The organism is uncultured Paraglaciecola sp. (genome assembly GCF_913058035.1).
GTDB lineage: Bacteria > Pseudomonadota > Gammaproteobacteria > Enterobacterales > Alteromonadaceae > Paraglaciecola.
In genome coordinates this window covers 1-57,671 of record NZ_CAJXPA010000003.1, presented here as the reverse complement: position 1 = coordinate 57,671, position 57,671 = coordinate 1, and the positions used below count along the sequence as shown (strand labels likewise).

The 57,671-nt window shown below is 38.7% G+C and carries 48 protein-coding genes and 1 pseudogene; 25 read left to right on the top strand and 24 right to left on the bottom strand.

Annotation, left to right across the window (positions count from 1 at the left end):
- Positions 1–308: 308 nt before the first annotated feature.
- The 4 genes from QZ562_RS01005 to recQ (QZ562_RS00990) all read right to left on the bottom strand — a co-directional run bounded on the left by QZ562_RS01005 (position 309) and on the right by recQ (QZ562_RS00990) (position 4,306).
- Positions 309–461, bottom strand: a complete 153-nt coding sequence (locus tag QZ562_RS01005; protein ID WP_293755690.1) for a hypothetical protein — start codon at positions 459–461, stop codon at positions 309–311.
- Between the two features lie 10 nt (positions 462–471).
- The gene (locus QZ562_RS01000) at positions 472–753 is read right to left on the bottom strand and encodes a hypothetical protein (RefSeq protein ID WP_293755687.1); all 282 of its coding nucleotides are present in this window, start codon (positions 751–753) and stop codon (positions 472–474) included.
- A gap of 217 nt (positions 754–970) precedes the next feature.
- The gene (gene dusA / locus QZ562_RS00995; protein WP_293755685.1) at positions 971–1,996 is read right to left on the bottom strand and encodes a tRNA dihydrouridine(20/20a) synthase DusA; all 1,026 of its coding nucleotides are present in this window, start codon (positions 1,994–1,996) and stop codon (positions 971–973) included.
- A 90-nt stretch (positions 1,997–2,086) separates the two neighbouring features.
- Positions 2,087–4,306, bottom strand: coding sequence for a DNA helicase RecQ (recQ, locus tag QZ562_RS00990; RefSeq protein WP_293755682.1), 2,220 nt, complete (start codon positions 4,304–4,306; stop codon positions 2,087–2,089).
- A 170-nt stretch (positions 4,307–4,476) separates the two neighbouring features.
- Between recQ (QZ562_RS00990) and QZ562_RS00985 the strand changes: the two genes are divergently transcribed.
- The 3 genes from QZ562_RS00985 to QZ562_RS00975 are packed head-to-tail and all read left to right on the top strand — an operon-like array spanning position 4,477 to position 7,525.
- Positions 4,477–5,394 (top strand): acyltransferase, encoded by a 918-nt coding sequence (locus QZ562_RS00985; RefSeq protein WP_293755679.1) that lies wholly within the window; start codon positions 4,477–4,479, stop codon positions 5,392–5,394.
- Positions 5,387–6,283, top strand: coding sequence for an acyltransferase (locus QZ562_RS00980; protein ID WP_293755676.1), 897 nt, complete (start codon positions 5,387–5,389; stop codon positions 6,281–6,283). Before QZ562_RS00985 ends, QZ562_RS00980 begins: the two co-directional genes overlap by 8 nt.
- Positions 6,284–7,525 (top strand): mechanosensitive ion channel family protein, encoded by a 1,242-nt coding sequence (locus QZ562_RS00975; RefSeq protein ID WP_293755673.1) that lies wholly within the window; start codon positions 6,284–6,286, stop codon positions 7,523–7,525. It abuts the gene before it with no gap.
- Positions 7,526–7,565: 40 nt separating this feature from the next.
- Here QZ562_RS00975 and QZ562_RS00970 read toward each other — a convergent pair whose 3' ends face one another.
- Complete coding sequence (locus QZ562_RS00970) at positions 7,566–7,763, bottom strand: hypothetical protein (protein ID WP_293755671.1); 198 nt, start codon at positions 7,761–7,763, stop codon at positions 7,566–7,568.
- Positions 7,764–8,054: 291 nt separating this feature from the next.
- Between QZ562_RS00970 and QZ562_RS00965 the strand changes: the two genes are divergently transcribed.
- Both QZ562_RS00965 and QZ562_RS00960 read left to right on the top strand, forming a co-directional pair.
- Positions 8,055–8,846: a YggN family protein gene (locus QZ562_RS00965; RefSeq protein WP_293755669.1), complete on the top strand. Its 792-nt coding sequence runs from the start codon at positions 8,055–8,057 to the stop codon at positions 8,844–8,846.
- Between the two features lie 35 nt (positions 8,847–8,881).
- Entirely contained in the window at positions 8,882–9,700 is an 819-nt protein-coding gene (locus QZ562_RS00960; RefSeq protein ID WP_293755666.1) for an NAD-dependent epimerase/dehydratase family protein, read from the top strand.
- 49 nt (positions 9,701–9,749) lie between these two features.
- Here QZ562_RS00960 and QZ562_RS00955 read toward each other — a convergent pair whose 3' ends face one another.
- The 4 genes from QZ562_RS00955 to QZ562_RS00940 form a co-directional block, all read right to left on the bottom strand.
- Complete coding sequence (locus tag QZ562_RS00955) at positions 9,750–11,177, bottom strand: sodium-dependent transporter (RefSeq protein WP_293755663.1); 1,428 nt, start codon at positions 11,175–11,177, stop codon at positions 9,750–9,752.
- 114 nt (positions 11,178–11,291) lie between these two features.
- Positions 11,292–12,032 carry an SDR family NAD(P)-dependent oxidoreductase gene (locus QZ562_RS00950; protein ID WP_293755660.1) on the bottom strand — a complete coding sequence of 247 codons (741 nt, stop codon included), beginning with the start codon at positions 12,030–12,032 and terminating at the stop codon, positions 11,292–11,294.
- Entirely contained in the window at positions 12,025–12,435 is a 411-nt protein-coding gene (locus QZ562_RS00945) for a DUF393 domain-containing protein (RefSeq protein ID WP_293755658.1), read from the bottom strand. The genes QZ562_RS00950 and QZ562_RS00945 overlap by 8 nt, the downstream gene beginning before the upstream one ends.
- Positions 12,436–12,638: 203 nt before the next feature.
- A complete protein-coding gene (locus QZ562_RS00940) occupies positions 12,639–13,760 on the bottom strand; it encodes a hypothetical protein (RefSeq protein WP_293755655.1) in 1,122 nt (373 codons plus the stop codon).
- A gap of 195 nt (positions 13,761–13,955) precedes the next feature.
- On the opposite strand from QZ562_RS00940, the gene fldB reads away from it, so the two are divergent.
- The 3 genes from fldB (at position 13,956) to QZ562_RS00925 (ending at position 16,490) form a co-directional block, all read left to right on the top strand.
- Complete coding sequence (gene fldB / locus QZ562_RS00935) at positions 13,956–14,498, top strand: flavodoxin FldB (RefSeq protein ID WP_293755653.1); 543 nt, start codon at positions 13,956–13,958, stop codon at positions 14,496–14,498.
- An 8-nt stretch (positions 14,499–14,506) separates the two neighbouring features.
- Positions 14,507–15,295: a CLCA_X family protein gene (locus QZ562_RS00930; RefSeq protein ID WP_293755650.1), complete on the top strand. Its 789-nt coding sequence runs from the start codon at positions 14,507–14,509 to the stop codon at positions 15,293–15,295.
- A gap of 787 nt (positions 15,296–16,082) precedes the next feature.
- Entirely contained in the window at positions 16,083–16,490 is a 408-nt protein-coding gene (locus QZ562_RS00925; protein WP_293755647.1) for a biopolymer transporter ExbD, read from the top strand.
- 82 nt (positions 16,491–16,572) lie between these two features.
- Here QZ562_RS00925 and rraA read toward each other — a convergent pair whose 3' ends face one another.
- Complete coding sequence (gene rraA, locus QZ562_RS00920) at positions 16,573–17,058, bottom strand: ribonuclease E activity regulator RraA (RefSeq protein ID WP_293755644.1); 486 nt, start codon at positions 17,056–17,058, stop codon at positions 16,573–16,575.
- A gap of 1,278 nt (positions 17,059–18,336) precedes the next feature.
- Here rraA and QZ562_RS00915 point away from each other — a divergent pair.
- The 6 genes from QZ562_RS00915 (at position 18,337) to QZ562_RS00890 (ending at position 23,092) form a co-directional block, all read left to right on the top strand.
- Positions 18,337–18,507 (top strand): lipoprotein, encoded by a 171-nt coding sequence (locus QZ562_RS00915; protein WP_293755641.1) that lies wholly within the window; start codon positions 18,337–18,339, stop codon positions 18,505–18,507.
- Between the two features lies 1 nt (position 18,508).
- Positions 18,509–19,759, top strand: a complete 1,251-nt coding sequence (gene lysA / locus QZ562_RS00910) for a diaminopimelate decarboxylase (RefSeq protein WP_293755639.1) — start codon at positions 18,509–18,511, stop codon at positions 19,757–19,759.
- A 165-nt stretch (positions 19,760–19,924) separates the two neighbouring features.
- Positions 19,925–20,755, top strand: a complete 831-nt coding sequence (dapF, locus tag QZ562_RS00905) for a diaminopimelate epimerase (protein ID WP_293755637.1) — start codon at positions 19,925–19,927, stop codon at positions 20,753–20,755.
- Between the two features lie 20 nt (positions 20,756–20,775).
- The gene (locus QZ562_RS00900; protein ID WP_293755783.1) at positions 20,776–21,441 is read left to right on the top strand and encodes a DUF484 family protein; all 666 of its coding nucleotides are present in this window, start codon (positions 20,776–20,778) and stop codon (positions 21,439–21,441) included.
- Positions 21,442–21,449: 8 nt separating this feature from the next.
- Positions 21,450–22,349, top strand: a complete 900-nt coding sequence (locus tag QZ562_RS00895; protein ID WP_293755634.1) for a tyrosine recombinase XerC — start codon at positions 21,450–21,452, stop codon at positions 22,347–22,349.
- 26 nt (positions 22,350–22,375) lie between these two features.
- On the top strand, positions 22,376–23,092 hold the full coding sequence (locus tag QZ562_RS00890; protein ID WP_293755631.1) for an HAD-IA family hydrolase: 717 nt from the start codon (positions 22,376–22,378) through the stop codon (positions 23,090–23,092).
- Between the two features lie 33 nt (positions 23,093–23,125).
- On the opposite strand, the gene cysE is transcribed toward QZ562_RS00890, so the two are convergent.
- A complete protein-coding gene (cysE, locus tag QZ562_RS00885; protein ID WP_293755628.1) occupies positions 23,126–23,905 on the bottom strand; it encodes a serine O-acetyltransferase in 780 nt (259 codons plus the stop codon).
- A 123-nt stretch (positions 23,906–24,028) separates the two neighbouring features.
- Here cysE and uvrD point away from each other — a divergent pair, with 123 nt between their 5' ends.
- Complete coding sequence (gene uvrD / locus QZ562_RS00880) at positions 24,029–26,197, top strand: DNA helicase II (protein WP_293755626.1); 2,169 nt, start codon at positions 24,029–24,031, stop codon at positions 26,195–26,197.
- Between the two features lie 774 nt (positions 26,198–26,971).
- Here the strand turns inward: uvrD and rarD are convergent.
- Positions 26,972–27,865: an EamA family transporter RarD gene (gene rarD / locus QZ562_RS00875; protein ID WP_293755623.1), complete on the bottom strand. Its 894-nt coding sequence runs from the start codon at positions 27,863–27,865 to the stop codon at positions 26,972–26,974.
- 98 nt (positions 27,866–27,963) lie between these two features.
- Between rarD and chrA the strand changes: the two genes are divergently transcribed.
- Complete coding sequence (gene chrA / locus QZ562_RS00870; protein WP_293755621.1) at positions 27,964–29,112, top strand: chromate efflux transporter; 1,149 nt, start codon at positions 27,964–27,966, stop codon at positions 29,110–29,112.
- Positions 29,113–29,121: 9 nt separating this feature from the next.
- Here the strand turns inward: chrA and QZ562_RS00865 are convergent, their stop codons facing one another.
- A complete protein-coding gene (locus tag QZ562_RS00865; protein WP_293755618.1) occupies positions 29,122–30,057 on the bottom strand; it encodes a diguanylate cyclase in 936 nt (311 codons plus the stop codon).
- 709 nt (positions 30,058–30,766) lie between these two features.
- Here QZ562_RS00865 and recQ (QZ562_RS00860) point away from each other — a divergent pair.
- Together recQ (QZ562_RS00860) and dnaB are read left to right on the top strand one after the other, a co-directional pair.
- Positions 30,767–32,584 (top strand): DNA helicase RecQ, encoded by a 1,818-nt coding sequence (gene recQ / locus QZ562_RS00860; protein ID WP_293755615.1) that lies wholly within the window; start codon positions 30,767–30,769, stop codon positions 32,582–32,584.
- A gap of 86 nt (positions 32,585–32,670) precedes the next feature.
- A complete protein-coding gene (gene dnaB, locus QZ562_RS00855; protein WP_293755613.1) occupies positions 32,671–34,068 on the top strand; it encodes a replicative DNA helicase in 1,398 nt (465 codons plus the stop codon).
- Between the two features lie 65 nt (positions 34,069–34,133).
- On the opposite strand, the gene QZ562_RS00850 is transcribed toward dnaB, so the two are convergent.
- From QZ562_RS00850 to QZ562_RS00840, 3 genes are all read right to left on the bottom strand, one after another.
- Entirely contained in the window at positions 34,134–35,255 is a 1,122-nt protein-coding gene (locus QZ562_RS00850; RefSeq protein WP_293755610.1) for an OmpA family protein, read from the bottom strand.
- A gap of 685 nt (positions 35,256–35,940) precedes the next feature.
- Complete coding sequence (locus QZ562_RS00845) at positions 35,941–36,405, bottom strand: chemotaxis protein CheX (protein ID WP_293755608.1); 465 nt, start codon at positions 36,403–36,405, stop codon at positions 35,941–35,943.
- A 30-nt stretch (positions 36,406–36,435) separates the two neighbouring features.
- On the bottom strand, positions 36,436–36,885 hold the full coding sequence (locus QZ562_RS00840) for a transcriptional repressor (protein WP_293755606.1): 450 nt from the start codon (positions 36,883–36,885) through the stop codon (positions 36,436–36,438).
- A gap of 202 nt (positions 36,886–37,087) precedes the next feature.
- On the opposite strand from QZ562_RS00840, the gene nudC reads away from it, so the two are divergent.
- On the top strand, positions 37,088–37,930 hold the full coding sequence (gene nudC, locus QZ562_RS00835; protein ID WP_293755604.1) for an NAD(+) diphosphatase: 843 nt from the start codon (positions 37,088–37,090) through the stop codon (positions 37,928–37,930).
- A 250-nt stretch (positions 37,931–38,180) separates the two neighbouring features.
- The gene (gene hemE / locus QZ562_RS00830; protein ID WP_293755602.1) at positions 38,181–39,245 is read left to right on the top strand and encodes a uroporphyrinogen decarboxylase; all 1,065 of its coding nucleotides are present in this window, start codon (positions 38,181–38,183) and stop codon (positions 39,243–39,245) included.
- Between the two features lie 14 nt (positions 39,246–39,259).
- Here hemE and QZ562_RS00825 read toward each other — a convergent pair whose 3' ends face one another.
- The 3 genes from QZ562_RS00825 to mpl form a co-directional block, all read right to left on the bottom strand.
- Positions 39,260–41,167: an alkaline phosphatase family protein gene (locus QZ562_RS00825; RefSeq protein WP_293755599.1), complete on the bottom strand. Its 1,908-nt coding sequence runs from the start codon at positions 41,165–41,167 to the stop codon at positions 39,260–39,262.
- Between the two features lie 17 nt (positions 41,168–41,184).
- A complete protein-coding gene (locus tag QZ562_RS00820) occupies positions 41,185–41,961 on the bottom strand; it encodes a S1/P1 nuclease (protein ID WP_293755597.1) in 777 nt (258 codons plus the stop codon).
- A gap of 65 nt (positions 41,962–42,026) precedes the next feature.
- The gene (mpl, locus tag QZ562_RS00815; protein WP_293755595.1) at positions 42,027–43,379 is read right to left on the bottom strand and encodes a UDP-N-acetylmuramate:L-alanyl-gamma-D-glutamyl-meso-diaminopimelate ligase; all 1,353 of its coding nucleotides are present in this window, start codon (positions 43,377–43,379) and stop codon (positions 42,027–42,029) included.
- A gap of 242 nt (positions 43,380–43,621) precedes the next feature.
- Between mpl and QZ562_RS00810 the strand changes: the two genes are divergently transcribed.
- Entirely contained in the window at positions 43,622–44,590 is a 969-nt protein-coding gene (locus tag QZ562_RS00810; RefSeq protein WP_293755592.1) for a class 1 fructose-bisphosphatase, read from the top strand.
- A gap of 186 nt (positions 44,591–44,776) precedes the next feature.
- Here the strand turns inward: QZ562_RS00810 and QZ562_RS00805 are convergent.
- Positions 44,777–45,150 (bottom strand): annotated as a pseudogene (locus QZ562_RS00805) (DUF885 family protein).
- Positions 45,151–45,855: 705 nt separating this feature from the next.
- Positions 45,856–47,850, bottom strand: a complete 1,995-nt coding sequence (locus tag QZ562_RS00800; protein ID WP_293755590.1) for a sodium-translocating pyrophosphatase — start codon at positions 47,848–47,850, stop codon at positions 45,856–45,858.
- A 392-nt stretch (positions 47,851–48,242) separates the two neighbouring features.
- Here QZ562_RS00800 and ppa point away from each other — a divergent pair, with 392 nt between their 5' ends.
- Both ppa and QZ562_RS00790 read left to right on the top strand, forming a co-directional pair.
- The gene (gene ppa, locus QZ562_RS00795) at positions 48,243–48,791 is read left to right on the top strand and encodes an inorganic diphosphatase (RefSeq protein WP_293755588.1); all 549 of its coding nucleotides are present in this window, start codon (positions 48,243–48,245) and stop codon (positions 48,789–48,791) included.
- 413 nt (positions 48,792–49,204) lie between these two features.
- Positions 49,205–49,678 (top strand): DUF3299 domain-containing protein, encoded by a 474-nt coding sequence (locus QZ562_RS00790; RefSeq protein ID WP_293755587.1) that lies wholly within the window; start codon positions 49,205–49,207, stop codon positions 49,676–49,678.
- 143 nt (positions 49,679–49,821) lie between these two features.
- Here the strand turns inward: QZ562_RS00790 and QZ562_RS00785 are convergent, their stop codons facing one another.
- Both QZ562_RS00785 and uvrA read right to left on the bottom strand, forming a co-directional pair.
- A complete protein-coding gene (locus tag QZ562_RS00785) occupies positions 49,822–50,217 on the bottom strand; it encodes a thioesterase family protein (protein ID WP_293755586.1) in 396 nt (131 codons plus the stop codon).
- A 12-nt stretch (positions 50,218–50,229) separates the two neighbouring features.
- The gene (gene uvrA, locus QZ562_RS00780; RefSeq protein ID WP_293755584.1) at positions 50,230–53,058 is read right to left on the bottom strand and encodes an excinuclease ABC subunit UvrA; all 2,829 of its coding nucleotides are present in this window, start codon (positions 53,056–53,058) and stop codon (positions 50,230–50,232) included.
- A gap of 499 nt (positions 53,059–53,557) precedes the next feature.
- Between uvrA and QZ562_RS00775 the strand changes: the two genes are divergently transcribed.
- Together QZ562_RS00775 and ssb are read left to right on the top strand one after the other, a co-directional pair.
- Positions 53,558–54,895: an MFS transporter gene (locus tag QZ562_RS00775; RefSeq protein ID WP_293755581.1), complete on the top strand. Its 1,338-nt coding sequence runs from the start codon at positions 53,558–53,560 to the stop codon at positions 54,893–54,895.
- A gap of 12 nt (positions 54,896–54,907) precedes the next feature.
- On the top strand, positions 54,908–55,480 hold the full coding sequence (ssb, locus tag QZ562_RS00770; protein ID WP_293755578.1) for a single-stranded DNA-binding protein: 573 nt from the start codon (positions 54,908–54,910) through the stop codon (positions 55,478–55,480).
- 453 nt (positions 55,481–55,933) lie between these two features.
- On the opposite strand, the gene QZ562_RS00765 is transcribed toward ssb, so the two are convergent.
- Positions 55,934–56,704: an AraC family transcriptional regulator gene (locus QZ562_RS00765; protein ID WP_293755575.1), complete on the bottom strand. Its 771-nt coding sequence runs from the start codon at positions 56,702–56,704 to the stop codon at positions 55,934–55,936.
- Positions 56,705–57,671 lie beyond the last annotated feature (967 nt).

The following is a 57,671-nucleotide window of genomic DNA, read 5'->3' as shown; positions in this document are numbered from 1 at the left end:
AAAAGCCAAACTCTTAGAGGTTGTTTCACATGTTGCAGAAAGTACGGGTATAGCAAGATAACAAGCATTATTTGTGAATAGATGCAGATGATTCCGTTCCACTTGCGTCAGAAACAACGGTTATCACTTTGACAAAATCAATGCCGAGAAAGTAGGGCAATAATATTTGTTAGTGATGCAAATCTATTCTGCAGTGGCAACTTTGATCACATCACCGTTATTAGGTAGCTAATAACGCTTGAGAAAGAATAAGTCCTATTAGCGAAAAAAAGTAGACTAGGTAATGAAAAAAACAGCCAATACTTCAATTAGAGGCCGTTTCGATTAATGGTGATGTTGTCGCGTTCGGTTAATATTGAATCGTTTCTCAAACACTCAAGAAAGCTAAATATTATCGCCCCTACTACATAGGCAAACACCGGCGTCAACAACATGATAAATAAAGATATTTGATTAAACATCAACAATTCCTTATTCAGCTTGTATTTTTGTCGCCCCTTCACTTTTTAATTCAAAATCGGTAATAGAAACTTTAGCCGTATAATTTTTTTCTTCATTAAAACTGACATTGTTGGCAACTGTCAATACAGCCGAGCGCAGGTTATTTTGAATTTCTTGTTGTGCAACTTCCATCGCTTGATTAACCATAATGCTTACATATTTTTCTAATGAAACGTCTTCGGCATGTGCCGTAGAAGCAAAAATTAAAGTAGAAGCCAGTGCAACAGCAGCAATTTTAGATTTAGTAAACATGATATTTTCCTTTGGTGTTGTAAGTGATAACCGTTTATTAAGTGGTGTAACAATTATTGTTTAAGTCGCAGTATCCTTTGCGATAGTTGTGCCAATCATGGAATTAATTTTATCTATATGATTTGTATATATTTTTATTTTTACTTGGGCGTTACACGTGTGAACAAGTATTGTTCGCCCTTAAAATTTGGTTAAATTTACCACTATTTTAGTAAATTTAACCAATCATCTCAGATTGAAATTGTTTAGCTTTTGATTGTGCTTCAAGTAACACATCTAAAGCATCTGTTAACAGTTCGACACCTGCATCGGCTTTTGTACCGTTCTGACTCAAATATCTACGCCAAATGCGTCCACCTGGCTGGCCTTGAAACAAACCCAGCATATGCCTAGCGATGCTCCACGGTCTGACGCCACGAGCAATCTGCTGTTCGACATAAGGTAACATTGCCATCACCACTTCAGCACGAGTCATACTGACAGAGTTATCTTGATAAAAGCGTTTGTCGACTTCAGCTAAAATGTAAGGGTTACTATAGACTTCACGGCCTATCATTACGCCATCCAAGTGATTAAGGTGAAGTTGCACATCATCTAGGTTTTTCACACCACCATTTAAGCTGATATGTAAATCTGAAAACTGCTGTTTTAATTGATAGACGCGATTATACATTAATGGTGGTACGTCACGATTTTGTTTTGGACTCAACCCTTTTAACCAAGCTTTACGCGCGTGCACAATGAAGGTGTCACATCCAGACGCAGCCACTACATCAATAAAACGTGTTAAATCTTCATATTCATCCATATCGTCAATACCAATTCGCGACTTTACTGTGACGGGAATATCGACTTCTGCCCGCATACTCTTAATACATGCAGCTACAGTTTCAGGCTCAGCCATTAAACACGCACCAAACCTGCCATTTTGTACACGGTCAGAAGGACAACCTACATTGATGTTCACTTCATCATAACCGAGTTTTTGCGCCTCGCTAGCACAGTGCGCCATATCAGAAGGGTTAGAACCACCCAGTTGCAATGCGACTGGGTGTTCTTCTTGGTTAAACCCAAGATAATCGCCTTTACCAAAAATAATCGCTCCAGTGGTAACCATTTCGGTATACAAAAGTGAATGTTGTGAAATTTTTCGGAGAAAGTACCGACAGTGTTTATCGGTCCAATCCAGCATTGGCGCAACAGATATGGTTCGAGAAATACTGCGATTGATAGGTCCACTCATATATTGACTCGCCAATGTGAAATTTAGGGCGCGCATTCTAGCTGATTTCGTACCCTAGCACTAGTAGCTCTTACATAACTCGAAGTCAGATTATTCAGTCAACTGACTGACAAAATAAATTCTAAGTAGGTGTAACTGGTCGTAACTTACTTGCTCACTCAGACTGTCATAAACAGGTTTTAAACGTTCATAAGAATGCTCTGCAAATGCAGCTAAAGCTGAATCGATATGGGCTTGACTAAGACCCGATTGTTCGAGTAACTGTGAAGGCTGGGCAAACTTATGCCCATCTTGGGCATAGCGGTATAAGTGATTAATGATCGTGCCATTTTTCACCTTAAATTGTTCAGCCATAGAACTCACTGATTGCCCCGTTTCATAAGCACTAATAATTTCAACACTGCGGCTATTGGAGTTAATACTACTGTTATTGCTTTTACTTGTTGTCGCTTTACTGGTAGCCGACTGAGCATTAGATACTTCTTGAATATCATTTTTCTGGCAAAAGTCATTAATAAGGGCTAAGTAATGCTCTCCATACTTTTCTAGTTTGGCTTGTCCAACACCATGAATACGTAACAGGTTATCTTGAGAATGTGGAAAATAATAAGCCATCTCATTGAGTGTACGATCAGAGAAAATAGCATAAGGAGGTAGGTTTGCTTCATCTGCTAAACGTTTTCGGTCTGCTTTTAATATAGCAACTAACTGCTGGTCACCCGGTTTAGTCATGGCTTTAGATGTATGACTACTGGTAACCACAGGTTGCTGCAACAAGGCAAAAAATGGTACTTTTCCTTTCAACACGTCACCGGCTTTTTGTGTGAGTTTTAAGCTGCCAAATTGTTCATCTTGGTTGAGTAAACCCTTCTGTATCAGTTGACGCGCCAGTGTCATCCACTGCTTTTTACTGTACTCATTACCAATGTTGTATGTGGACAGTAAATTATGCTGGTTTTGTAATACTTTTTCGGCACTTGAACCACGCAACACATCGATAATATGGCTAGCGCCGAATCGCTGTTCAGTTCGATGCACACAAGATAAAAACTTCTGGGCGGGCACAGTTAAATCCGACTTTTCTTTGCTTTCACCGGTGCAGTTATCGCAGTTATTGCAATTTTCTTTTAATGACTGCTCTCCAAAATATTCTAACAATGGAGTTCGCCTGCAATCTTCAGCCTCTGCTAGGGCCAACATTTGGTTGAGGTGCATATTAGCCAAACGTTTTTCTTGTTCGTTACTCATTTGATCAATGAAAAAGCGAATTTTACCAGTATCACCGTAACCAAATAAAAGTAAACAATCTGCGTCTAAACCATCACGGCCAGCACGCCCAATTTGCTGGTAATACCCTTCAATATTTTTTGGTAAGTCATAATGCAATACATAACGAACATCAGGTTTATTGATCCCCATGCCAAATGCGATAGTCGCCACAATAATATGTACGTCATCACGAATAAAACGTTCTTGGTAATCACTACGTTTAATACTACTTAACCCTGCGTGATAAGGCAGCGCTGATAACCCATCTTGTTGCAGCTTGGTTGTGAGTTCATCTACGCCTTTGCGTGATTGGCAATAAATGATGCCTGACTGTTTTGGATATTGTTCAACAAACTTTTTACACTGTTGATAGGGGTTATCTTTAGGAATAACGCCAATAAACAAATTAGGCCGATCGAAACTTGAGATGTACTCGCTGGTGTCGGTTATATTAAGTTGGCGTTTAATGTCCTCTCGCACTCTCGGAGTTGCGGTAGCTGTTAAAGCGATACATACGGCGTTGGGGAAACATTCAATAAGTCGATTGAGCTGACGATACTCAGGTCGAAAATCATGCCCCCACTCAGAAATACAATGCGCTTCGTCGATGGCAATACAAGCCACATCACAATTTGTTAATAAATCTAAAATGTTACTTTGTAAGGCTGTTTCTGGTGCCAAAAACAACAATTTAATCTGTTGTTGTTTGATGCCGTCTAAGTTAGCTTGGTAATCGGTGTCTGATAGTGAGCTATTCAGTACACAGGCTGGGATGGCGAGTTCATTAAGTTGCCTAACTTGGTCTTGCATCAGTGATATAAGTGGCGAGATAACAATCGTTAAACCATCAAAAACCACTCCCGGAATTTGATAACATAGGGACTTACCACCACCGGTAGGCATAATAGCCAGAGTATTCTGGCGCTCTAAAATATTATTTATGATGGCTTGTTGAGACTCTCGAAACTCGTCAAAACCAAATACATTTTTGAGTATGTTTTTTGCTTGGTTGAGCACTTTTTCACGTCCTTGGTTACACATTAATTACTATCAATATGTTTGTTATTATAACCTTCTGGCGCTTCGGGATGTACTTTCCTTTTAAAATTCTTGTGCGACCATAAAATAGCAAAGAAGAACTTATACATATCAAACCTGTTTTTAGTTTAGACTTGCATATGTTTTTTATAGTGTTAATGGTTTTTTACTGCATGTTTTCGACGATTTTTTTACCATTGCTCGGTGCTATATCCTCATTAGGTTATTTTATTAATACCTTATTTTGGTTGGTGCCCATTTTAATTTGTTCATTTCTCAAATTAATACCTATTAAAATATGGCAAACATTTATGTCTTATTTACTTGATGGTTGTGCCACATTTTGGATATCAGTCAACAGCGCCAATCAAAATATATTTAGTCGCACAAAGTTTAATGTAGATGGGTTGGAAGGATTGAGCCACAAAGATTGGTATTTGGTGATATCAAACCATCAGTCTTGGGTCGATATCTTGGTGCTACAGCGTATTTTTAATCATAAGATCCCTTTTTTAAAGTTTTTCCTCAAAAAAGAACTAATTTGGGTACCTTTCATCGGTTTAGCTTGGTGGGCCTTAGATTTTCCATTTATGCATAGATACAGCAAGGCTTTATTAGCTAAAAACCCTCACTTAAAAGGTAAAGACTTAGAAAACACCCGAAAAGCATGCAAGAAATTTACAGTCAAACCTGTAAGCATCATGAATTTTGTCGAGGGAACACGACTAACTGAGCAAAAACGGGCACGCCAAGGGTCAAAGTTTCAACACTTACTTAAACCTAAAGCTGGCGGTATGGCTTTTGTTCTAGGTGCCATGGGTGAACAGCTACATAAATTACTTGATGTCACAATACACTACCCAGAAGGCACTCCTACCTATTGGGAGTTTGTCTGCGGAAAAGTTAAAAGAGTACAAGTTCAGATTAAAGTATTATCAATTCAAGAATTGCTAAGTAGTGATATTTACGGGGACGACTACTTTGACGACCATACTCAAAGAGTCAAATTTCAACGCTGGCTAACAGATTTATGGGAACAAAAAGACCAAGATTTACAGATGCTTTTGTCGAAGAAATCACAAGATGTTTAGTATATTCTCAGGTCTTATTGTTTTTCCTATACACTTGACGTTACAAATGATGAGCTTGGCCTTTTGGGCTCTATGTATCACTTCACTTGGTTTAATAAAGCTTGTACTGCCTTTTTCTTTTGTCACTAAACCACTTAACGTTATACTAAATTCGATGATGTGTGCATTTGGGTTTTGTAGTGTGACATTAATCAAGTGTATGAACAAAGTGGAACTAGACTATGTAATTGAAGGTGAGCTGAGTAAGAAAGAATGGTATTTGATTGTAGCTAATCACCTAAGTTGGTTAGATATTATTTTGTTAACCGATTTTTCTGTCGGTAAGATCCCTGCGCCAAAGTTTTTTCTTAAGAAGGAATTAATATGGTTGCCCTTTGTAGGACTTGGCGCATGGGCACTAGATATGCCATTTATGCAACGGTATAACAAAGCATTTTTATTGAAAAATCCACACCTAGAAGGTAAAGACATAGAGACCACTAAAAAGTCTTGTGAAAAATTTCGCCAGTTGCCCACCACAGTCATCAATTTTGTCGAAGGCAATCGCTTCACTCCAGAAAAACAAAAACTGAGACAAAGCCCATTTGAAAACCTCTTACCTCCAAAAGCAGGTGGTATTGCGTTTACTCTCGCTACTATGGGTGAATTATTCACGAGTGTCTTAGATATCACGATAATGTATCCTGATACCCAAGGCAGCCCTATGATCTCAATGTTAAGTGGTCGTCTCAATAAAGTTGTTATGCGGATTAATGTGCACCCGGTTACCGATGAAATTGTTGGTGATTATTTTAACGATGACGAGTTTAAACAAGGTTTTCAGAGTTGGTTAAACTCAGTTTGGCAAAACAAAGATAAACTCATCACCCATTTAAAAGAGACAGGCTAAATGCAACAAGGACTTAACCTTACGGATCATATTTTATCACTATTAGAGCATCTAGGTATTCAGGCCACCCCAACAGGTTGGATATTTCAAGTGGTTGCCTTGCTCGGTATTTTACTATTCGCTTGGCTGACTAATTGGATAACAAAAAGCATCCTCAACAGTCGCATTCGAAAACTAGTCAGCAAGAGCAAAAATAAGTTTGACGACGAATTACATCAACACGGTTTTTTCAAACGTATCGGGCATATTGCTCCAGCTGTTGTTATCTATTCACTCAGCCAAGTACTCATTGAAAATTCTGCGCTTTTAGCGTTCTTACAGAAATCTGCGGTTATTTATGTGCTTATTTCTGCGGTAATGGCATTGAGTGCCTTGCTGAATACCGTAGAAGACACATACAACGCGTCAAATTTAGCTAAAAAAGCGCCGATTACTGGCTTCATTCAAGTGGCTAAATTGTTTGTGGTAATTATCGCGGGTTTGTTGATCATTTCTAATTTAATGGACAAATCGCCATTATTATTACTTTCAGGTTTAGGCGCAGTCACTGCAATACTTTTGTTATTATTCCGAGATACCATTTTAGGTTTTGTTGCCGGTATCCAAATCGCAGCAAATCGTATGGTTAATACCGGTGACTGGATTGAAATGCCTAAATATGACGCAGATGGCGACGTATTACAGGTAGGTTTAACAACAGTTAAAGTACAAAATTGGGATAAGACAATTTCTACAATCCCCACTTATGCTCTTATCTCGGAGCCTGTCAAGAATTGGCGTGGGATGACTGAAAGTGGTGGACGTCGTATTAAGCGTTCACTGAATATCGATATTCAAAGCATTTGTTTTTGTGACCAGGAGATGCTGGATGAATTTACAAAAATTCGCTATATAAAACGGCATATTCAAATAAAACTTGAGAAGCTGCAGCGTTTTCATAGTGAACAACAAATCGACACAACTGATTTAGTTAATAGCCGCAGATTGACTAATATAGGTACATTACGCGCCTATGTTCGAGCTTATTTAGAAAATCACCCTGACATTAACCAAGATATGACCCTGATGGTCCGACAAAGACCACCGACAGAACATGGTCTTCCACTGGAAATTTATTGTTTTTGTGCCGACAAGGACTGGGTTAACTTTGAAGGGGTCCAAAGCGATATATTTGACCACTTGCTGGCTATATTGCCGGCGTTCAAACTAAGAGCCTACCAACGTGTTAGTGATAGACCCTAAATAAAAGGTTGTGGCCTATACTGAATCAGGCCAACTAATTTTAAACGTTAGTTAACGCATAAACAAACACTGCAAACAAACCGAAAGCAGACGCACCAAAAAAGCCGTATTCAATCTTAGACTGCATAACGTTAACACCCTCTGGTGTGGGTAAAAGGCTCATAATGATGCTGCTAATACCTAAAACAAAAGTGATCAATGTAAAACCAAATAAAATGGGTTCGTACCAATTGCTCATCAGCCAATTCCTATGTATTTTAAACGACAACTATTATGCACCAAAAATACAGGATGCTAAAAGACATAAAAGTAAAAAGGTATATGCGTGTTTATCAATCGCCTGTCGGCCTAATGGCCAAACTGCTCACTTATTGGTCTTGTTCACTATTTGATCTGTAATATTTTCCTAATCTAAACACAAATAAAAGTTATCTTGTTGTTTTTTATTGTTTTTATATTTATGGCCTAGACTTTGCTCAATGCAGGCAGTGCAGATAATAAATTACCATTAATAAGTCAGGAGAATTTTATGCGATCTACATTACTCGTTGGAGCTTTAGTTTGTTGTTCACTACCAGTCTTGGCCTTAGATTCTAATAATAAATGTAACGTTGAACTCAATGGCAACATGCAGTTAGAAGACAATGTATTGACAGTCGTATTAGATAACAATACCGATATGACCATTGATCAAGATAAAATATTGTATGTTGATGGCATTGCCTTGACGCTGGATACCAAACAACAAGGCTGGGTAGATAACTATTATGACGGTATTAATCAAGCGGTGCCGCAGGCTGCATCAATAGCAACAGATGCCGTCGCACTAGCAAGTATTGCAATGCATGAGGTATTTACCGAATTATTAGGCTCAGATAGCACTGAGCTTGCAGATTTATCAGAAAATTTACGCAACCTTGATCAGCAAATTCAATACAACTTTTATGCAGATAATGGTGACATTCGGTTAGATTCTAGTTCTTTTGAAAACGGTACATTTTTTGGTAAACAATGGGAGTCACAGTTTGAGAAAGCGATCAAAAACTTGGCCACCGAATCAATGGGCCATTTAATGGTAGCCATAGGCACACAGCTTATTTTTAGTGGCGAAGATATGCATGAATTTGAAAAAAAAATGGATCGTTTTGGCGAACAGATGGAACTAAAAGTGAAATATCAAGCCACAGCGTTAGAGAAAAAAGCAGGCGTTTTTTGCGCAACCCTAGCTCAAGTAGATTTTGCTGAAACACAATTAAAGCGGATTAAACACCTAGCAGACTTAGATGTTATTCAAGTGCAAGACCAGCCTGATAGGATGTGATACCGTTTCAAAAAATATCTTCTTGGAATATGTAAATGCAAATAGCAGTGATTGGTTGTGGTTGGTTGGGGATGCCTCTCGCAATTAGTTTACAAAAAAGTGGCCATGATATTGTGGCCACGTGTCGCAGTGAACAAAAAGCCGAGGAGTTAACAAAATTAGGCTTTGATACTCAAAAGTATCAGTTGGGTGACGAGTTGTCACATGACCACTTTAACAAACTATTTGCATCTAAGGTGCTGGTGTTAAACATTCCTGTAGGACGAACAACCCCCACCACAGAAAATTTTGCGAAACACATGCAAGTACTACTAAAACATGCTGCAGACAAACAAATACAAAACCTTATTTTCATTAGTACCACGTCGGTTTATGGTGATAAGAGCGGTGTAGTGACTGAGCAAAGCCCAACACTTGCACAAACTCCGTCAGGGCGAATCAATTTAGCGGTTGAAGTGTTAGCAAAACAGTATTTTGCTTGTCGTAGTACCGTTATTCGACCTGCTGGTTTGGTAGGCAAAGACCGTCATCCTACTCACTATCTAGCTGGTAAAACAGGTTTACTTAACCCCGATAATAGGGTCAATTTAGTGCATCAAGCTGATGTTATTTGTGCAATTAAAACGGTCATCGAACAAGATATCTGGGGACAGACCTTGCACTTAAGTGCCTTAGAACATCCCACTCGTGCCGAATATTATACCTGGGCAGCAGGCAAGCTTAGCCTCTGTGCACCTAAGTTTGTTAAAGGTGAAGGTGTTGCCTTAGGTAAACAAATTGACGCCACTAAAAGTTTGCAGTTATTAGGTTTATCGCTTAAATATCCCAGCCCGTTCGATATGATTGAGCTGTGACACGCGAGCTACTACCCATTTTTTTTAGGGGCGCTTGAATTAAAAGCGCTTAACCTATCAATGCAGTACCGAAATATTTAAGCGCGACCGTATTAGCAAAAATTATCGCTAGGAAAATTGGAATAAACGTCCTCAGAGCAAAATTCACATAGCGCTCCAGAAAACTATTTTTAAAGTCAGGGGCACCTTTATCTAATTCATTATTGAAAGCCTGCGTTTTCCATTTGTAGCTGACAAACAAGCAAATCAAAAGCCCATTTAAAGGCAAAATAGTTTCATAAAACACGTCATAAACCAAATCAAAGAAAGATTTAGGTTTATCCACCCCTCCATAGCTGATGAAAGAGGTGAAAAAATCAAAAAGTCCGAATGAAAATGCGCACATGAGTGCAAAAACCACCAGTAAACTGCCACAAATTAATAACGAACTTTTACGCTGTATATTTTTTTCACTCATTAACGCAGCCACCGGTACTTCAAATATAGACACTAATGACGTGATGGCAGCAAAAAACACTAATAAAAAGAAGATGCTTGCCACAGCACTGGCCCCTATATATCCCAAGGTATCTTGTAATGCTAAAAATATTTGCGGTAAGTACGAGAAAATCATCGATATTGACGATTCACTGAGATCACTTGGGTTCACCGAAGGATTAAAAGAAAATATTGCTGGCAGGATCATAAGACCCGCCGTAAAAGCAACCGCTGTATCTGTTAAGCCAACTAGTATTGCCGAGGTTGGTAAATTAGACCGTTTGTCAATATAACTACCATAAGTGATCATTATCCCCATACCTAGTGACAACGAGAAAAAGGCTTGTGAAAGTGCACTATTAATGACGCTAGCACTTATTTTATCAAAATCAGGAACGAGGTAAAACTTTAAACCTGCCATAGCATTTTCACGAGTTAACACAAAAATAACCATACCGATCAGCATAACAAAAAGCGCCGGCATAAGAATCTTTGCGGCTTTTTCAATTCCCTGTTTAACCCCGCCTTGCAAAATTAAATATACAATAGCAAGAACACCAGCCATATAAAAAAACAGGCTGTTTCCTGTAATGAAATGATTAAAAGTGGCAGGGTCAGCGAGTACATCGAGGTTACCGATACTTGATTCAACCAAGTAGCCGAAAATCCATACTGTAATGACTAAGTAAAACACAGCAATCATAAAGGGGGTAATAATGGATAACCAACCGGCGAGGCGCCAACCTTTATTGCCACCGGATAGTGACGTTAGCGCGCCTAATGGGTCTTTTTGACTGGCTCTACCCAATGTCATTTCTGCAATCATAACGGGTAAACAAATTGCTACCACAAATATGGCATACATTAGCAGAAATGCCCCACCACCGTTTTTAGCGGCACCTACAGGGAAACCCACTAAATTACCAATTCCTACAGCTGACCCAGCTGCAGCTAGAATAAAACCTAAACGTGAACCGAATTGCTCGCGAGGTGCGCCCATAACCTATCCCTAATTATTTTTATAATTTGAATAGATATTACCAGTAGAGTTTCAGAAAGTCTTTTTTGTTAGCAATACAACGCTACGAAAACTAAGGCTTATGTTTACAATCAATTACCAAGGAATAACATTGCCTTGCCAATCGATATAATGGGGCCCGTCTTCTGGGGTTAGGTTAGGGATGATTTGGAGTAATTGAGTGACAGTAAAGTCGGTGCTAAATAATTTACCCGACGGGACCTTCGACTGAAACGGCTTAGACAATTCAGTTTCAACTGTTCCAGGATGGTAGCTTATTAGCGTGATGTTCTTAGCTCTTCTCTGACATTCTATTTGCGCACATTTTATCAGCATATTAAGCGCAGACTTACTAGCACGATAGCCATACCAGCCGCCTAGGCTGTTATCACTTATACTGCCAACTCTCGCACTAAAAAACACTAGTTTCGAGGGTTCAGGACCTTTTAACAGTTTTTCTACGTTTTTTAACCAAATAGCAGGTAATATTGCGTTAGTCGTTAAATAAAAACTCAGCTGCTCTTTCTGAATATCTTCCAGACGCTTTTCGGGCATAAATTTTTGATTATCATCACCAGTCGAGTGTAATGCACCTATGCAACACACCACTAGGCTAAATTGGCCACCTATTTGCTTAAGCTGTTGGCAATATTCTGCGACCAAATCTTCACTCTCAGAATCAAGGCTATAATATTGCACCCCTTCAAGTGGTGATGCTGGTAGGTTCCGAGATACTGCATACACGTGTTCGTATTTGCCTGATTCATGTAACTGCTTTACCAACGTTTTTCCGATACCGCCTGAAGCACCAATAACTAATGCATTACCTTTAAACATCAACTTTTTCACCTTTATTTTCGCAAGGGACACATCGCTTTTTCCCGGTTACAAGATAAGAGATTCTGTGACGATACTTAGCAAAAATGTTGTACGCTATATCAGCAAACCAACTAATTACTGGCCATCTTAAAGGCGCATATACCCAGCCTTTACCTACTAATTTCCAAGCTAAATAAGTTACGTCTAATCCAGTTATCATAGTACCGTCAGCCAAGTAGCCGTGAATACGGGCGTCTAGTGCTTGCCAGTCTAGATGGGGATAATCTACAAAAAACGAAGCTTCTTGAATGTCTACAAACTTAATGTTTTTTTGTTTATCTAGCTGCTTTAATTTGTTCATTTCTATAGAACATAGAGGACAATAACCATCAAAAAATATTGTTAAAGATGAATTTTGCATAATTAATTAATACACTCATTTGAATTATAGAATATTTACGTCAGTAGACGCTTAGTGGATTACATTCACTAAGCGTTATTTCACTAGTAACCTTTGCAACATACTTTAAAGTCCTATTCAACACCAATTTGACAAAAATTGTGCACTTCTTTTGCGCTAATTATGCGCTAATTATGCGCTAATTATGCACAACAAATTATGCACTAGTCGAACCATTCTGTTTGTATGGGCAAACTGAACAGTAATGGTGCGAACATTTGGTAATGAGTACGATTTTGAACGCACTTAACATTGTTTAAATATACCGCTTTCCATGGATCATTAATAAGCCACAATTTATCGTCTATTACCGCCACGCCTTCAATAGAGGCATTGTCCATGGCTTCGTAATCTTCACAGCCTTGGGTGCTATGTTTAATTTCAGCAAAAAAGTCGATAGGTAGTATAAGCGTATCTTTTTTGCCTGATAAATCTACCACCCATAACGCTTCATCATTTCTGGCAGCTACCAACAAAAATTCTCTACCATCAGATGTTTGGTAATAGTCCATGCCGTTAATGGGGTGGTTACCACTTTCAAAAACTGGTAACTTCAAATTATTTTTTTTCACATCTGCGAATTCATCTGATTGCCAAAACTCACTATGCATTTGTAAAGAAAAAATCCTCGCATTTTTGCTACTGTCTTTTTCAATACCCAAATATAAAGTGCGAGCTTGACCAAATGTGAGAGCTTCAATGCCATCATTAGGGAAATCGCCAATTTGCATATCGACTGTAAACCTAATAGGACGAATATGGGTTATCAACATTATTTTGTCTGCCTGCAACTCAAGTCTAACAAGCAATTTTGGAAAGCTGGTTGAACCTGAATTAAGGTATTTTTGTTGGCAAAACTCTGACATCGGTTCGGCGTATGAACCATCTTCTGTGATTACATAAAATACTCGGTCGTCGTCAGGGTCAACCGTTAACGCTTCTAGATCAGGATTATCGGTTATATAAGCGGCAAAACAATTTGATTTCAACTTTTCAGATAGGAGCATTGGAAAATCAGGGCCGCTCAACAACGCATTGTCCTTAGTAATAGTCCTGAGGCGAAGACGTTGTGAAGGATGGGCACTACGGTCACTCAAGGTCAACAACCCGCCACGCCATTTAACTAAGCCCGATGTCTGAGGGTTAAGCATCACTTTACCATCTTGCTCCATTATCCAATGCCCATTTACTCTCAAGTTTTGCTCTACTTGTGTCAATTCTGGTTCTTTTGCACAGCCCATTGATATACTGCAAATCCCTAAGATAAAAGCAAAATACGCTCTCATATGTTGTCTAGTCTCGCTGTCATAAATTATTAATTGCTAAATTATACTAACCTACTCAAAATTACGAATAAATATAAAATCTTACCATTTGGTCAATATTTAACACTCACACGTAAAAAGCACATGTGTAGCACACATTAATTAAAGTATGCTGGTAAAGCGATTTTAATCAAGGCACCCCATTAAAAGGACAATATGAACAACAACGAATTAAAAATAGGACTTTTTTATGGCTCTACAACTTGTTACACCGAAATGGCTGCTGAAAAGATTCAGGTAAAGATAAATCAGTTAACGGGTAATACTTGCGTAGAGTTATTTAATATTAAAGATGTATCGCTGACTCAAGCGCAAAGCTTTGACACATTAATTTTTGGAATTTCCACTTGGGATTTTGGCGAATTACAAGAAGACTGGGAATCGACTTGGCAAAACATTGCAGGTTTAAACTTAACTGACAAAACAGTAGCTATTTTTGGTTTAGGTGATCAGCTAGGTTATGCAGAATGGTTTCAAGATGCCGTGGGTATGTTGCACGACGAATTACTGGTACTAGGTTGTGATCTTATTGGTTACTGGCCAAACAAAGGATATGAATTTATCGCTTCAAAGGCGCTCACAGAAGATAAAGGTTTTTTTGTGGGTTTGAGTCTTGATGATGAAAATCAATATGATTTAACTGATGAACGTATCAACAATTGGTGTAACCAATTAATAGCCGAAATAGACATGTTGTAGTCATCACCTTGCCAACACCGGACTCCCGAATTCACAAGCCTTACTATCGTAACGGTCCTTCTCATCGAGATGGAGCCGATGTTAGTTTTCAGGATATTGTTAAAATATTTGGCTTCCGAACTGCCACAATTGGTAAATGGGTAACAGCTGAAGAGCAACAAATTGCCGCGAATCTATTTTTTGATGCCTTGTGTGATTTAATGGATATTTTAAAAGTCCCAGAAGCAGTAATCTCACTCAATGGGAGTCTATCCATAGCTTTTGGTAGCGGCGGGAGAAAACATAGTAGCGCTCACTATGAGTCAAATACCAAAAAATTAGCACTAGCTAAAAATGCTGGGGGTGGCGCACTTGCTCACGAATGGTTTCATGCATTCGATCACTACATCTGCGATAAATTATTCGTTCAAGCATCCCATGAGCAATTTGCTTCTGAATGTTGGTTACAAGACAAACCACAAATATCACACCAACTGAATGCCAAACTTAGCCAATGTTTTGAGAGTATATTTTTAGGTGCAGATAAAAGCCAGCCTAATGAGTATGTCAAGCGTAGTGCCCAAGCAGATAAGTTATTAAAAACATTTTATTATGCACGCCCACAAGAATTGGGTGCGCGAGCATTCGAGGCATGCATTCAGGATCACTTCACCAAGAATGCATTTCTGGTTCAAGGCACTAAACAAAGTCCAGAAGCAAAAATGGGAATTTACCCTACCCAGAATCTCAGAGCGACGATGTCAGAAAACATATTGAATTATTTTTATCATTTGGGACGAGCAATAAAAAATGAGTAACTTAATGACTATATATCGCAATCTATACAGATCGGATTTTTAAAGTTTACATTGATGCGTAGTTGTTCAATAACACCCTTGGCAGTACCTACAAAATAACATTGCAGCATATTGATTGTTAATTCGTAGCCTATACCCCGATAAAATTTAACTTAGACTCTCGAAGCCGTAATATTTTATTCAATAGTATTAACCATTACGACAATGCCTTTAACATAATACGAATATTTAGTTTCTCTTAGCCATACCTTAATCAGGTAAAGGAATTGCTTTCATTTTACAATATTGATGGCAGTCTAACTTAAAAAAACAACAACAAAACCCGATACCAGAGCCAATCGATAACCCAACACATAGCGTTAAATAATGTGTTAAATAATGTTTTGATTTAAAAGTATATTTTTGTGGGCTCTCGTTCTATTAAGATACGGTTATGAAACTCTGGTCACCGGCATTAAAAATTTATTTAAGTGATAAACTCCTCTATTTTTATATATAAAATTTATGTACGGCAAAAGATGTTGAAATATATTTAATATCTTTTAATGCTTTACACAGTCAACTTAGACCAAAGTAATGCGGCTTAAAAAAGTCACTTGAATATTTTTTAGGGCAACAAATTTTAAAACCTACTGGATTATTTTTTACATTTGGGGCACGCTAGTGGAAATGCAATAACTTTAAATAAGAGCCATTTGTTAATAGTATGATAATTAATAGATGCTCTGAAGCTCAACTACCTCTATAATAGGTAGTCTTGTTTTAACCCAATTGGCGATTTATACCGATGAAAAGAAAAAAGCACGGCAGTTCTGATGATGACGCTGCAATTGATATGACTCCCATGTTGGACATAGTGTTCATCATGCTTATCTTCTTTATTGTAACCACTTCTTTTGTGAAAGAAAAAGGTTTGGAAGTTAATCGTCCTAAAGATTCTAAAACACCCCCACCGCCAACGAATGTAAAGTCTTTGTCAATTCGAGTGAATGAAGACGGTACTATCGTCGTTAATGGCCGTGAAGTAGATATACGCCGAGTTGAAGCGAATATACAAAGCTTTTTGGCTGAAAATAATCAAGATTCTGCGGCAGTTCAAGCCCATCCAAAAGCCAAACACGGTGATGTAACTGAAGTTATCAACGAAGTGAAAAGAGCTGGTATTTCGAATGTATCAGTATTAGTTGGTAAGTAAAGTTTAAATTAAAGCAAATGAAAAATGCCGCTATTCAATGAATAGCGGCATTTTTGTTAGTGTCCAAATCGATCTTAAACCATTATTCTAGATCTAATGGTTCTGGCGATAAGATAATACCAGTACTGTCAGCGTATAAGTGGTCTTCTGGTAAAAATGTTACGCCACCAAAGTTAACTGCCACGTCAATTTCACCAGTTTCTTGGTCATCTGCACTAACAGGAATAGAAGCAATGGCATGAATACCAATATTGATTTCTTCCAGCTCGTCTACTTCACGAACGCTGCCATAACATACTATCCCTTCCCAGCCATTATCAAATGCCAATTGAGCAGCGCTAGAATCGATTAGAGCTCTGCGCATGGAGCCACCTCCATCGATTAACAGAATTTTACCTAATCCGGGTTGTTTCAGGGTTTTTAAAACCAACCCCTTATCCTCAAAACATTTAATGGTAGTAATTTCACCGCCATATGAGGCCCGCCCTCCAAAACTAACAAACATGGGTTCAACCACGTCAACACTGTCGGCAAAGACGTCACAAAGAATAGAAGTATTATAATCCATGTTTGTTCCAAATATAGCTGAGTAGAGTCTAAGTATACTGCTAGTGCACAGCAAATCCAGCGTAAACCTATTCTGAATGGATTCACCATCGTCATTAGACCTTGGCAAAAATGTTATTTGATTTTCATTGTTCATGTATGTGATTTTTATGTTGGTAATATTTAGGCCTCATCAATGAAATTCTCAGCACAACATGCCATAGCATTTTTTTATTTTACAACTAATAGAAATTGTCGCTGGATAAAGTGTCTATCTAAAACTAGTGACAGTCGATTCACACTCATACTCGGCCTAATGCTTTGATGGTTGGAGTCCAATCATGGGGTATTATCTCTATACTCAGGGTTACTGAGTTACACGTTAGAAATTCCTATTTATGTATTACTCAAAGGAGGCTCAAAAAGGACTCAAAACGTCAGAGACATTGTCATCATATTGGTGTGCTTAATGCATATATAATGTCGAGATATAAATATAGTTTGCTTTCCAAATAAGCCACGGCTGCATTTCTGAGGTCATCTTTAAACACACATCTTTATCCTACATTAACTGCTGTTGCATATGAATGGGTAAGTTGTAACGGTTACTTTAAAGTCCTACAGGGCGTTCATTATTCCAGTGATATAGTTGCAGGCTTACCTGCGGGTATAAAGATGTCTGCTACCAGTTTGTAGGTCCTTTAATATCAACATGTGGTAAAAGTTCTTTATTCATTAAGAGTCACGTGTCATATCTTCATTGCTAGGTTTTTATCACAAGAGAATAAAAAAGAAGAGAAGAGAAGATAAAATATAATTGTTGGCCTTCACTTTCTAAGGATAAATAAACACCATCACTTTAATATGTGAATTGTTAAACTGTATGCTTGTGCCGGATCATGCAGGTCATGGTCTTAGACATCATTAAAGCGAGCTGTAAGTGACATTTTTAAGAATAGTCTAATTTTTATCTGACCCTAATATTCTCAATATTATTAATAATATTAACGTAGCTCATATACTTACATAAAATAACCATTGAGGGAGCAGTGGCACAATGTCAAAGTATTTTGTGCAGCTAGTTGACGTCAGATTACATTTTCATGTCGTAATTATTGATAACCTGCTTACAAAATGTGTAATAAATTGACATCGTATGGGCAAATCAAAGATTGCTTAAAAAACTTTTTTTAAATTAGTTATTTCATATTGCATAAAATAAACATTTTATGCACAGCAACTCTTGTTTTTATCCTCGGTAGTGACATTATTGCGTCCTATACATTAACGGGTGGTTATGATGTCAATCAGAACAAAATTGAATGCAATTGGCTTAGCTTTATTAGGGGTATTCGTACTCACTGCCTGTGGTCAAAAACGTGCTTTATATTTACCTGAAAAGCCTAGTACAAACACCACCGTACCGGACTCAAAAGTACCAGCACAGTCCGTCGAAGAAGGAAAAGATTGATATGGACTACTTTGCCTATAAAGACCATCAACTGTTTGCTGAAAACGTAGCGCTTGAAACCGTAGCTCAAACATATGGTACGCCATGTTATGTGTACTCGAAAGCCACAATTGAAAGGCATTGGCATGCGTTTGATAGAGCAGCAGGTAACCAACCACATTTAATTTGTTACGCAGTAAAGGCTAACTCTAATTTAGCAGTATTAAATGTGATGGCCAAACTAGGTTCAGGCTTTGATATTGTTTCTGGTGGTGAACTATCAAGAGTACTCAAGGCCGGTGGAGATCCTAGTAAAGTGGTGTTTTCTGGAGTGGGTAAAACACATTTTGAAATTGCCTTAGCCTTAGAACATAATATTAAGTGTTTTAATGTCGAATCACGTAGTGAGTTAACTCGTATAAACGAAGTCGCTGAACAAGTAGGTAAAAAAGCCCCTATTTCGATTCGCGTCAATCCTGATGTAGATGCAAAAACCCATCCATACATTTCTACAGGTCTTAAAGACAACAAGTTTGGTGTAGAGCGCCAACAGGCAGTTGAAATTTACCAATATGCACATAGTCTACCTTTTTTAAATGTTATCGGCATCGACTGCCATATCGGTTCTCAACTTACTGAATTAGCACCTTTTGTTGATGCTTTGAACATATTACTTAATTTAATAGATGAATTAGCCGAACAAAATATCCATATACAACATCTCGATGTAGGTGGTGGACTAGGCGTGACTTATAACGATGAAAAACCACCTCACCCAGATCAATATACTCAAGCAATCACTGAACGTTTACAGGGACGAGAAGAGCTATTATTAATATTTGAACCTGGTCGTGCAATTATGGCTAATGCTGGTGTGTTATTAACCAAAGTTGAGTTTTTAAAACAAGGAGCAGAGAAAAATTTTGCGATAGTTGACGCGGCTATGAATGATCTTATACGCCCAGCACTTTACTCAGCATGGCAGAATATTATTCCAGTAAACGCTAAGCTTGAAAGAGCCAAAGCTGTCTATGACGTAGTTGGACCTATCTGTGAAACTGGCGATTTTCTTGGAAAAGACCGTGAGTTGACTATTGCACCCAACGACTATCTTGCAGTTCGCAGTGCTGGTGCATATGGTTTTGCTATGGCGTCTAACTACAATAGTCGATGCAAGGCCTCAGAAGTTCTAATTGATGGTGATAACATGCATTTAGTCAGAGAGCGCGAAAAAATAGAGCAGTTGTTTGAAAGTGAGCACATACCAACATAAAAAGACGTTATTATTTATATTCATAATTTTTTTTTACATTGTGACTATTTAGCCTGTATCTTGTTAAAGACATAGTCAGTCTTTCACTGAAGTGATATAACTAATTCTATCTCCAATACGTATTTAATCTCGCGTATTGATAACAATTTTAGCTAAGTAGTCGCAATGCAAGTTCAGTTTTCAAAGATGCATGGTCTGGGAAATGATTTTGTTGTTATTGATAACGTAACGCAAAACGTATTTTTTTCCAAAGAGAAGATCCAACAACTATCAGACAGAAATTTTGGTATAGGATTTGACCAACTTTTGATGGTTGAACCTCCTTACGATCCAGAACAAGATTTTCATTACAGAATATTTAACGCAGATGGTTCTGAGGTTTCTCAATGTGGAAATGGTGCTCGCTGTTTCGCTCGCTTTGTTAAAATGAAAGGCCTAACTAACCGTAACAAAATCGTCGTTAGCACTAAAGCAGGTCGCATGGTTCTCTACCTTGAGAAAGATGGACAAGTCACAGTCAATATGGGCGTTCCCGAATTTGAACCGAACTTAGTGCCAATCAAAGCAAATAAGCGTGAAAAAGTATATATATTGAGAGCACAGGAACACACCTTTTTTTGTGGTGCTGTTTCTATGGGTAATCCACACTGTGTACTGTTAGTCGACGATGTAGAAACTGCAGATGTTGAATCTATGGGCCCTTTGCTTGAGAAACACGAACGTTTTATCGAAGGTGCAAATGTTGGGTTCATGCAAATTATTAACCACAGCCACATAAAGCTTCGAGTTTTCGAAAGAGGTGTAGGTGAAACATTAGCTTGTGGCAGCGGAGCATGTGCAGCGGTTGCTGTGGGACAATTACAAAATAGATTAAGTAAAGATGTAAGAGTTGATTTGCGAGGTGGTAGTTTAAAAATACGTTGGCAAGGCAATGACAATGTTTTAAAGATGACCGGCGCAGCTGAGCATATTTTTGATGGATACATTAACCTTTGAGTAAAGAGTTGCAAAATAAAATGGATATAGTGACTGCATATGAATCTGAGAATCTAATTGACGCTGAACAAGTAGCTGCCTACCTACTCGAAAATCCTGATTTTTTCACAAAATTTCCACAGGTTATTGAACAAATTAGTATCCCTCATATACACAAAGGCAGCGTATCTTTGATGGAGCTGCAAAGTGAGCAGCTGCGAAAAAAGGTCAGAAGCTTAAGCCATAAGCTGAATCAATTAATTAATATTGCCAAACAAAATGAAGCTATCTATCGTGTGTATGCAGATTTGAATTTACGCATTTTAAAATGTACCAACCTTGCTGATCTCGTCTTTATTTTGGAAGAGGTTATCCAAGAAAACCTGCAGTTAGCATCCGTCACATTAAAACCTTTCAAAGGTGCCCATGCTTTGCCCGAAATCCAGCGTCGTTTGTTTATAGAAAAGCGTTTCAAAACACAGCGGCTTTTCTTTGGACGCTTAAGCGATCATGAACGCAAATTATTGTTTGCTGATCAAGAAGCTAATTCAGTTGCTTTACTCTTGATCGGTGACCTAGACGAATTTGGGATTTTAGCAATCGGTAGCAAAGATCCGGGACACTTTAACCCGGGGATGGATACATTATTGATCACACAACTACAGCAATTTTTAGGTATTTTGCTACCTAAAATGCTGACTTATTGATTAGTGCAATGTTAAAACCAAGCCTACATACTTGGTTAGAAAAATATTTCGCATACTTAAAGTACGAAAAAAACCTAGCTCATAATTCAATAGAAAATTACCAACGGCAGCTTTTGGTATCTTTCAATCAACTTGACATAGAAAACTGGTCATTATTTACTACGTCAGATGTACGTAACCTCTTGAATGAAGCACGTAAAAACGGTTTAGGTTCTCGCTCAATTGCATTACGTTTGTCATCTATCCGTGGTTTTTGTGCATTTTTGGTTCAGCAAGGTCAGCTAGTACAAAACCCAGCGACATCAATTCAAGCACCTAAACAAGCCAAACCATTGCCAAAGCAATTGAATGTCGATGAGATGCATCAATTACTAGATATCAAAGAAGATGACCTTTTGGCTATCCGAGATAAGGCCATGATGGAACTTATGTATAGTTGTGGATTACGTTTATCAGAATTAGCTAATATTAATATCAAAAACATACAACCTGACAGGCAATTAAGAGTTATAGGTAAGGGTAATAAAGAACGTTTGTTGCCAATTGGTAAAATTGCATTCGAAGCATTAACTTTCTGGCTAAAAATAAGGCCAGAACTGTCATCTAGTGAGGAACCTGCATTATTTGTTGGGATGCGAAAAAACAGGCTCGGCACAAGGCAAATAGCGAAACGTATGAAACTGTGGGCTATTCGACAAAATCTAGAGCAATCGGTTAACCCACACAAACTTCGGCACAGTTTTGCTACACATGTTTTAGAATCAAGCTCAGACTTAAGGGCAGTGCAAGAATTACTTGGACACGCTAATTTATCTACAACCCAAGTATATACGCATCTGAACTTTCAACACCTGGCCCACGTATACGATGCCCCAAATCCTAGGGCAAAGAAGTCTAGGCCGTCTTAAAATTTAACAAGAATGTATACTTCTAAATGATTTATTATAAAAAACTTAAACCAATTCAAGCGATTACTTTCGATTTAGATGACACGTTGTACGAGAACACAAGTGTGATCGTTAAGGCAGAACATTCTCTAATCGAATTTATGCATAATCAATATCCTGTCACTAAAGATGTAAACAAAGACTTTTGGCGCTCTCAACAAAAAGCACATTTTTTAGCAAATCCATCATTAAAAAATGACATGGGTGAGTTAAGACGGCTTTCCCTCGAATCTGGTTTTTTGGCATTAGGCTTTTCAGGCGACAACTTAGGTGTGGCGATTAAACGGTGTTTCGAACATTTCTATTTTCAAAGAAGTAATTTTTCTTTACACAAAGATATTCATTCTTTATTGAAGTCATTATCAGATAGGTTACCTTTAGTTGCCATTACCAATGGTAACGTTAACCTGCAACAAATCGGACTTGACGGCTATTTTAGTGCTTGCTTTCAAGCGAGTGTTGAATTGCCGATGAAACCTAATAAAGCAATGTTTGTTGCAGCACAGGCTCACTTAAATATTCCTCCCGAAAATATTTTACATGTAGGCGATAACTTGCAAAAGGACATTTATGGTGCACTTAAAGCAGGTTATCAAACGGCTTGGTATGCTGAAGATAGAGAGATGAACATGCTTAATGAAAAAACACACGTTTTACCTCATGTGCAATTAAGTCAGTTAACCCAGCTGTTAGCAATTGTTTAAATCCGTCCATGTAATTAAAATAAAAAGAAGGCTCTAATCTTCCAATATATTTTGTTGCATCGTTTCACAAGGTTTTTGAGAGGTCGGTTTACCAACAATCTTGGCAGGAATACCGGCCACTGTCACATGTGCTGGTACATCATTGAGTACCACGCTACCCGCTCCTACTTTAGCGCCAGCACCTATAATAATATGACCTAGAATCTTAGCGCCAGCACCAATCATTACCCCTTCGCGCACCTTAGGATGGCGGTCACCTGCTTCATTACCCGTTCCACCAAGTGTCACAGATTGCATAATAGAGACATTATTCTCAATAACAGCCGTTTCGCCCACCACGATCCCAGTTGCATGATCAAACATGACCCCTTGACCTATTGTTGCTGCAGGGTGAATGTCTACCGAAAAAACTTCTGAATTTCGGCTTTGAATAAACAATGCTAAGTCTTTTCGTCCAGCCATCCAGAGTTGATTAGCTAATCTGTGGACTTGAATAGCTTGAAAACCCTTAAAATTTAGCAACACAGTTAAAAAAGAATGCACTGCGGGGTCACGCTTAAACACTGCTTGAATATCACATATTCCCGCCTCTACAATTTCAGGGTGCAACAAATAGCTTTGTTCAAACATGGTTCTTAAAGATAAAGAACCCATCACATTGTCAGCTAATTTATTCGATAAAATGAAACTTAGAGTAGTTTCAAAATTATGATGAGCCAATATGCAAGTATGCACATAACTTGATAATAGAGGTTCTCTATTCATAAGTTGCTCTGATTCTGCTTTGAGTTGCAACCAGAATTCAATACTCATTCTGTTTCCTAATATCTAGACCTAAACCAAACTTGTTAGATTATATTGGGTTAAGTTTAGTGTATTTAAATACAGTGTTACTGATATACTAAAAATATATTTTTCTAATATATTTTGTGTGTAATGGATGTATCTCGACTTCTTGACCAGTTAAACGACAAACAACGTGATGCAGTGGCAGCTCCTGCATCTGACATGCTTATTTTAGCTGGTGCAGGTAGCGGTAAAACCCGAGTTTTGGTTCATCGAATTGCATGGTTGATGGAAGTTGAAGGCATTGCACCTTATGGTATTTTGGCGGTCACTTTTACAAATAAAGCGGCTAAAGAGATGCGCGGTCGCATAGAACAATTGCAAGGTAATGCGCTAAATAGTATGTGGATCGGTACATTTCATGGCATCGCTCATCGCTTGCTGCGTGCTCATCATGCAGACGTTGGGCTACCTCAAAATTTCACTATTTTAGACTCAGATGATCAATATCGATTGGTTAGACGTGTACTTAAAAACCTTAATCTTGATGAAAAACATTGGGCTCCAAAACATGTACAGTGGTATATCAACGGTAATAAAGACGAAGGTTTACGACCACAACATATCGAAACACATGGTGATGCAACACAACAAAAAATGCGAGAAATTTATCAAACCTATCAACAAACATGCGATCGAGCTGGGTTAGTCGATTTTGCTGAATTGTTACTTAGAGCACATGAGTTATGGTTAAACAATCCTTCGGTGTTAGAGCACTATCAAAAACGCTTTAGAGGAATCTTGGTAGACGAATTTCAAGACACCAACAACATTCAATATGCTTGGTTGCGAATACTTGCCGCCCCAAGCAATAATATGATTATTGTTGGAGATGATGATCAGTCAATCTATGGCTGGCGAGGTGCAAACGTAGAGAACATACAACATTTTTTGCGAGATTTTAAGGGTGCCAAGACCATAAGACTTGAACAAAATTATCGCTCCACCGGTAATATCTTAAAAGCAGCTAACGCCGTCATAGACAATAACCAAGGTAGATTAGGCAAAAAACTGTGGACAGAAGATAGCCCTGGGGAGCTCATTTCCTTATATGCGGGCTTTAATGAGTTAGACGAAGCTCGTTTTAATATTTCACGAATAAAAGATTGGCGAGACAACGGCAATGCTTTATCTGATTGTGCGATTTTATATCGTAATAACGCTCAGTCGCGTGTTCTAGAAGAAGCATTGTTACAAGAGTCTATCGCATATCGCATATATGGTGGCCTGCGATTTTTTGAACGCCAGGAAATTCGGGATGCGTTAGGTTATTTGCGTTTAATTAATCAAACCATCGATGACGCTGCATTTGAGCGAGTTGTGAATACTCCCACTCGTGGCCTCGGCGATAAGACCCTTTCGCAAATTCGCGAACTTGCACGCGAAGCAGAATTATCCATGTGGGATGCCAGTACCAGAATACTCGCTGAAAATCGCTTGACTGGTCGTGCTTCTAATGCGCTCACCTCCTTTACTAAGTTAATTTCACAACTCACACAAGACGTTTCAGAACTTCCATTAGAGCAACAGGCTGACCATGTGATCAAACACTCCGGTTTATTTGCTATGTACAAAGCAGAGAAAAGCGAAAAAGCTCAAGCAAGAATTGAAAACTTAGAAGAATTAGTTACCGCATGTAAGCAATTTGTGGTGCCAGAAGAAGCGGAAGATATGACTCCGATGTCTGCTTTTTTAGCACACGCATCTCTGGAAGCAGGTGATAATCAAGCGGATAAACATCAAGATGCGGTTCAAATGATGACAATTCACACAGCAAAGGGCTTAGAATTTCCACTAGTCTTTATGGTGGGTGTTGAAGAGGGCATGTTCCCAAGCCAAATGAGTAATGAAGAACCCGGTAAAATAGAAGAAGAACGTCGCCTTTGTTATGTAGGTATGACAAGGGCTATGCAAAAATTATATATTACTTACGCGGAAAACAGGCGGGTATATGGCCAGGACAAGTATCATACTCCTTCACGTTTTATCAAGGAGATACCGACGGACTGTATAGAAGAAGTGCGTTTGCGAACAACTATAACTCGACCAGTTCAAAATCGATTCACCCCAGTCACTGGACACACTGCTTTTGAATCAACAGGTTTCCAATTAGGGGAAAGAGTATCCCACCCTAAATTTGCCGAGGGCACAGTGCTGAATTATGAGGGCAGTGGCGAACATGCGAGAGTACAAATTAACTTTGATGAACTGGGTAGCAAGTGGTTAGTCATGTCGTTTGCGAAATTAACAAAAGTCTAGTTTTATAGAAGGAAGTTCGAATTAATCTATTCAATTAACTTTCGATCCCTCGATATTAATCCATGTAACATAAAGTATTAATATCGAGTACAACTCATTAGCATAGACATGGTGCACAGTCCTACAAATATATAATACCTTAGTCATACTTAATAAGAATAAGAAATCAGGGCTGTTAATCGTTGATGAGTCAACAGGCAATCCATGACGGCTCTACTAAAACACCATCACTTTATGAATTTTAAAGCCTTTGATGTTCATCAGTATTTGAAATCTTTGCATAGCCAATACAGTATTAAATTGGTGATACTAAGTGAGGCTACTTCAGGTTTAGAGGGTCTTAATATTATTTTTGAACTGCTTAAAATCGACTCTAAATAAGCTCTTGTTATCGATGGCTCCTTCTCAAATGCCATAAGTAGTTTCTATGTAATATTTATTAAAAGTAGCGCAATTGAACATATCACTGATGAAACAGCAGCACGATCTTGAAGTGAAGAGTTTTTGTATGTTTTTCGAAAACAGTACTGCTATAAATATTACAAATTATGAAAGACTTCCACAACGTGATGGCGAATAAGCTTCTCACTTTTAAAAATCAGTGTTTATCTTGTACCGTTAGTATAGGTCTAACTCATAATATAAAAGAGACACGAAGGCCAAGTAAATTGAAGCCAATCGGCAACTGTATACTGCAAAAAACATTAGAAAACAGGTGCTTGATACTTAACATATGCTTGGCAAGTAATGACACCTGATCCTAAACAGTTATTCCTAAATAATACGTTTTGACTTTCGATAAACTCTCAACGAATCATAGACATAAATGAATAAGCCTGACCAAACACATACAAAAGTGATAACTCTTGTGGCATCTAGTGGCTCTTGATAATGAATGACTGCTAATAGGAACATTAGGCTTGGGCCTATGTATTGGAAAAAACCTAAAGTGGTATAGCGGATACGCCTAGCTGCTGCAGTAAAGCATAACAATGGGGCGGTGGTCACTACCCCTGCAAGCATCAATGTGATATTTAAATCAGGACTGTTGGCCAACATGTTACCACTTGATGTATCTATGATTAGCCAATACAGCAAGGCAAATGGCAACATAATACAACTTTCAATTAATAAACCAGGCATAGAATCCACAGTCACTTTTTTACGCAATAACCCGTAGATACTGAAACTTGTCGCTAATATTAAAGCTATCCATGGGAGCTGGCCATATGAAAAAATCAAAAAAGCTACACCCGCTAACGCTACAAAGACCGCTAATAACTGCAATCTAGTTAGGCTTTCTTTTAAGAAAAAGCGCGCCAGTAATACATTAAATAGAGGATTAATAAAGTATCCTAAACTGGCATCAAGCATTTTATCGTTATTCACGGCCCAGATGAATACTAGCCAGTTCATCGCTAACAATAATCCACTAATTGCTAAGGTTGCGATTATTTTTGGATCTCGAATTGCCTTAAACACTTGATTAAATTTTTTTCGGAAAATCAACAATAAACACAACACCAGCACAGACCAAACTATTCGGTGCATAACAATTTCTAGGGCAGGTACACTAGTTAGTAGCTTAAAATACATGGGTGCAATTCCCCACATTGAATAAGCAGCTAGTGCAAAAATAACACCTGTTTTTACTGATTTATCGTCCAATTATTTGACCTAGCTTTAACAGAGCTTAATATGACGTGAAGTTTGATATAAGCATTTCGCAAATGCAAACTAAAACCCAAGCAAGGTAAAGTAAATTCATGAACAAAATTTGGGAAATATTTTGGCGATTTTTATTGTTAGGCTGTATCAGTTTTGGAGGCCCTGCAGCACACATTGGATATTTCCAGCATACTTTTGTACAAAATCTGAAATGGCTATCAAATGATGCATACTCTCAATTAGTTACGTTAAGTCAAATTTTGCCAGGCCCAGGTTCAAGCCAAATTGGATTTGCAATAGGACTACAAAAAGCAGGACTGGCTGGTGGAATAGCTGCCTTTTTGGGCTTCACCTTGCCTTCATTTATACTGATGTACTGGCTTGCTGTAACTGTAAACTTGGACAACCCAGCGAATTGGTTAACTTCAGTCAGTAGTGGCCTAAAATTGTTAGCCGTTGTTATTGTGCTAGATGCAGTGATCGCCATGTTTAAAAGTTTTTGCAAAAATCGTTTATCTGTCTTAATAATGCTTCTCAGCATGTTATTTCTAGTCATCTATCAATCGTTTTATACTCAATTGTTAATCTTATTCATAGCGATGATAATCGGTGTAACCAACAGCAAAACCACACTAATCCATATCAATATAAGCCAAGCACTTAAAAAGGTAGCTTGGCCACCTGTGTTAATTTTTATCAGTCTATTTTTAATCAGTCTATGGTTGAGCCAATATGATTCTTTTGTTGGTATGTTCGCAACATTTTACAAAAACGGAAGTATAGTATTCGGTGGAGGACATGTAGTGTTACCACTATTACAGACCAGCATTGGCGATACACTCACACAACAGCAGTTTCTTCTTGGCTATGCAGCTGCTCAAGGAGTGCCTGGCCCAATGTTTACTATAGCAACATTTATGGGTGCTCAATGGATAATGAACGCGCCACTAACAGGGGCGGTTTTAGCTACATTGGCAATTTTTTTACCAGGATTTTTGTTAATATTCAGTGTCAATAATGGGTGGCAATCTTTATTCCAGCATCCCAAATTTATTGGCGCTTCAGCAGGTATCAACGCTGCGGTGGTAGGTTTTCTGATGTTGGCACTCTATAATCCAGTATTTACTAGTGCAGTCCACGGCTACTCTGATTTTGGTCTAGTTGTCATTGGGTTCATAGGCCTAAAGTTATTTAAACCGCCTATACTGCTACTAATTAGTATTTTTATTTTTCTAGGTTTTGTTTGAATACTCTTACTAAGTTGATTTTTTAGTATCCGCTGAATATTGATTACGACCTGCTTGTTTAGCTTTGAACAAATGAATGTCGGCCTTGCCAATCAAATCTATAGGGTTCACCACAGCATTTTTTTTATGGGTTGGACTAAAAGCCGAAATACCTACACTGATCGTTACCACCGGGTATGAAGCCTTTTTAGCTGATTGAATGTTTCGGTCCTGCACATTCTGGATCAACTCTTGTGCTACCTGTTTAGCCCCTTTCAAATCAGTGAAAGGTAACAAAAGGACAAATTCTTCACCTCCATATCTCGCCGCAAAATCGCGTTCTCTTCTTTTACTAGAGGCAATAATGATAGCGATAATTTTCAAGCAATTGTCACCTTCTAAATGACCAAACTCATCGTTAAATAATTTGAAATGATCAATATCAATAATCAATGCTGCAACGGAATGATTTCCCCGAACCGCCGCGTACCATTCCTTATTCAGCATAGTATCTAATTGCATTCTGTTAGCTAAGCCAGTTAAGCCATCTGTACATGATACCTGCGCAAGTTTTTTCTGTTGAGCAACCATCGTCATCAAGTTAGTAACACGGTATATTAAAATACTAGGCCGTGTTTTTTTGTCAATATAATCAACTGCTCCCATAGCTAGGCACTCCTCTTCTTCTTCAAGGCTAGGTTCTTCAGTCAAAAACATGACGGGGATGTGCGCAGTAAGTTGGCTGTTTTTAACAAATGTACACAACTCCTGACCTGAGATGATAGGTGTATTCACGACACTCAAAACCAAGTCAATATCTTTAAGCATGATACTTTGTAAAGCGGATTTGCCATCTTGAGCTATTTCAATATTAAATGCTTTAGCAAAAAGCGAGGTCAGTAAAATTACGCTCTCAACATCCTCATCAATAATAAGTAATGTGAGATGATGCTGATGAGCGGTCATGATATTTCTGCATAGTGAGGCAATTCGCTACCAACTGATTTGAGGTTTAATATAAAAGCTCCTAATGTAAGCTGGAATTTTGTACCAGTATTATCCAAAAGTAGAGCATATTGTTGTTGGTTTGACGCTCGAAACATTGTGAGGGATTTATTTCTAATAAGCATATGACATCTTAACCCGTTCCAGTCTCTACATACATTTGATTATGATTGCGGCTATTTTTAGTTTCATCTAGTAACTTGTGCTGTTACAACAAGTTATTCTCACTCGTCTAATATACGATGAGTCGGCATTAAAATTCAAAATATACCATTTAATAATTGTTGAGCAAGTGACACTATTGGTCAATATATACGACATATAAGTAATCTCAACCTGCCTATCGTGTTGAGTAAGCCATTGTTAAACCGTTGTAGAATCTTAAACTTTTGGTTGCCTAATTGCTTGTCGTTTTGAAAAAAGTTTAATTTCTAGATATTAAGGATGTTTGTGCCTGACAGTGAAATTAAGCGGCTGATGAAAATTTATTTAATAGTTAGAAAATTGATTTTAAATGTACACAATTTTTATGAAGTTATCCGATGATTCTTAATTATATTCACCTATATTTTTATAAGTATTGAATTTGATTGATTTTTTCTTTGTTAGCAAGTGAACCTCAAGATAAAAACACGTAAACTCGTGGTTTACTTATTCCTTTGAGCAGCAGTTGTCAGATCATCTAGCACAGCCTTCACATACCATTACCCAAGCACAACAAGTACTAAAACACACCTTTGGCTATGACCATTTTCGAGATGGGCAAGCACAAGTCATTACACAAGTGATGCAACAAAAGGATGTTTTAGTGCTTATGCCTACTGGTGGAGGTAAGTCTTTGTGTTATCAAATACCGGCTATGTTACTACCTGGTCTCACGATTGTTGTTTCACCCTTGATATCGTTAATGAAAGACCAAGTCGATGCACTTTTGACTTATGGCGTTAATGCAGCTTATATAAATTCAAGCCTGTCGCCACAAGATATGTTTAATGTCTACAAGGGCATGCAAGACAAAAGATATAAGCTAATTTACGTTGCACCTGAACGGCTGATGCAGCTGGATTTTATTCATCGTTTGCAAGAGCTTGCTGTCAGTCTTATAGCCGTTGATGAAGCCCATTGTGTATCACATTGGGGACATGACTTTAGAAAAGACTACAGACTACTTGGGCAATTGAAAGCCACATTCCCTCATATCCCAATTATGGGGCTGACTGCCACTGCTGATCTCGCCACCCGAGCAGATATCACCCAGCAGCTAAAGTTGCAGCAACCTTTTATCTTTAAAGGAAGTTTTGATCGTCCTAATATCCGGTATAACCAAGTCACAAAATACAAAGCAACAGACCAGGCAATAGCTTTCGTCAAACAACAAGACGGAAGCGGTATTATTTATTGTAATAGCCGCAGAAAAGTAGACGACCTTAGCGTCGCTTTAGCCAAGCACGGGGTCAATTGTGCCGGCTATCACGCTGGTCTTGAGAGTGAAATTCGTGACAAAATACAACGCGATTTTATACAAGATAAAATTGATATTATAGTAGCAACTGTCGCATTTGGTATGGGCATAGACAAATCTAACGTACGTTTTGTTGTCCATTTTGACCTGCCACGTAGTATCGAATCTTATTATCAAGAAATAGGCAGAGCAGGAAGAGACGGCATGCCTGCAGAAGCATTGTTATTATTTGATGAGAAAGATGCAGCACGAATTAGACAGTGGATATCAACGGGTGAAAATCCAGAAAGAAATAGCGTAGAGTTGCAAAAATTTGCCGCCATGGAAGCTTTTGGTGAGGCGCAAACCTGTCGCCGACAAATATTGCTTAACTATTTTGCTGAATATTCAGCGGGACACTGTGGTAACTGCGATATTTGTCTCGATCCTCCAAAAGCGTTTGATGGCACTATAGACGCGCAAAAAGTACTTTCTTGTGTGTTTCGACTAAAACAATCTGCTTCTGGTCAATATTTGATTGATGTACTTAGGGGTAAGCAGCTAAAACGTATTCTAGAACATAGCCATGATAAATTAACCACTTATGCTATCGGTAAAGACAAGTCTGATGCTTATTGGCATAACATTATTTACCAATTGATCCACCGAGGTTTTCTTAGGGTAGATATCACTCAAAATGCAGTGTTAAAACTCACCGAAGAAGCAAGGCCAATTCTGCAGCAAGCGCAGAAGTTGAGCCTCGCGGTGCCAAGACTGAGTCTTGATTTAGGTAAGAAGTCACAACTAAGCACCCCGGATTATGATCGAGCTTTGTTCGCTAAGCTCAAATATTTACGCAAAACTATTGCTGAACAGGATGACGTTCCCCCTTTTGTTGTTTTCAGCGATGCAACATTAGCCGATATGGCGGATAAATTTCCTGAATCCCAATTCGAATTCTTAGATATCCACGGTGTAGGTCAAACGAAGCTCGAACGTTATGGTGAACGTTTTATTGCTACCATTTCGAAACATATTAATAATTAAATCGTTTAAGATCTAATGTTTCGCAGGTTTACTTTTTAGGGATCTTTAGCGCATACTGATTGACCCTTTTTGAGCTGATTAAATCGATGCCTGTTAAAGCTGTTCCGCAAAAAAATTCAGACCCTAAAGTCGAAAAACTAAAGGTCCCACCTCATTCTATCGAAGCTGAGCAATCCGTCTTGGGTAGTATGCTTATTGCTCCTGATTCATGGGATAAAGTAGCAGAAATCGTGGTAGAGACAGATTTTTATAACCGTTCACATCAAATCATTTTCCGTGCAATTGTTCGTCTCTTGACTAAAAGTCATCCTATTGACTTGATTACTGTTTCTGAAGATTTAGAAGGTATGGATGAATTAGAGGCCGCTGGGGGTTTTGCTTATTTGGGTGAACTAGCCAAAAACACGCCAAGCTCAGCCAATGTGTCCGCTTATGCACAAATAATTAAAGAACGAGCGGTGATCCGTGAGTTGATTGGCGTTGCCCATGTGATTGCTGATACTGGATATAATCCTGAAGGTCGTAACAGCGGTGAAATTCTCGATATGGCCGAGAGTAAAGTTTTCGAGATTGCAGAAAAACGCACCGGTAAAGACGAAGGTCCAAAAAATGTCGAGGCGGTGTTAACGAAAACCATTGACCGTTTAGAAATATTAGTCAAAAGCAATAAGGAAGTCACAGGGGTATCCACCGGATACACTGACCTAGATAAAAAAACTAGTGGTCTGCAACCTTCAGATTTAATCATTGTTGCGGCAAGGCCCTCAATGGGCAAGACTACCTTTGCTATGAACTTATGCGAAAATGCTATGTTACTCGAAGAGAAGCCAGTACTGGTATTCAGCTTAGAAATGCCCTCTGAACAGATTATGATGAGAATGTTGGCATCGCTCAGCCGAGTCGACCAAACTAAAATTCGTACTGCTCAATTAGATGATGAAGACTGGGCAAGAATGTCTAATACTATGGCTATGTTAAAGGATAAGGATAATCTATATATTGATGATTCTTCTGGCCTGACCCCCATGGATGTTCGCACTCGAGCAAGAAAATTAGCTCGCGAAAAGGGCGGGATTAGTCTGATCATGATTGATTATTTACAATTAATGCAGGTACCTGGGTTAAGTGATAATCGTACTTTAGAAATTGCAGAGATTTCACGCTCGCTTAAATCACTGGCGAAAGAACTTGAAGTCCCTGTGGTGGCATTATCACAATTAAACCGTAGCCTTGAGCAGCGAAGTGATAAGCGTCCCATCAACTCGGACTTACGTGAATCAGGATCCATTGAGCAAGATGCTGATTTAATTATGTTTATCTATCGAGATGAAGTTTATAACGAACAAAGTACTGACCAAGGTGTAGCTGAAATTATTATCGGTAAACAGCGTAACGGTCCCATTGGAACATCGCGGTTGACATTCCAGGGCCAGTTTTCTCGCTTCGACAATTATTCTGGACCTGCGGTAGAAGATAAATACTAATGACCGCTAATTTTTAACAAAAAAAGAGATGCAGTTGCATCTCTTTTTTTTAATATAACATTTGCCTATCTTGCTACTTTTTCTCGAGTTGTGGCTTTTACTGTTACAACTGTGCGACGATTAACCATATTTGCTGCAGCAGTATTAGAATTATCTAATAATTGAGATTCACCAAGGCCTTTTGCGGTTAAACGCACCTCAGAAATACCATACTCATTAATTAACAGAGTTCGGACTGCATCTGCTCGAGCCTGTGATAACCACATATTGTAAGCATATTCACCAATAGCAGAAGAATGTCCTTCTACTACCGCGTCGGTAGATGGGAATCGACTCATGAAGTCAGAAAACTCTTGAAACTGACTGCTATCAGGGTTTCTAATCGTAGAACTATTGTTGGCAAATAAAACTTTAAGGTTTGTTGAATACTGCTCTTGAGTAAACAGGCTACAACCATCAGCATCTACTTTATCTAATATCGGCGTATCCGAGCATTTATCCTGCTCATCCAGCACGTTGTCTTGGTCTTGGTCTTGATCCTTTACCTTAACTGTAACTTGAGGCAGCTCACAACCAGATACATCCACTTTGATACCTGCAGGTGTAAACAGACATTTATCTTGCTCATCCATAACACCATCATTATCTCCGTCTCTATGAATAGCCTGAACGGTGGAACCACCAAATGCATATGCAAGACCCAGTTTGTATCCAAAATGAGTGTTACTATCGCCACTGTCTAGAGTCTGATAAGCAGCAACTTCAGTAATGATTTTTAAGCTGTTACCTAAATCCCAATGTTTACCTAAGCCAATATTAGCCATTAGATCAGTTTCATTAATTTCAGTAAATTTTAAACCACCGAAAGTATAAAACAAATCATTGGGCATAAAATATAGAGCATCAACACCAAATCGACTCCCTGACTCATCTGAAGGAGATGCATCAATATCTAATTTAGAAATTTCTAGTCTAATAGCCCATCCTGGAGTAAATTTAAATCCATACTCAGCACCTGCTCCATAACCATTGTCTAAAAAGTTAGGGAGCCCAGTCTCGGCTTTATCAGTTGAGTAATATTCAACAAAACCAGCAACCCACTTTTCATTATCTTTGTTGTGTTTTTCTGCTTGTGCGTTAGCACTTAGAGCGGCGGCTACCGCACTACAAATTAATATTTTATTCAATTTAATTCATCCTTCATCTTTATTTTAAATTTGTTTGCTACACAATTGTGTTTTAAATATATACAAGCTTTAATTAACTGCGCCACACAAGCTAGACTTTACTTCTTCAAAAATTCACAACTAAATTGACTCTTTTGCTTTAATTTGACGTTAATCCAGCCTACTTTTAATGCGTTCAAAGACTTAAGCGACGCCTAGGGTGAGGAAAAACTAGCTTGCTGAGAAAGCTACCTTTTAAATATCCCGATCTATCAAATACTCCCGTGATACTGACTACTAATGAACAACATCATACACTTGTGTTGCTTTAAAGAAACAATTTAAGCCAAATTAAAAAATTATTTTAAAAAGTGTATTCATTAAAAGACCTTTTAAAGTTTTATTTAATATCTCCCACGGATTATTTCTATTCGCACTTGTAAACCTGAAGCATTTATAAAAAAAAGGAGAGGTCATGATGTTATCTAACCGCTGAATTAAATTTGGATTAGGGGACATTATTGTCATAGTAAATTTTTTTGTTATAGGTCAAATTTATGCGAGAATGCTCATATAATTTTGGTAAGCCTATCTTCTACTATCGCTCCCTTAAGCTGAACAATTGTTTTCTCAGTCGTTAGAAACATCCAATTCATTAGGGGACTATGGCACTTGTCTATTGCGGTTTAATGTGTGAATGCTCGTATTACTTGTTGAAACACATTTCTAGGTATAGGTTGCCCGACGCATGTGAAAACGGCATCACCATTTTTTTCCCATCGACCTGGTGATTAATCGTATGATTTTTTCCTGAAACAACTACAGGAGTAGCCATACCAAAATCATATCCTTTTTGATCAAGTTCATTTTTAGCTCCTCCGCATATCATGTTGGTGATTTCTCCCACCATATCTTGTACATCGGAATCAATAGTATCTGGTTTTTCACCCAACATTTTGTCCATTATTTCTAACACTAAGCCTTCGTCAAAAGAAATAGACATAGAACCTTGAATTTTATCGCCCACCATACCTATTAAACCAGAGATATCGCCCTTAGCTTGATTATCGCTCTTCTTTTTGGGTTTACCTGGAACTAATTCAGTTTGCGCCATCGTTTGCAATACATTGATCAAGGCAGCAATAAAAGGGTTAATAAAATCTGCATTCATTAGTTTAGTTTTTCCTTCATTGAAATTGGTCTATTGGCAAATAACACATGTACCATGAGCCTCAATTGTTTGTTTTACCACACTAAATCCCACTGTTTGGGCTTGTTTATCTAACGTATCTTTTAATCCTTCAGATTGAATTTCCTTCACGTCACCACAGGTATCACAAATCAAGAATTGGACTGGATGAGTGCAATCAAAGTGATGGCAAGCGACAAATGCATTAGTGGATTCTATTTTATGTATTAGACCAAACTCTAAGAGGAAGTCTAGAGTTCTGTACACGGTTGCAGGTTTTGCACTCGACTCTGTTAGCTTGAGAGCGTCTAAGAGCTCATAGGCGCCTACAGCACTTTGTTTTTCGAGTAAAAGCGCATAAACCTTTTCCCTCAGTAAAGTGAACCTAGCACCTTTGTCTTCACAAAATTGCCTTGCTTTGTATACTTGAGCTACGATAGGTTGTTGGTCAGTATCAGTCACATTTATTCCTTCAACATAAACTCTAGATTATAGCACTAATCTATATAGGTATCTTAACCATTTATTATTAGCCTCGTACTTTTACACTAGTCATTATTAATGATGGAATACTCTTATTAAAGTATATTTTTATGTGACTTTTTACTGTGTTAAATTAAGTTAAATATTTGATTTTTGGTAACTATATGGTTGAACAAAATATATGATTGAACAGAATATATTGATAACCGCTGAAACAAGAGCTATTTGGTTAATCTTTAGTGGTGAAAAGGTTTTTCAATCCTCTGAAAGTTCAGGACTTTTGATAACTACATGGGGTGCACTCAATTTTGCTCATGCCTACCAGGAACAAATTGTTAGAATAGGTAGCCATGGTGACCTTCCTTGTTTTTTAATCGATATGGGTAACGAACATATTGAGCAAAATAATCTTAGCTTTATCAGTATGCGTGCTTTGTTAATGCAAAGTGAAACTAGTTTTTTCGGTATTGCTTCTAGAGCATGGCAGGTAGCATTATTCATGCGTACACATAGGTTTTGTGGTCAATGTGGCACCGCTATGCAGCAAATTAACTGGGAAATGGCTGTGCAGTGTTCGCGTTGTCAACATCGTTGTTATCCTAGAATTTCCCCTTGTATTATTGTGTCGATTCGTCATGAAGGAAAAATACTGCTTGCACAGGGAAAACCGCAACGATCGCGGCAAATGTTCTCGACCTTAGCAGGCTTTGTAGAAAGTGGTGAAAAACTTGAACAGGCTGTGCATAGAGAGGTTTTCGAAGAAGTAGGCATAACAGTTAAAAACCTACGCTATTTTTCTAGCCAACCTTGGCCTTTTCCACACTCATTAATGGTTGGTTTCTTAGCAGACTTTGACTCTGGGGAGATAGAAGTAGATGGCAAAGAAATACTAGAGGCATATTGGTTTGATCCGGACAAGTTACCCAATATTCCACCTAAGTTATCCATCGCCGGACAACTTATTCAGCATACTATTGAAGAGATAAAACAACAGAAAAATATAACTATACCTAGCCATTCATAAAGCAAGTTCAGCACATACCAGACCCCACGCACTGGGGTTTGAATATTTTAGTAACATACTGCCATCAACGGATTTCTTATTTATAGTTGTTTTTGCGTCGGAGTCTTAGTAGAAAAAAACTCTTAATATGCAAATTCTTGCTAAACATAGTCTAATTTATGCTTTTTTCAATGCACAAAATCGATACAATACATATCTTTGAGCCATTAGGCTTAATTTCGAGCAAGCTTATTCTAATTTGAGGAAATCAATGCAGCCATTGCAAAACGATCGATATTTACGGGCATTGTTACGCCAACCCGTTGACATTACTCCGGTATGGATGATGCGCCAAGCTGGTCGATACCTACCTGAATACAAAGCCACTAGAGCAGTGGCTGGCGATTTTATGTCGCTGTGCAAAAATGCTGAATTAGCCTGTGAAGTGACACTTCAACCACTCCGCAGATTTGATCTAGACGCTGCCATATTGTTCTCTGATATTTTGACCATCCCCGATGCTATGGGGCTAGGCCTTTATTTTGAGACGGGAGAAGGCCCAAAGTTCGAACGTCCATTAACGTGTATGGCTGATATTCAAAAATTGCCAATATTAGATCCTGAAGTAGAGCTGGGTTACGTAATGAATGCCGTTCGTACCGTTCGTAAAAACTTAAATGGTACGGTGCCTTTAATAGGTTTTTCTGGGAGTCCTTGGACGTTAGCTACTTATATGATTGAAGGAGGCTCAAGTAAGGCTTTCACTAAAATAAAAAAAATGGCTTTTAGTGAACCACAAGCCTTGCACCTTCTACTCGATAAGTTGGCTGATTCCGTTATTTTGTATCTCAACGCGCAAATTGCCGCCGGCGCTCAGTCAGTCATGGTATTTGATACATGGGGCGGTGTGTTATCAGGTCGCGATTACCAAGAATTTTCTCTGCAATATATGCACAAAATTGTCGATGGTCTTACCCGCGAAAATGATGGACGGAAAGTACCTGTCACATTGTTTACTAAAAATGCTGGTCTATGGTTAGAATCTATCGCCGCAACGGGATGTGACGCTGTAGGCTTGGATTGGACAGTGGATATGGCTGATGCAAAGGCACGAATTGGTGACAGTGTTGCATTACAAGGTAATATGGACCCATCTATGCTGTATGCACCAGCCGCACGAATTGAACAAGAAGTGCAGCTTATATTAGATGGTTTTGGGAAGGGTGATGGTCATGTGTTTAACCTTGGCCATGGCATACATTTAGATGTTCCACCGGAAAATGCCAAAATCTTTATTGATGCAGTACATAAATTGAGTAAACCTTTTCACCAATAACCAGTGATAAATACTTATTCCTTTTTAATAAAAGTGACAACTTTACCTGAGGTACACAGTTGCTGTGCCTCAACTTTACTGCAAGCTTGGTCTATCTTGAGTAACCCTATTCCAGATCCGTTTGAAAGTGTGGCTAATTTGTGAGCATTCGGCTTGCGGTGCCTAACTAGCATGTTTCGTCTCTGAGTAAACCAGTTTAGCGGCGAATATTTGCTATATAGAATACGATTAAGTCTGTCGAACCACTTTAGTAGCTTATCAGGAAACTCGTTTTTGATGCCGCTACTGGTTATCTGGGTAATATTGGGGCTGTTATGTCTGAATCTCAGGGTAATGTCATACACAAATGAATAATGCACATCACCAGACAGGATCACAAAATTTGGTGGTGTTTTACGGTTTCGAAAAATATTCAGCATCACACTTGCCGTGCCTTTATGTGCCATCCAATTTTCTGCATCTACGGTTAGTGCTCCTCCAAAAAAAGTAAAAATGCGTTGTATCGTTTCTATTAGCTTTACACCAAAAATAGGTGCAGCCGAAACCATAATTACAGCCTCTTGACCAATTAGCTCTTGCTGCAATTCACACAAGGCTTCCCAGTCCATCAAACCTGAAGGTTTACTTAAACTCGACTCAGAACGCCAACGCTGGGTTCGTGTATCCAATACCACCAGCTTAGGTGACGTTTCTAGGCAGTAGTGCCAATGTTCCCAATCAAGCAAATTTTGAACGAGCATATCATGTTGAATAACACCCTTTTCAGTAAAAAACGCACGACAAGACTCAAATAACGGTTTTAACTTATCGGGGTCATTACCCCAGCCTTGACACAACCAATATCCTACTAATGCATTGCCTACTATACGTTTGGCAAATAAGTTACCGTATACCGCATCCTCCCAACCACGGGTTAAGTTCCAGTCATCAGTAATATCATGATCATCGAAGATCATGTAGACACGTACATGGGCTAGCGCCCTCCTAACCTTGTCTAAACCGGCAACAAAATTCTCAATAATTGTTTGTTCTTCGGCAAACTTTTGCTTAAAAAGTTCGGGGATGGCCTCATCACTGATATTGACTCGTCGCCACATTTCAGGCGACCAAGTGAGAATATACATAGCCATGACTTCAGCAAGCGATATTAAGTGGTTACTGGCATTGACTGAAGTAAAAATAGGCTTACGTTTACCAGCAAAAAATTGACTGTAGGTATTGGTTGTACTTGGGTCATCCGGGAGTAATTCGGGGCGTTGATAAAAACAGTGTGTGTGTTCAAATATCTCTTTGCTATTGCTTATAGTTGACCCTTCTAGCTCTTCATGGAACAAACCCAAACTATCAATAGTTTGTTTAATCGCGACGAGAGTTGGCCCAGCAACATCATCTGTATAAACCTGATCTCCTGACATCATTAGTAGGTCAGGCGGCTCAATTTGGTCTAACAGTCCTAACTTAATTTGTTGGTCAACAATGACCAAACCATCATCACTATCATGATGAGGTTTACGACAGGAGCCATGTAACATTTGTCTAATTTGTCGGCGTATCAAAAAACTAGGATAAGCTTGACCTAAATAAAGCAAAGAAGGTATTAATTTACCTAAATAACTTTTACTGCCATCGTTGTCTAGCAAGATGATGTCGTAACTTACCCTACTCCCACATAAAATGTCTATATTGGGCTCTAACGTGAAAAAATTGACAAAGGCGTGTACCCCAACCTGAATCTGACAGTGCTGTTTGTCATCTAACTGAGCATCAAACCAAGTTATCTGTTGTTGGTGGCTGAACAACTTAACAGAAAATTTATAAGCTTTATTGGTTATCAACCAAAAGCAAACTTGCCTTGCACTAGCTCGCCGAACAATAGGCCCTGCGATTATTTTAGGTAACAATGTGAGTATATTTTCAGACAAATTAATTACGCACTCAATTATTTAAGCAAGGCATTTAGAAAAGCTGCAATTCTAACGCCGCCCATTTGCAAACGTTCTTTTACTATAGGCAAGTTTTGATATTGGTAATCCCACGATAACGTGTCGCTATCAGGATATAAATTCGCACGTAACTTTTTGCTTTCAGCTATCCACACTTTAGGATCAACTTCCATCCATTCATTCGCCTGTTGCTCAGAGATTTTGCGACTTAAGATTTTAGTCCATTCTGTGTATGACAAATTTTGCCGGTCAATCAAGCCTGAATCCCAAACGCGGTGTAAATTAGAATCTTCCCAAAAAAACTTCAATTTTACGTCGTTACCGCCCCTATCTTTTCCATTTCCAGCGTGAAAGGGTTGATGTAAGTCACCAATAATATGCACAATAAACCGCAGTGCGAGTTGTTTCTCTGCAAAGCTTGATTGTTTACTTTTTAGTTGTTTAGAAAACATTTCCAAAGCAGTCACCGCATTGCCTTCAGGTGGCGGGGCTACGTCTGAATATGTCTTACCATCAAACACATTCACATAATGCCAAGGGTTAGCAGTTTTTTTCCAAAACTCGCTAGGGTTGGCCTTCATCTCATCGGCATAAGTCGAGGCTTCTGCTAAATCTTCATTAATCAATAGCCTATCGATGGCACGCTGAGCTTCAGGTGTCAGGTATTGCTCAGCAATCGCCCCTGTTACTCTGTGTCCAACTTGTCCCCAACTTAACGCTTGAAAGCTCATCACAGCCACCAACACACCAATAATCAGTTTATTTAATTTCATTTTGAAAGCTCTTTATTAATATCTTATTTGATTCTTATTTATAATTTATGTGCGGAATGACAGGTTTATACAATTTTTACTAATTGTTGTGTCAACAATTCATGAATACCGCCAAAACTACCATTGCTCATCACCAAAATGTGGTCGCCCGGCTGTGCATAAGAAATAATAGATTTCACCAGCATATCTATATCTCTATATAACATGGCTGGCACGTTACTTTGTGCCAACAGGTCATCCATCGACCACGTTAAATTTGACGGTTCAAAGATAAACACTTGGTCGGCATTTGACCAAGAGGCGGCGAGTGTGTCCTTGTGAACACCCATTTTCATAGTATTAGAACGAGGCTCTAATACAGCCAAAATACGCTCATCGCCGACTTTAGCCCGAAGTCCATCAACAGTGGTAGCGATAGCAGTAGGATGATGGGCAAAATCATCATACAAGGTGATATCATTCACCACAGCTTTAACCTCCATACGGCGTTTTACATTAACAAACTGACCTAATGCTTCCATTGCTAAATCACTTTTAACTCCGCAATGTTTTGCAGCAGCTATTGCTATCAATGCATTATTAACGTTGTGCTCTCCCATTAAGCCCCAGCGCACTTTACCTTGCGGCTGTCCCTTAAACAAAACGTCAAACTCACTGCACTCGGGGTTACTGTTTTGTACCTGCCAATCACCACCGGTAAACTGTATTGGTGTCCAACATCCAAGGTCTAACACTTTCCTCAAGTTATTGTCTGACTTGGGTAATAACACTAAACCGTTGCTAGGTACGGTGCGAAGTAGATGATTAAACTGTTTTTGGATGTCACTTAAATCAGTAAATATATCAGCGTGGTCAAATTCCAAGTTATTCATTACTAAAGTACGAGGGTGATAGTGCACAAACTTAGAACGCTTATCAAAAAACGCACTGTCGTATTCATCTGCCTCAATAACAAAAAATGGACTTTCACCTAAACGCGCAGAAACATTAAAATTTTGTGGGACCCCACCAATCAAAAATCCTGGTTTAAGACCTGCATACTCTAATATCCAAGCTAACATACTCGAGGTGCTAGTTTTGCCATGGGTACCAGACACAGCTATAACCCAGAGTTCTTTGAGAACGTTTTCAAGTAACCACTGTGGACCACTAGTGTAAGGTAGATTTCTGTTCAAAACATACTCTACCGCTTCATTGCCGCGGGACAACGAATTGCCTATGACAACTATATCTGGTTCATTTTTAAATTGTTTTACACCGTATCCTTCAAATAACTCAATACCTAGAGACTTTAATTGTGTGCTCATAGGTGGGTATACATTACTGTCTGAACCCGTGACTTTGTGCCCTAGCTCCTTAGCGATAGCTGCAATGCCACCCATAAAAGTGCCACAAATACCTAAAATATGTAGATGCATAAATTGCTATTCAAAATTTCTAAGAACAATAGATTACCAGAACAAAGATCGCTTACCCAATCAACAATGTAAAAAAATTTGTCGCTGCTATCGCTATGACATATGACTGTTTATGTTAAATTAATAAAGAATACATACAGGTTACTGAGTTTCTTGCTTTTTGAAGGTACAATCCTAGACGTTAGTAACTTATATAAAAAAACATGTTGCATAACCCTACAACCACAAGGTATTTACTAAGAATGAAAAGACTTAACTCGCAACTTCAAGAAGATGGCGCGCCTATGGAGCTGATACTGCTATTGAGAACAATATTAGCTGGCTGTAAAGAAATATCTTTTAGGGTCAGTCAAGGTGCATTAGCAGGTGTTTTGGGTTCAACATTAAGTGAAAACGTACAAGGCGAAACACAGAAGAAATTAGATGTGATTTCTAATCAAATCCTCAAAGATATTCTTAGTGAATCAGGCTATGTAAAAGCGATATCCTCAGAGGAAGAAGATGACGTTGTCCCTTGTAATCCAAATGGTAATTACCTAGTAAGTTTTGATCCTCTTGATGGCTCGTCAAATACTGATATTAATAGCCTCATCGGTACTATTTTTTCTATTACTCACGCTCCACAATGGATGGACTCCGATGATCCATCAGCTTTTTTACAGCCTGGAACACAGATAGTAGCAGCCGGTTATGTACTTTATGGCCCTTCCGCTATGCTTGCCTTGACGACCGGTCGTGGTACACATCTTTATACATTAGATAAAACCCATGGCGGTTTTTTGTTGACAACTCCTAATGTAAAAGTGCCAGTACAAACCGCTGAATATTCGATTAATGCATCGAACCAACGTCATTGGGAAGCCCCCGTCCAAGCATACATTAACGATTTATTAGCTGGTACTGAGGGTCCAAGAGAAAAAGATTACAACATGCGTTGGGTTGCTGCAATGGTAGGTGATATTCACAGAGTGTTATCTCGTGGTGGTATTTTTATGTACCCTTACGACAAACGCGATCCGAGTAAAGCAGGTAAATTACGTTTATTATATGAAGCGAACCCAATGGCATTTTTAGTTGAGCAAGCAGGTGGTCTAGCCAATACTGGTACAGGTCGAATTATGGAGGTCATGCCCACCGAAATTCATCAACGTGTCCCAGTGTTGATTGGCTCAAAAGAAGAGGTAGAAACCTGTCTGAGTTATTATAAGTAAGTAAATAATTGAACATTGATAAAAAAGGTGAGCCTAGCGCTCACCTTTTTTAGACTTAAGCTTTATTTATTTTTCTAACATGATCCAATTGAGTACTTTATCCTAAAGAATATTGAAGGGAACCGAGCCATCTTTTAATATCTCATGATGAAAGTCTTGGATATCGAACTTTTCACCTAAGGTTTATTAGGCTTGGGTTTGTAGTTCCATGATTTTTAATTTTCCTATTAAATGAGCGGTTGCTTGTCCTGGCATAGCAATACAACGTTCGATTGCTCTAACTGAGTCATTTTTTGGACTCGGCGTATTTTCAATCAAATGAGTCATAGCTTTTTCTCGGCTCCATTTTTTAACGCGAATAACCGTATCCACCACTAGACGGCAAGTTCGCCATAACTCCATAGCAAGACGGCCAAAGTCTAAAAGGGATCTTGATAAAACCCCATATCTTCTGCTAGCTCTTCAAAATATGAACCCCAGCCTTCAGTGTAAGCACTAAAAGATACATATTTTTGAAACTTAGGGATCCCTTCCAGTTGTTGAGAAACTGCACGTTGCATATGATGTCCTAGTATATCTTCATGATAAGCCAAAGATTACATCTGGTAACTTGGCACCATAATATGAAAGGCACGAAGTTAATGCATAACAGAGATGTGGTGTCGAAATTCATCACTCATTAGACACCGCTGAATATCAGCATTAGGCACATTATCACCTAACTTTTCTTAGATATTCAATTGACACAAATCAATTTTTATAAATCGGCTAAACGTTTCTCTTGTATCAGCCGAGTTTCATCTTGTGTCGCTTATGAAATATCATTCCATTTATTGTAATCCTATTTGTAATCCTATTTGTAATCTAAGTAGCTTTGTCTATGAGGTGAACGTTTATAGTCTTATTCAAACATTACAGAAAAATACTTAACTCACTTTTCTAGATTCTGTTTAGCTGATGGTTTGTTCAAGTTGTGACGTAACTTGAGTCTGCTTTGGTGATCACGATGCAGATGCTAATATTGTCAACACTGACACGCACAAAGACAAAATATTAAATGACATTTTCAATGTTTTTTTATCAATTTCTTCTTGCCTTGATAATGCTTTTTCGAGGTAAAAGGCATCAAATTTACGACTTATTACTTTGTTTCTAAAAAATATAATATTGTTTGGTGCATACGAATAGCTGAGAATCATTTTGAAATTTGAATAAAAAAATAAGGAGCTAAATAGCTATATTTTGCCCCTTATCATTATAAAGTTCTACAACAGTGGTGCTATGACCAAGCTCACTATAGCCATCACATTGATCAAAATATTCATAGAGGGTCCAGATGTATCTTTAAATGGGTCGCCTACTGTGTCTCCCACAACCACAGCTGCATGAGTATCAGATCCTTTTCCACCTAAGTTACCTTTTTCAACATATTTTTTGGCGTTATCCCAAGCTCCACCAGCATTAGCCATCATCAACGCAAGTAATACACAACCCAGCAATGCTCCACCTAACATACCGCCTAAGGCATGTGCACCTAAACCAAAACCTATTAAAGGAGGCACACCAACAGCAATCACACCCGGTAAAATCATTTTTTTCAGTGCAGCCTGAGTGGCAATATCGATACAACGTGCATTATCAGGCTCAGCGGTGCCTTCCATTAGGCCTTCAATCTCTCTAAATTGACGACGTATTTCTTGGATCATTTCAAATGCAGCATCACCCACAGCAGTCATCGTGATAGAGGCAATTAAAAATGGCAGTAAGCCGCCAATAAAGAGTCCAATTAATACCATGGGATTACCCAAGTTCAAAGTGAAGTCAGGGTACTTGTTCACTAAGGTTTCTATAAAAGCAGCAATGATAGCCAAGGCAGCAAGAGCAGCAGCTCCTATAGCGAAACCTTTCCCAATAGCCGCGGTAGTATTCCCTAGCTCATCAAGCGAGTCAGTAATGGCACGGGTTTCTTCTCCCAAACCCGCCATTTCAGCTATACCACCAGCATTGTCGGCAACAGGCCCATAAGCATCAATTGCCATAGTAATACCTACAGTTGCTAACATACCAACAGCAGCAATACCTACACCATACAGACCTGATAGTTGAGTCGAAGCATAAATAATCGCACATATGGTAAGCACTGGAATAACAACCGATTGCATTCCCACCGCCAAACCTGTGATCATAACGGTAGCAGGACCCGTCTCTCCTGCTTTGGCTATTTTACGTACAGGTGTAGAAGCGGTGTAATATTCGGTCACTAAGCCAATAATAATTCCACCCACTGCACCGGCAACGACCGCCCACCACACTTGCTCGCTCACACCTAGTTTGGCAACCACAAAATAAGCTGCGGCAATGAAAATCACCGCTGCTGACATAGTTCCAGCACGCAAAGCGACCTCTGGTTTGCTCGCTGATAAAAATTTCACCATTACGATGCCTGCAACTGAACATAATAGGCCAGTTGATGCTAAAGCCAGTGGCAAGAACATTAGAGATTCTCGACTACCTAGCGCACCTAAAGCCATAGTTGATGCAATGGCAATAGTGGCGATCATTGAGCCGCAATAAGACTCAAATATATCTGAACCCATGCCTGCCACATCACCCACGTTATCACCCACATTATCAGCAATAACACCCGGGTTACGTGGGTCATCCTCCGGGATACCAGCTTCAATTTTACCAACTAAATCAGCACCAACGTCAGCGCTTTTAGTGAAAATACCTCCCCCTACTCGAGAAAATAAAGCAACAATAGAAGCCCCCATACCGAAACCATGAATAACGTGAGTAGTACTAGGGTCACCGCCAAAGAGCCAATATAGTGAACCTAAACCCAAAAGTCCCATAGATGCAACACATAGCCCCATCACAGAACCGCCCATAAAAGCGATAGTTAGAGCAGCCGCCGGACCCTCGTCATGAGCGGCTTGGGTGGTGCGAACATTCGCTTTAGTCGCAGTAAACATACCCATGTAACCTGCAAAAGCTGAACATAAGGCGCCTGCGACAAACGCTATAGTAGTGAACTGACCCAATGAAAAATATAAAGCGATCCCCACCACTAAGGCAAAAAGGAACAACATTTTATACTCTCGGTGCATAAACACCATCGCACCTGAATGTATGGCATCACCTATTTTGATAATAGCTGGATTAGAAACAGGTGATTTTTTAATAGTAATATAGATAACAAAGGCGCTCATTAAGCCAGCCAATCCCAAGATAGGCGGCAAATAGAATAGTTCATTCATAAAAATCCCCAACGTTAATGTAACAATGTCACAAAACAGACACTCTTTAACAATTCCGATCTAACAATTCCGATCTAACAATTCCGATCTAACAATTCCGATTCAACAATTCAGATTTAAAAGTTTCGACAATGTTCAAGAGTGGATCCATTTGGTAAACCATTTATGCCAATTTCTCATTACTGCAACATTCATGAGTCGTGGCTACTTTATTGTTTTATTTACAATTATTTTACATTTTCAGTACAACTATAACGAGATATTTATCTTTAGTTCAAGTTTTAATCAATAATTGTACATAGTCTGGGTTTTAATCACTTGGGTGAGTTTCATCTTGTGTCTCTAAGCACTATAATATTTCCAAATAAAATTCTTCAACTTTAGGTATTACTATGAGCCTTAACGCAGTACCCGCTGGTAAAAACTTGCCAGAAGAAATAAATGTAATAATCGAAATTCCTGCCCACTCTGACCCTGTTAAATATGAAGTAGACAAAGAATCTGGCGCTATATTTGTCGACCGTTTTATGGCGACTTGTATGCATTACCCGACTAACTACGGGTATGTCCCACACACCTTATCCGAAGACGGTGACCCGGCTGATGTGTTAGTTATGACTCCCTTTCCGCTTTTAGCTGGTTCAGTTATAAAGTGCCGCCCTGTAGGTGTACTAAAAATGACTGATGAGTCGGGTATCGATGCAAAAATTCTTGCAGTACCTGCTGATAAGTTATCAACAATTTATCGTGGCATTACTGACATAGATCACATCCCTGAGCTGACTAAACATCAAATTCAACATTTCTTTGAACATTATAAAGACTTGGAACCTAACAAATGGGTAAAAATAGAAGGCTGGGAAGATGCAGCATCGGCTAAAGCCGAACTGGTCAACAGTGTCAAATTATATGAAGCAGAAGAAAAAAAGCCTGCCTTTTAACACTTTTTAGGTATTAACAAAATTATAGGAGCCGGTATGTACCGGTTTTTTTGTATTTGAAAAAGTCTTTTAGTTGCTTACTTGTCAAAAGTTAGAACCCACGGGTACAGCTTTAACGTCTACATAACTGACAACTTACTTCCAAGGTTTTAGTAAGGGCCAATTTCAAACAGTTTGCGGGTCAGAAGGACTTAGATGTAGGCTTCAATATCAACCATACTACAAGGGTTATAACCTCATCGTTGCTGGATATATTGTGGTTTAGTCTGCTTAATATGGTAATTTATATCGATACTGATTCTGCGTTTTAATACTTATCTTAGCGTTGAATATCCTCAACACTATTGTCTAAGTATGGCATAAGTGAATATTCTTTATATTAGGTCAACCCAACTCAGGCTAATAAAAAAATCATGATAAAAATTGTTAATACACTATGTTTGATAACGTTCTTGTTCAGTCAGATAACGTTAGCCAAAGAGCCACTGGAGCTTTTTTGGGAAGATATGGTACCTCCAGATTATCAGACTCCCGACATGCCTTTGAGTCATGACGGTAGCATGCTGCAAATGGGACTAGATGCTCCTGTAATTCAGAGCCTAAATGGTAAACTGGTAAGAATACCAGGATTTGTTGTACCTCTTGAGGGCGACAACGAAACGAGCAGTGAATTTTTACTCGTACCTTATTTTGGCGCTTGTATTCATGTACCACCTCCACCAGCCAATCAAATAGTTTACGTGCAGTTTGCTACAGCAGTACCAATAGATGATCTATACGACGCTGTATGGGTGACCGGCACTTTAACGACTACAGGATGGAAAGGTGATTTGGCGACAGTAGGATATTCCTTGTCGGGAATAAGTGTGAGTCCATATGAAGGTTAAAAATTCGGCTATATATTGATAATTACCATAAAAGCCATCTTGCTTGCACATTTAGATATTAAGGCCAGAAAACCTAAGCTGCATGGCTAAATCAACGCACAAAAAACTGCAGTTGCGTTTTTTTGTGCGTTTTGACACTAATTTTACTCCGGGTAACCATTCTCCAAAAGTATCGCTCTTATTTTTTCGTTTATCGCAACAGCTTTTTTTGTCTGAAAATCAAAATGTACTAGAGTGGTAGTGCCAGTTGCGCATTTTTTTTGCTTCTGCCACAGCTCCTGATAAACATCAAAAGAGCTCGTTCCTATTCGGCTAATGTAAGTTTTAACTTGCACTTTTTGCCCATAATAAATCTGCTCTAAAAAATCAACTTTATAACTGGCCAGAATAAGTGGCCAGTTTTGAAGATCCAATTCAGGGGTGAATAATTTAAAAAGCGGCTCACGACCTGTTTCAAACCAACCTACTAGGACGGTATTACTCACGTGAGCTAATGCATCAGTCTCGTAAAAGCGGACATTAAATTCTTCACTGTACATACAATAAAACCTCTATTTTTGTAGTAGTGGTTTGAGGAAACGTGCAGTATGAGATTCTTTCACATTACAAATATCTTCAGGAGTTCCTTGAGCAACAATCTGCCCACCACCAGAGCCACCTTCAGGACCAAGATCCACTACCCAGTCTGCTGTTTTGATCACATCTAAATTATGTTCAATGACTATCACTGTATTACCGTGGTCACGCAGCCTGTGCAAGACTTCTAATAGCTGTTTAATATCATGAAAATGTAGACCTGTAGTGGGTTCATCCAAAATATACAAGGTTTGACCCGTATCACGTTTGGATAACTCTTTAGCTAACTTTACACGCTGTGCTTCACCGCCTGACAGAGTCGTTGCAGCTTGGCCTAACCGAACATACGACAAACCTACATCCATTAGAGTTTGTAATTTTCGTGCAATAGCAGGTATAACATCGAAGAAAGGTCGTGCCTCTTCTACTGTCATATCTAGTACTTGATGAATATTCAGGCCTTTATATAAAATTTCTAATGTTTCACGATTGTAACGTTTGCTTTTACATATATCACAAGGCACATATACGTCAGGTAAAAAGTGCATTTCAACCTTGATGACACCATCGCCTTGACAAGCTTCACAACGTCCGCCTTTAACGTTGAAACTAAAACGTCCGGGTTTATAGCCACGTGATCTGGCTTCATGTGTACCCGCAAATAATTCCCGTACAGGCGTAAAAATGCCTGCATAAGTCGCTGGATTTGAGCGTGGTGTTCGACCAATAGGGCTTTGGTCGATATCCACAACCTTATCCATAAACTCCATACCTGTGATGGTTTTATACGGAGCAGGCTCCCCTGTGGTCGCGCCATTCAATTCTCTATGTGCGATACGATAAAAGGTATCGTTTATTAAAGTAGATTTGCCTGAACCAGAAACCCCTGTTACGCAAGTCATTAATCCTAATGGCGCTCTAAACGTGACGTCTTGTAAGTTGTTTCCAGTAGCACCGGTTAACACCACCCACTTATCCTGGTCAATTTCGGTACGTTTGGCAGGTATTTCGATTCTTTCTCTACCAGACAAATACATGCCTGTTATTGAACGTTCACTATTTTTTATATCCTCGATGGTACCTTGAGCTACAATTTCCCCACCGTGAATACCAGCACCAGGGCCGATATCTAATACAAAGTCAGCAGCTCGAATGGCATCCTCATCATGCTCAACCACAATTACAGTGTTACCTAAGTCACGTAAGTGAACAAGAGTCTCAAGTAACCTCGCGTTGTCTCGTTGATGTAACCCAATAGAAGGTTCGTCGAGCACATACATGACACCTACTAGACCAGCACCTATTTGACTAGCTAACCTAATTCGCTGAGCTTCACCGCCAGAAAGTGTATCTGCACTGCGTGAAAGGGATAGATAATTTAGCCCCACGTTAACTAAGAAGGTTAATCTATCATTGATTTCTTTAAAGATTTTTTCTGCAATTTTTAAGCGTTTTCCAGTAAGGCTAAGGTGAGCAAAAAAATCCAAAGCACCGGCAATCGACATATCAGTGATAACATTTAATGGTGTTTCGCCAATAAACACGTTTCTAGCCTCTAATCTAAGGCGACTACCAGAACAACTAGAACAATGTTGTTGACTAAGATACTTAGATAACTCATCACGTACGGCATTCGATTCGGTCTCTTTGTAACGCCGCTCCATATTCGGGATAATTCCTTCGAAGGGATGTTTGCGTTCCATAATATCGCCGCGATCGTTAATATATTTAAACTTTAACGATGTTCCTCTGCTGCCGTTTAATACTATATCCTTGGATTCGTCATCTAACTCTGCAAATGGTAAAGTCAAATCAAATTTGTAGTGATCGGCAACTGCTTGCAACATTTGGAAATAATAATAACTACGCTTGTCCCAACCGCGAATGGCGCCACCAGACAAACTAATTTCTGCGTTAGCAATAATACGATGTGGGTCAAAAAACTGTCTAGTACCCAAACCATCACAACTCTGGCAGGCTCCAGCTGGATTGTTAAAAGAAAACAAACGCGGCTCTAACTCAGCCATGCTGTAACCGCAGTGTGGACAAGCAAAATTAGAAGAAAACACCATAACCTGTTTGTCAGGCTCATCCATAAAGGCAACTTTTGCCGTACCACCTGATAAGTTTAAAGCTGTTTCAAAAGACTCTGACAAGCGTAGTTTCAAATCTTCACGCACTGTGAAACGGTCGACAACCACTTCGATGGTATGTTTTTTATGTAAGTCGAGGTCCGGCGGATCTGATAAATCACATACATTGCCATCTATTCTTGCACGAATAAATCCTTGCGCAGCAAGATTCTCCAGAGTCTTAAGATGTTCACCTTTTCGGTCTTGCACCACTGGGGCAAGCAACATTAATTTAACATCAGCCGGCATATCTAACACCCGGTCAACCATCTGATCGATCGTTTGCGCATCTAGTGGCACATGATGCTCAGGGCATCGAGGCTCTCCTACCCGAGCATATAACAAACGTAAATAATCATAAATTTCTGTGATGGTGCCAACGGTAGATCGTGGATTATGCGAGGTAGACTTTTGCTCAATAGAAATAGCTGGAGATAGACCTTCAATATGATCCACATCTGGCTTTTCCATCATGGATAAAAACTGGCGAGCGTAAGCAGAAAGCGACTCTACATAACGTCTTTGCCCTTCCGCATACAAAGTGTCGAAAGCCAAGGAAGATTTACCTGAACCTGACAAACCTGTGATCACAGTCAGTTTGTCTCTGGGGATATCTAAATTGATGTTTTTCAGGTTGTGAGTTCGAGCCCCACGTACTTCTATTCTATCCATTAGTAACCAGTTGCGCCGCAAAAGAACAATTATTACACACTCTGCAAATAGTCACTACGGGCATTAAGTTAATAGAGCAAGTTTATACTCCAAATTAAGCTTAAATGGTGCTAAAGCAGCAATCGATTCGCCAGTAATTAAAATACATAGTATAAAGTTGAATTTTTTTGACAATATCCATGCATAAAGGATTGTTTTTTATTGTGCTTTAATACGCTAACTTACAACGAGATATAAACAAGCTGTCTCAGCTCAGTTTTATACCTCAGTAAAACTAGGACTTTGAGAATCGTTTTATTACAATCAGAATAATAAAACTTATCTGAAATACTTTAAATACATCGACGAAAAGTGATTCAAAAACCATCTTTAGAAATAAGTTAAAAACAAGGCAAAAAAATAATACGACGCAACGGCAATTGTGTGTGTCATTAAAAAAATGTTAGACTGTTACGATGTTATAGCTGCATTATTTTACTTTTATTAGATACTTTCTACTTTGAATTCTACCGAACTTCGCAGCGCCTTTTCTCTTGCCTTTGTCTATGTACTTCGGATGCTTGGCTTGTTTATGGTAATGCCCGTATTGGCCATCAGCGCCAAAGAATATCCTGATTATTCGGCTTTCTTAGTCGGTCTAGCAATAGGCGGTTATGGCCTGACACAAGCCCTATTACAAATTCCTATGGGGGTATTATCTGACAAAATTGGCCGTAAACCTATCATCATTGGTGGATTACTTATTTTTGCTATTGGCAGTATGGTTGCCGCGACTGCAGACACTTTAGTTTGGGTGGTTATAGGCAGGTTTTTGCAAGGTGCTGGCGCTATTGCAGGCGCTATTATGGCCTTAGCTGGCGATTTAAGCCGAGAAAAGCAACGTCCAAAGGTCATGGCGGTAATTGGTATTTCCATTGGTTTTTCATTTTATTTAGCACTTTTAATTGGACCTGTCATTGCCGCTAAATTTGGCCTTAGTGGTATTTTTTTACTCACAGGCGTATTGGCTTTTTTATGTGTCTTTCTGGTAATATTTGTCGTCCCAAATGCAAAAAACATTGCACCAATAGGCGATACATTACCTGTGATCCAAGATTTGAAAAGTTTAGTTTCACATTCTGATTTAGCTCGTTTGAATATCAGTGTGTTGTTTTTACACATGTTAATCACTTTACTTTTTGTGCAAATCCCATTGCTATTGGTAGATTTAAACTGGCCCCTGGCTAAACATTGGCAAGCCTATTTAGTAGTATTAGTTGCTTCAGTCATTGGATTACTTGGATTAATGGCTGCAGCATCAAAATATAAAAATGCAGTTATGCAAATCAGTGTAGGCGGTCTAGCTGCGGTGTTCTTATGTATGGTTTTTAGTCAAAATTCACTGCTTTATTTGATACTGCTCATTAGCTTATTTTTCACTTGCTTCAATTACTTAGAGGCGAACTTTCCAGCGATGGTCTCGAACATTGCTCCTGCTGGTAAAAAAGGCTCTGCAATGGGTATTTATGCCAGTTTCCAATTTTTTGGTGCTTTTATAGGTGGTGTGTTATCTGGCAGTATCAGCGAACTTTTAGGCATTCAATGGGTATTTGTTCTCGCCAGTGTTTTATGTTGTATTTGGTTGGTGTTGATTAAAGGTTTGAACGCGACTAACAGGCTAAAACGTTATACACTTAAAATAAGTAAACAAACAACAAGTCTGGCTTTACAACAGCTTTCTGAATTGAAAGGCGTAGTGGATATAACGGTTGTTCCGGATGAACAGGTTATGTACTTAAAGGCAGAGCAACATTTCGATATTCAACAAGCTCGACTTGTGCTGAACATAAAAGAATAATTAGGAGGAAAGATGGCAAGCAAAGGTGTAAATAAAGTTATTTTAGTAGGTAATTTGGGTAAAGACCCCGAAGTAAGATATACCCCCAATGGTAAAGCAGTTGCCAATTTAGCTCTAGCCACATCAGAAAGCTGGAAGGACCAAAGTGGGCAAGTTCAGGAAAAAACTGAATGGCATCGCGTATCTATATTTGGAAAACTAGCAGAAATCGCAGGTGAATATTTACGTAAAGGCAGCCAAATCTACATCGAAGGTAAATTACAAACACGTAAATGGCAGAACAAAGAAGGTCAGGACCAGTTCACCACAGAGATCGTTTTAGACCCGTTCAATGGCGTTATGCAGATGTTAGGTGGCAAGAGTGGAGGTCAGTCTGAAGGTGGTTTTCAAGGACAACAGCGTCCTGCGGCAGCACCACAGCAGAATCAAGGTTATCAACAACCACCTCAGCAAGGTCAGCAGTATCAAAAACCACCCGCTCAAGGTGCTCCACAACAACAAAATCAAGGCTTCAACCAAGCGCCAAGCCAGCAAGCACCTATGGCTGAACCAGATTTTGATTTTGATGATGATATCCCTTTCTAGATCATACTTAAAATTATTAATCATAGAAATTAAGCCACAGATATAGTGGCTTTTTATTTTCACTTCAAGTTAGAAGCTTTTCCAAATAAGCGTCTAACTTTATAAGCCAAAGTCACTTAGCCCATTAGAGTGGGGGTTATTCAGCCAGCATTTCTAAATATTGATATCAAGTTATGGCAAAACTGAGGTAACTGTCATATATAACCCCGATATTCGCAACGAAACTCTATCTTGAGGAATAAAATGCGGCATAATCGCTAGCCCTATCAGAAAGGGTGGGCGTATAGCATAGTATGTTTTTGACACACCTCGACCGCTCCAGATACCTATTACGTGAACCAGAACTTGATTGGCATGCAGCTGTTCAATTACTCTTAAACTTTCTACATCATACTGGTTAATGTTGTCAGCGAAATCCACAATTATTTGACAAGCTGGTATGACCCCGAACAGTTAAATTGGCACACTATCAACTGTATTTTGCTGCATATTTTCTCTCAATTGAGACGGTAAAGTACCAAACATTAAACGAAACTGTCGGCTGAAATAACTATGCTCAGAAAAACCACATCGATAAGCAACATCAGCAATCGGTAAACGTGTTTCGATTAACATTCTGCGCGCATTTTCTAAACGAATCTCATTGATGAATTGTTTAGGTGTTTTAAACAAATACTTTTTAAAGCGTCTTTCAAGAGCACTGACCGATATAAAGGCAAGTTTAGCTAAATCTTCAATTCTCAAGTCTCGATGGAAATTTTCGCGGACATACTCTACTGGTGCCTTTATGGCATCGATGCTAGATAAGACCTGAGATGCCTTAGATAATAAACGGGTAAATCCATAAGAACCGATAATATTATTTTGACTATCAAATAAAGGTCTTTTCGAAGTACAAAACCAAGCAAACTCACCTAACTTAAGTATGTTTAATTCTAGTCGGTCAGTGATCACATTACCGCTCATCACACTTTGATCATCAGTGATAAATTGTTTGGCAATATGTGGTGGGAAAAAAGCTAAGTCTGACTTACCAATTACTTGGCTGAGGGTATGCATACCGATATGCTCAACAAACCGACGATTAGCATAGACCACCTGACTTTTAGTGTCTTTGATCCAAAAGATCACATCAGTTAGTAGATCAAACATACTAAGAATTTGTTCTATTCCAATCACATTTTGAAGAAATGGATATTGCTGAATGTTATTATTTTCGGACATAAATTATGGCTTTAAAAAAATGACACTGAAATTATTGCATAAAAAAAGTAACTTAACCTACTCAAGTGCCCACTATAAGCGACAAAATTGATTTTTATCTATTACTAATAGCCCTAAATAATTGCCCAATGACGCAAAAATGAGATATCACTTATGATTATCAAAGATAATATCCACTTTTACGAAATTTTCATTTTGATTAATTATACCTATAACAATGTGCTTGTCTGGTGTCACACTCGCCTATTACCTTGACTTAGATATGCACAACATCAGAAACAAAAATTAACAAAAAGTAACAAAATTTATACACCGTATTCAGCCAAATAATCAATGAGGGAGCAAAATAGTTATAGCTGCAGGTTCGTTACAGGGACATATTGTTAGATATTATAAAACCTTTAAAGGGTAATTTGCGAATTGTTAGCGTGGATACTTCATTTGAAGAGCTGCGCAACAGCCGCATAACGATGGTGTATAAGGTTAGAATTTTGATAGGCACGTAATGGCTTTTATCGGCAAACACACCGTTATAAAAAATGTCCTAAACTAGAAAATACCAAATTAAGAAGATAAATAAGAAGCCAACGTTACAAACTAGGCTGAGAAGTTGTTAAAACAGGATAATCTTATATTTTAATATTATGTCTGAAAGTTCTTACCACACAGAAAAACGCCTCAAAGCAACACGTAGCTGAGAAACTCGAGCATGCAGCACTTCAAATATGCATTTTGTATATTGACGCTTAATAGCTTGTAAAAAATCAGAGAATTGAACGAACAGTAAAGCAGATTCTGAAGCTAATACTATTTCAAATGGCATAGATGAGAATGTAGAATCTTTTATCGTAGATGCTACCACTAGGAATTCAATATTTTTTATCTTGGACGAATCGTTATTGGTAGTTTAAATAAATAATTAAGTGAAAATGTTTTTACCTTAATGTGGCGGAGCCTATTTCCATAT

Coding starts and splice junctions, on each gene's coding strand:
- QZ562_RS01005 (WP_293755690.1), bottom strand. CDS start 461: ATGTTTAATCAAATATCTTTATTTATCATGTTGTTGACGCCGGTGTTT.
- QZ562_RS01000 (WP_293755687.1), bottom strand. CDS start 753: ATGTTTACTAAATCTAAAATTGCTGCTGTTGCACTGGCTTCTACTTTA.
- dusA (WP_293755685.1), bottom strand. CDS start 1,996: ATGAGTGGACCTATCAATCGCAGTATTTCTCGAACCATATCTGTTGCG.
- recQ (WP_293755682.1), bottom strand. CDS start 4,306: ATGTGTAACCAAGGACGTGAAAAAGTGCTCAACCAAGCAAAAAACATA.
- QZ562_RS00985 (WP_293755679.1), top strand. CDS start 4,477: ATGTTTTCGACGATTTTTTTACCATTGCTCGGTGCTATATCCTCATTA.
- QZ562_RS00980 (WP_293755676.1), top strand. CDS start 5,387: ATGTTTAGTATATTCTCAGGTCTTATTGTTTTTCCTATACACTTGACG.
- QZ562_RS00975 (WP_293755673.1), top strand. CDS start 6,284: ATGCAACAAGGACTTAACCTTACGGATCATATTTTATCACTATTAGAG.
- QZ562_RS00970 (WP_293755671.1), bottom strand. CDS start 7,763: ATGAGCAATTGGTACGAACCCATTTTATTTGGTTTTACATTGATCACT.
- QZ562_RS00965 (WP_293755669.1), top strand. CDS start 8,055: ATGCGATCTACATTACTCGTTGGAGCTTTAGTTTGTTGTTCACTACCA.
- QZ562_RS00960 (WP_293755666.1), top strand. CDS start 8,882: ATGCAAATAGCAGTGATTGGTTGTGGTTGGTTGGGGATGCCTCTCGCA.
- QZ562_RS00955 (WP_293755663.1), bottom strand. CDS start 11,177: ATGGGCGCACCTCGCGAGCAATTCGGTTCACGTTTAGGTTTTATTCTA.
- QZ562_RS00950 (WP_293755660.1), bottom strand. CDS start 12,032: ATGTTTAAAGGTAATGCATTAGTTATTGGTGCTTCAGGCGGTATCGGA.
- QZ562_RS00945 (WP_293755658.1), bottom strand. CDS start 12,435: ATGCAAAATTCATCTTTAACAATATTTTTTGATGGTTATTGTCCTCTA.
- QZ562_RS00940 (WP_293755655.1), bottom strand. CDS start 13,760: ATGAGAGCGTATTTTGCTTTTATCTTAGGGATTTGCAGTATATCAATG.
- fldB (WP_293755653.1), top strand. CDS start 13,956: ATGAACAACAACGAATTAAAAATAGGACTTTTTTATGGCTCTACAACT.
- QZ562_RS00925 (WP_293755647.1), top strand. CDS start 16,083: ATGAAAAGAAAAAAGCACGGCAGTTCTGATGATGACGCTGCAATTGAT.
- rraA (WP_293755644.1), bottom strand. CDS start 17,058: ATGGATTATAATACTTCTATTCTTTGTGACGTCTTTGCCGACAGTGTT.
- QZ562_RS00915 (WP_293755641.1), top strand. CDS start 18,337: ATGTCAATCAGAACAAAATTGAATGCAATTGGCTTAGCTTTATTAGGG.
- lysA (WP_293755639.1), top strand. CDS start 18,509: ATGGACTACTTTGCCTATAAAGACCATCAACTGTTTGCTGAAAACGTA.
- dapF (WP_293755637.1), top strand. CDS start 19,925: ATGCAAGTTCAGTTTTCAAAGATGCATGGTCTGGGAAATGATTTTGTT.
- QZ562_RS00900 (WP_293755783.1), top strand. CDS start 20,776: ATGGATATAGTGACTGCATATGAATCTGAGAATCTAATTGACGCTGAA.
- QZ562_RS00895 (WP_293755634.1), top strand. CDS start 21,450: ATGTTAAAACCAAGCCTACATACTTGGTTAGAAAAATATTTCGCATAC.
- QZ562_RS00890 (WP_293755631.1), top strand. CDS start 22,376: ATGATTTATTATAAAAAACTTAAACCAATTCAAGCGATTACTTTCGAT.
- cysE (WP_293755628.1), bottom strand. CDS start 23,905: ATGAGTATTGAATTCTGGTTGCAACTCAAAGCAGAATCAGAGCAACTT.
- uvrD (WP_293755626.1), top strand. CDS start 24,029: ATGGATGTATCTCGACTTCTTGACCAGTTAAACGACAAACAACGTGAT.
- chrA (WP_293755621.1), top strand. CDS start 27,964: ATGAACAAAATTTGGGAAATATTTTGGCGATTTTTATTGTTAGGCTGT.
- QZ562_RS00865 (WP_293755618.1), bottom strand. CDS start 30,057: ATGACCGCTCATCAGCATCATCTCACATTACTTATTATTGATGAGGAT.
- dnaB (WP_293755613.1), top strand. CDS start 32,671: ATGCCTGTTAAAGCTGTTCCGCAAAAAAATTCAGACCCTAAAGTCGAA.
- QZ562_RS00845 (WP_293755608.1), bottom strand. CDS start 36,405: ATGAATGCAGATTTTATTAACCCTTTTATTGCTGCCTTGATCAATGTA.
- nudC (WP_293755604.1), top strand. CDS start 37,088: ATGATTGAACAGAATATATTGATAACCGCTGAAACAAGAGCTATTTGG.
- hemE (WP_293755602.1), top strand. CDS start 38,181: ATGCAGCCATTGCAAAACGATCGATATTTACGGGCATTGTTACGCCAA.
- QZ562_RS00820 (WP_293755597.1), bottom strand. CDS start 41,961: ATGAAATTAAATAAACTGATTATTGGTGTGTTGGTGGCTGTGATGAGC.
- mpl (WP_293755595.1), bottom strand. CDS start 43,379: ATGCATCTACATATTTTAGGTATTTGTGGCACTTTTATGGGTGGCATT.
- QZ562_RS00810 (WP_293755592.1), top strand. CDS start 43,622: ATGAAAAGACTTAACTCGCAACTTCAAGAAGATGGCGCGCCTATGGAG.
- QZ562_RS00800 (WP_293755590.1), bottom strand. CDS start 47,850: ATGAATGAACTATTCTATTTGCCGCCTATCTTGGGATTGGCTGGCTTA.
- ppa (WP_293755588.1), top strand. CDS start 48,243: ATGAGCCTTAACGCAGTACCCGCTGGTAAAAACTTGCCAGAAGAAATA.
- QZ562_RS00790 (WP_293755587.1), top strand. CDS start 49,205: ATGATAAAAATTGTTAATACACTATGTTTGATAACGTTCTTGTTCAGT.
- QZ562_RS00785 (WP_293755586.1), bottom strand. CDS start 50,217: ATGTACAGTGAAGAATTTAATGTCCGCTTTTACGAGACTGATGCATTA.
- uvrA (WP_293755584.1), bottom strand. CDS start 53,058: ATGGATAGAATAGAAGTACGTGGGGCTCGAACTCACAACCTGAAAAAC.
- ssb (WP_293755578.1), top strand. CDS start 54,908: ATGGCAAGCAAAGGTGTAAATAAAGTTATTTTAGTAGGTAATTTGGGT.
- QZ562_RS00765 (WP_293755575.1), bottom strand. CDS start 56,704: ATGTCCGAAAATAATAACATTCAGCAATATCCATTTCTTCAAAATGTG.